The 57,671-nt window shown below is 40.0% G+C and carries 46 protein-coding genes (1 of these 46 running past the window's edge); 15 read left to right on the top strand and 31 right to left on the bottom strand.

Features of this window, described 5'->3' with window-relative positions:
* Nucleotides 1–453 carry the start of an outer membrane beta-barrel protein gene (locus FL972_RS07110; RefSeq protein ID WP_250161309.1) on the bottom strand. It extends 2,325 nt beyond the left edge of the window, so the window shows 453 of its 2,778 coding nt (coding positions 1–453); its start codon is at nt 451–453; its stop codon lies off the left edge, out of view.
* A gap of 304 nt (nt 454–757) precedes the next feature.
* Here FL972_RS07110 and FL972_RS07105 point away from each other — a divergent pair, with 304 nt between their 5' ends.
* Nucleotides 758–1,015: a hypothetical protein gene (locus tag FL972_RS07105; protein ID WP_144604354.1), complete on the top strand. Its 258-nt coding sequence runs from the start codon at nt 758–760 to the stop codon at nt 1,013–1,015.
* Nucleotides 1,012–1,785, top strand: a complete 774-nt coding sequence (locus FL972_RS07100) for an XRE family transcriptional regulator (protein ID WP_144604353.1) — start codon at nt 1,012–1,014, stop codon at nt 1,783–1,785. The genes FL972_RS07105 and FL972_RS07100 overlap by 4 nt, the downstream gene beginning before the upstream one ends.
* On the opposite strand, the gene FL972_RS07095 is transcribed toward FL972_RS07100, so the two are convergent.
* On the bottom strand, nt 1,786–2,547 hold the full coding sequence (locus FL972_RS07095; protein WP_144604352.1) for a hypothetical protein: 762 nt from the start codon (nt 2,545–2,547) through the stop codon (nt 1,786–1,788).
* Nucleotides 2,548–2,619: 72 nt separating this feature from the next.
* Here FL972_RS07095 and FL972_RS07090 point away from each other — a divergent pair, with 72 nt between their 5' ends.
* Nucleotides 2,620–3,231, top strand: a complete 612-nt coding sequence (locus FL972_RS07090) for a 2OG-Fe(II) oxygenase (protein WP_144604351.1) — start codon at nt 2,620–2,622, stop codon at nt 3,229–3,231.
* On the opposite strand, the gene FL972_RS07085 is transcribed toward FL972_RS07090, so the two are convergent.
* Nucleotides 3,228–3,659: a DUF2141 domain-containing protein gene (locus tag FL972_RS07085; RefSeq protein WP_144604350.1), complete on the bottom strand. Its 432-nt coding sequence runs from the start codon at nt 3,657–3,659 to the stop codon at nt 3,228–3,230. The two genes, FL972_RS07090 and FL972_RS07085, sit on opposite strands and share 4 nt — an antisense overlap.
* Nucleotides 3,656–4,726 carry an AMP-binding protein gene (locus FL972_RS07080; RefSeq protein ID WP_144604349.1) on the bottom strand — a complete coding sequence of 357 codons (1,071 nt, stop codon included), beginning with the start codon at nt 4,724–4,726 and terminating at the stop codon, nt 3,656–3,658. Before FL972_RS07080 ends, FL972_RS07085 begins: the two co-directional genes overlap by 4 nt.
* A gap of 105 nt (nt 4,727–4,831) precedes the next feature.
* On the opposite strand from FL972_RS07080, the gene FL972_RS07075 reads away from it, so the two are divergent.
* On the top strand, nt 4,832–5,665 hold the full coding sequence (locus FL972_RS07075) for a 1,4-dihydroxy-2-naphthoyl-CoA synthase (RefSeq protein WP_144604348.1): 834 nt from the start codon (nt 4,832–4,834) through the stop codon (nt 5,663–5,665).
* Between the two features lie 600 nt (nt 5,666–6,265).
* On the opposite strand, the gene FL972_RS07070 is transcribed toward FL972_RS07075, so the two are convergent.
* From FL972_RS07070 to FL972_RS07025, 10 genes are all read right to left on the bottom strand, one after another.
* Complete coding sequence (locus FL972_RS07070; RefSeq protein WP_144604347.1) at nt 6,266–7,693, bottom strand: sulfatase family protein; 1,428 nt, start codon at nt 7,691–7,693, stop codon at nt 6,266–6,268.
* Nucleotides 7,690–9,033 (bottom strand): vanadium-dependent haloperoxidase, encoded by a 1,344-nt coding sequence (locus FL972_RS07065; protein WP_144604346.1) that lies wholly within the window; start codon nt 9,031–9,033, stop codon nt 7,690–7,692. The genes FL972_RS07070 and FL972_RS07065 overlap by 4 nt, the downstream gene beginning before the upstream one ends.
* Complete coding sequence (locus FL972_RS07060; protein ID WP_250161308.1) at nt 9,023–12,325, bottom strand: VCBS repeat-containing protein; 3,303 nt, start codon at nt 12,323–12,325, stop codon at nt 9,023–9,025. Before FL972_RS07060 ends, FL972_RS07065 begins: the two co-directional genes overlap by 11 nt.
* An 11-nt stretch (nt 12,326–12,336) precedes the next feature.
* Complete coding sequence (locus tag FL972_RS07055) at nt 12,337–13,584, bottom strand: ROK family transcriptional regulator (RefSeq protein ID WP_144604345.1); 1,248 nt, start codon at nt 13,582–13,584, stop codon at nt 12,337–12,339.
* A 376-nt stretch (nt 13,585–13,960) separates the two neighbouring features.
* A complete protein-coding gene (locus FL972_RS07050; protein WP_139217514.1) occupies nt 13,961–14,131 on the bottom strand; it encodes a Lacal_2735 family protein in 171 nt (56 codons plus the stop codon).
* Between the two features lie 42 nt (nt 14,132–14,173).
* Complete coding sequence (locus FL972_RS07045) at nt 14,174–15,757, bottom strand: toxin-antitoxin system YwqK family antitoxin (protein ID WP_144604344.1); 1,584 nt, start codon at nt 15,755–15,757, stop codon at nt 14,174–14,176.
* Between the two features lie 102 nt (nt 15,758–15,859).
* On the bottom strand, nt 15,860–16,411 hold the full coding sequence (locus FL972_RS07040) for a hypothetical protein (protein ID WP_144604343.1): 552 nt from the start codon (nt 16,409–16,411) through the stop codon (nt 15,860–15,862).
* Entirely contained in the window at nt 16,411–17,409 is a 999-nt protein-coding gene (locus tag FL972_RS07035) for a 3-oxoacyl-ACP synthase III family protein (RefSeq protein ID WP_144604342.1), read from the bottom strand. The genes FL972_RS07040 and FL972_RS07035 overlap by 1 nt, the downstream gene beginning before the upstream one ends.
* 322 nt (nt 17,410–17,731) lie before the next feature.
* Nucleotides 17,732–18,430 (bottom strand): SOS response-associated peptidase, encoded by a 699-nt coding sequence (locus FL972_RS07030; protein WP_144604341.1) that lies wholly within the window; start codon nt 18,428–18,430, stop codon nt 17,732–17,734.
* A gap of 23 nt (nt 18,431–18,453) precedes the next feature.
* Nucleotides 18,454–19,413: a YheT family hydrolase gene (locus FL972_RS07025; protein WP_144604340.1), complete on the bottom strand. Its 960-nt coding sequence runs from the start codon at nt 19,411–19,413 to the stop codon at nt 18,454–18,456.
* Nucleotides 19,414–19,534: 121 nt separating this feature from the next.
* On the opposite strand from FL972_RS07025, the gene FL972_RS07020 reads away from it, so the two are divergent.
* The 4 genes from FL972_RS07020 (at nt 19,535) to FL972_RS07005 (ending at nt 23,977) form a co-directional block, all read left to right on the top strand.
* The gene (locus tag FL972_RS07020) at nt 19,535–21,193 is read left to right on the top strand and encodes a pyruvate dehydrogenase complex dihydrolipoamide acetyltransferase (RefSeq protein WP_144604339.1); all 1,659 of its coding nucleotides are present in this window, start codon (nt 19,535–19,537) and stop codon (nt 21,191–21,193) included.
* Nucleotides 21,194–21,335: 142 nt separating this feature from the next.
* The gene (gene hslV / locus FL972_RS07015; RefSeq protein ID WP_091655287.1) at nt 21,336–21,878 is read left to right on the top strand and encodes an ATP-dependent protease subunit HslV; all 543 of its coding nucleotides are present in this window, start codon (nt 21,336–21,338) and stop codon (nt 21,876–21,878) included.
* Nucleotides 21,879–21,988: 110 nt separating this feature from the next.
* The gene (locus FL972_RS07010) at nt 21,989–22,654 is read left to right on the top strand and encodes a TetR/AcrR family transcriptional regulator (protein ID WP_144604338.1); all 666 of its coding nucleotides are present in this window, start codon (nt 21,989–21,991) and stop codon (nt 22,652–22,654) included.
* Nucleotides 22,655–22,657: 3 nt separating this feature from the next.
* Complete coding sequence (locus tag FL972_RS07005) at nt 22,658–23,977, top strand: ABC1 kinase family protein (RefSeq protein WP_144604337.1); 1,320 nt, start codon at nt 22,658–22,660, stop codon at nt 23,975–23,977.
* A gap of 19 nt (nt 23,978–23,996) precedes the next feature.
* Here the strand turns inward: FL972_RS07005 and FL972_RS07000 are convergent, their stop codons facing one another.
* Both FL972_RS07000 and FL972_RS06995 read right to left on the bottom strand, forming a co-directional pair.
* The gene (locus FL972_RS07000) at nt 23,997–24,563 is read right to left on the bottom strand and encodes a GNAT family N-acetyltransferase (protein ID WP_144604336.1); all 567 of its coding nucleotides are present in this window, start codon (nt 24,561–24,563) and stop codon (nt 23,997–23,999) included.
* Complete coding sequence (locus FL972_RS06995; protein ID WP_144604335.1) at nt 24,563–25,684, bottom strand: pyridoxal phosphate-dependent aminotransferase; 1,122 nt, start codon at nt 25,682–25,684, stop codon at nt 24,563–24,565. The genes FL972_RS07000 and FL972_RS06995 overlap by 1 nt, the downstream gene beginning before the upstream one ends.
* Before the next feature lie 200 nt (nt 25,685–25,884).
* Here FL972_RS06995 and FL972_RS06990 point away from each other — a divergent pair, with 200 nt between their 5' ends.
* Nucleotides 25,885–26,676: a hypothetical protein gene (locus tag FL972_RS06990; protein WP_144604334.1), complete on the top strand. Its 792-nt coding sequence runs from the start codon at nt 25,885–25,887 to the stop codon at nt 26,674–26,676.
* A gap of 19 nt (nt 26,677–26,695) precedes the next feature.
* On the opposite strand, the gene FL972_RS06985 is transcribed toward FL972_RS06990, so the two are convergent.
* The 8 genes from FL972_RS06985 to topA all read right to left on the bottom strand — a co-directional run bounded on the left by FL972_RS06985 (nt 26,696) and on the right by topA (nt 37,093).
* On the bottom strand, nt 26,696–27,895 hold the full coding sequence (locus FL972_RS06985; protein WP_144604333.1) for an MFS transporter: 1,200 nt from the start codon (nt 27,893–27,895) through the stop codon (nt 26,696–26,698).
* Nucleotides 27,892–28,914: an L-glyceraldehyde 3-phosphate reductase gene (gene mgrA, locus FL972_RS06980; RefSeq protein WP_144604332.1), complete on the bottom strand. Its 1,023-nt coding sequence runs from the start codon at nt 28,912–28,914 to the stop codon at nt 27,892–27,894. The genes FL972_RS06985 and mgrA overlap by 4 nt, the downstream gene beginning before the upstream one ends.
* A 17-nt stretch (nt 28,915–28,931) precedes the next feature.
* On the bottom strand, nt 28,932–30,266 hold the full coding sequence (locus FL972_RS06975) for a YfcC family protein (RefSeq protein WP_144604331.1): 1,335 nt from the start codon (nt 30,264–30,266) through the stop codon (nt 28,932–28,934).
* Nucleotides 30,263–31,375 (bottom strand): serine hydrolase domain-containing protein, encoded by a 1,113-nt coding sequence (locus FL972_RS06970; RefSeq protein ID WP_144604330.1) that lies wholly within the window; start codon nt 31,373–31,375, stop codon nt 30,263–30,265. The genes FL972_RS06975 and FL972_RS06970 overlap by 4 nt, the downstream gene beginning before the upstream one ends.
* A gap of 9 nt (nt 31,376–31,384) precedes the next feature.
* The gene (locus FL972_RS06965) at nt 31,385–32,731 is read right to left on the bottom strand and encodes a flavin-containing monooxygenase (protein WP_144604329.1); all 1,347 of its coding nucleotides are present in this window, start codon (nt 32,729–32,731) and stop codon (nt 31,385–31,387) included.
* Nucleotides 32,728–33,681, bottom strand: coding sequence for a DUF5996 family protein (locus tag FL972_RS06960; RefSeq protein ID WP_144604328.1), 954 nt, complete (start codon nt 33,679–33,681; stop codon nt 32,728–32,730). The genes FL972_RS06965 and FL972_RS06960 overlap by 4 nt, the downstream gene beginning before the upstream one ends.
* A gap of 324 nt (nt 33,682–34,005) precedes the next feature.
* Nucleotides 34,006–34,686: an SIR2 family NAD-dependent protein deacylase gene (locus FL972_RS06955; RefSeq protein ID WP_144604327.1), complete on the bottom strand. Its 681-nt coding sequence runs from the start codon at nt 34,684–34,686 to the stop codon at nt 34,006–34,008.
* An 85-nt stretch (nt 34,687–34,771) separates the two neighbouring features.
* Nucleotides 34,772–37,093, bottom strand: coding sequence for a type I DNA topoisomerase (gene topA / locus FL972_RS06950; RefSeq protein ID WP_144604326.1), 2,322 nt, complete (start codon nt 37,091–37,093; stop codon nt 34,772–34,774).
* A gap of 155 nt (nt 37,094–37,248) precedes the next feature.
* On the opposite strand from topA, the gene FL972_RS06945 reads away from it, so the two are divergent.
* Nucleotides 37,249–37,716, top strand: a complete 468-nt coding sequence (locus FL972_RS06945; protein ID WP_144604325.1) for a SixA phosphatase family protein — start codon at nt 37,249–37,251, stop codon at nt 37,714–37,716.
* Between the two features lie 133 nt (nt 37,717–37,849).
* On the opposite strand, the gene FL972_RS06940 is transcribed toward FL972_RS06945, so the two are convergent.
* The gene (locus FL972_RS06940; protein WP_144604324.1) at nt 37,850–40,390 is read right to left on the bottom strand and encodes a M14 metallopeptidase family protein; all 2,541 of its coding nucleotides are present in this window, start codon (nt 40,388–40,390) and stop codon (nt 37,850–37,852) included.
* A gap of 163 nt (nt 40,391–40,553) precedes the next feature.
* Here FL972_RS06940 and FL972_RS06935 point away from each other — a divergent pair, with 163 nt between their 5' ends.
* Both FL972_RS06935 and FL972_RS06930 read left to right on the top strand, forming a co-directional pair.
* The gene (locus FL972_RS06935; protein ID WP_144604355.1) at nt 40,554–41,288 is read left to right on the top strand and encodes a 3-keto-disaccharide hydrolase; all 735 of its coding nucleotides are present in this window, start codon (nt 40,554–40,556) and stop codon (nt 41,286–41,288) included.
* Between the two features lie 334 nt (nt 41,289–41,622).
* On the top strand, nt 41,623–42,966 hold the full coding sequence (locus FL972_RS06930; RefSeq protein ID WP_144604323.1) for a Gfo/Idh/MocA family protein: 1,344 nt from the start codon (nt 41,623–41,625) through the stop codon (nt 42,964–42,966).
* Between the two features lie 94 nt (nt 42,967–43,060).
* Here the strand turns inward: FL972_RS06930 and FL972_RS06925 are convergent, their stop codons facing one another.
* The 5 genes from FL972_RS06925 to FL972_RS06905 all read right to left on the bottom strand — a co-directional run bounded on the left by FL972_RS06925 (nt 43,061) and on the right by FL972_RS06905 (nt 50,206).
* Nucleotides 43,061–43,777 (bottom strand): hypothetical protein, encoded by a 717-nt coding sequence (locus FL972_RS06925; RefSeq protein ID WP_144604322.1) that lies wholly within the window; start codon nt 43,775–43,777, stop codon nt 43,061–43,063.
* Between the two features lie 596 nt (nt 43,778–44,373).
* On the bottom strand, nt 44,374–45,762 hold the full coding sequence (locus FL972_RS06920; protein ID WP_144604321.1) for a glycoside hydrolase family 30 protein: 1,389 nt from the start codon (nt 45,760–45,762) through the stop codon (nt 44,374–44,376).
* A gap of 48 nt (nt 45,763–45,810) precedes the next feature.
* A complete protein-coding gene (locus FL972_RS06915; RefSeq protein ID WP_144604320.1) occupies nt 45,811–46,197 on the bottom strand; it encodes a hypothetical protein in 387 nt (128 codons plus the stop codon).
* Between the two features lie 189 nt (nt 46,198–46,386).
* A complete protein-coding gene (locus FL972_RS06910) occupies nt 46,387–46,884 on the bottom strand; it encodes a hypothetical protein (RefSeq protein WP_144604319.1) in 498 nt (165 codons plus the stop codon).
* Nucleotides 46,885–46,975: 91 nt separating this feature from the next.
* Nucleotides 46,976–50,206 carry a S41 family peptidase gene (locus tag FL972_RS06905; RefSeq protein ID WP_144604318.1) on the bottom strand — a complete coding sequence of 1,077 codons (3,231 nt, stop codon included), beginning with the start codon at nt 50,204–50,206 and terminating at the stop codon, nt 46,976–46,978.
* 281 nt (nt 50,207–50,487) lie between these two features.
* On the opposite strand from FL972_RS06905, the gene FL972_RS06900 reads away from it, so the two are divergent.
* The 3 genes from FL972_RS06900 (at nt 50,488) to FL972_RS06890 (ending at nt 55,966) form a co-directional block, all read left to right on the top strand.
* The gene (locus FL972_RS06900) at nt 50,488–51,438 is read left to right on the top strand and encodes a nitrilase family protein (RefSeq protein WP_144604317.1); all 951 of its coding nucleotides are present in this window, start codon (nt 50,488–50,490) and stop codon (nt 51,436–51,438) included.
* A 518-nt stretch (nt 51,439–51,956) separates the two neighbouring features.
* Nucleotides 51,957–54,989, top strand: a complete 3,033-nt coding sequence (locus FL972_RS06895; protein ID WP_144604316.1) for an Eco57I restriction-modification methylase domain-containing protein — start codon at nt 51,957–51,959, stop codon at nt 54,987–54,989.
* Nucleotides 54,986–55,966, top strand: a complete 981-nt coding sequence (locus FL972_RS06890; protein ID WP_144604315.1) for a DUF4238 domain-containing protein — start codon at nt 54,986–54,988, stop codon at nt 55,964–55,966. Before FL972_RS06895 ends, FL972_RS06890 begins: the two co-directional genes overlap by 4 nt.
* A 306-nt stretch (nt 55,967–56,272) precedes the next feature.
* Here FL972_RS06890 and FL972_RS06885 read toward each other — a convergent pair whose 3' ends face one another.
* Complete coding sequence (locus tag FL972_RS06885) at nt 56,273–57,595, bottom strand: IS1380 family transposase (RefSeq protein ID WP_144603723.1); 1,323 nt, start codon at nt 57,593–57,595, stop codon at nt 56,273–56,275.
* Nucleotides 57,596–57,671 lie beyond the last annotated feature (76 nt).

Here is a 57,671-nt window from a genome sequence, read left to right as displayed (position 1 = left end):
TAATTTTTCAATCAGTGTCTGAGCGCTGGCATCCCGCATAGTCTTAAAGGCATCAGCATTATATAGGGTCGTATCTGACTTTTGCTGACTGGTAGATCTTCTTGCAGAGATGGTAACCTCCTCCAAAGCAGTTGCCTCTTCTTGGATTGAAATGACACCGAGGTCAATATTTCGTGCAACTTGAAGACTTCTAAACAGGTTTTGATAGCCTAAATATTGAACTTTCAATAGGTATTCCCCCTCGCGGACATCGTCGATTTCAAAATTTCCATCTAAATCTGAAATCATTCCATCCACCTGGGTGGAATCGTTTACACGGAGAAGTAAGATGGTTGCATTGGGGATTGCTGTTTTGGAGCCTGATTCCTGAACTCGCCCTTTGATAGAGTAGGTTTGGGCAATTAATGTGGTAGTTGCAAAAAAGAATAGCAGGATACTAAATTTCACTCTCATGGGTAGGTTTACTGTAATTCGCTGGTTTGAAGCGAAGATTGGTTTTAGTTTTCAATACAAAGGAAAGTCCTGTCAGAACTAATTGTTTGAACTTTTCGCTGAGCGGTCATATGGGAAAATGAAAGCATACCGATCGTGTAAAAAATTAGTCTTTATCATGTTATAAGTGCCTGATAATTTTATGATTTAGCTTCCTTTTTTGTAAAAAATGACAATGCCTGTCAGAAATTTATGTAAATTTTATAAACCTGTTGATGTTTATAAAAGTAACATTTTATATTAGTACTCGTAAAACAGGTCAATCATGGAAAAGCTAGAAAAAATCAACATCACCACTAAAAATTTGGCATCAGGGAATTGTCAGGTAAAGTTTGTTGTCGAAGATGATCAGGATTCAAGGTACGGGTATCTTTTGATGACAGAGCCGAAGCCGGTAGGTGAGATCATTTTGGAAATTCAGCGAAAGTTGGAAAATAGAAGAATGGCTGAGCGGAATATCAATCCCTTATTCCCAGTTGCTCCAGCGCAGGAAGATCCTAACTTTTATTTATTTTCAGCATGAGTTTTTTAGCATCCAACCTCCGGTTTTTGAGAAAGCAAAAAGGCATTACCCAAAGTGATCTAGCCGATCAGTTGGACGTGCAAAGGACTATGATTTCTGCATACGAGGATGGGCGTTCAGAGCCCAAACTTGCTGCCCTTCAAAAGATCTGTGAATTATTGGAAGTTGGGATGGATGAGTTGATCAATCATGATATTGAAAAGCTTGGAAGAAAAGCTATTCAAAAGCGAGATCTGAACATTTTGACTATCGCGGTAGACGATCAAGATAGAGAGAATATCATGCTAGTGGGTCAAAAGGCATCTGCCGGCTACTTGAATGGTTTTGCAGATCAGGAATACATGGAGAAGTTGCCGCAATTTCATCTTCCAAATTTATCAAGCAATGCAACTTACAGAGCCTTTGAGTTGGCGGGAGATTCCATGCTTCCACTGATACCTGGCACAATCGTAATTGGTGCCTATGTGGATCATCTCAGTTCTATCAAAAGTGGTAGAACTTATGTGCTCGTTACCCAAACAGAGGGGGTGGTTTACAAGAGAGTTTTTAACTATTTATCCGAAAATGGAAAGCTCTTTTTGGTATCGGATAATGAACATTATAAGCCCTTCGAGGTAAAAGGTGAAGATGTACTGGAGGCATGGGAAGCCAAGGCCTTTATCAGTACTGATTTCCCAAATCCGGGAGATAAGAAAAAGCCTTTAAGTTTGGATGATTTGGGCGAGATGATTAAAGATATTCAATTGGATTTGAAAAAGCTGAAAGGTTAATTATTCATCTATCAAGCTCTGAAATCCTTCCTGGATTTTCCCCACTGCATCAAAAGCTGGATCTATGTTGACTACTCCTTTGCCCAATTCATGCCAATAGCCATCACCGCAATCAATGTAATGACCTCTCTTGGTACCTGGCGATTCCTTAGCCATATCATAATGATAATCCGGAGTAAAAACCAATTTCATCAATTGAATGGCGTATTCCCAATTGATGGTTCTGCTTTTACCATTTTGCTCAAAAATCACCTTTCTATTGGAAAAATGAACCGATACGGAGCAATCAACAGTTTTTTCAGTGTTGACTATTCTATAATGAACCTGAAGAGGAGCTTCTTTTTTGGTGGTTTCATAAATGGCTTGAATCAGATCCTGAGCCATTAATTGCCATTCTTCCTGATTGGCAGGAGTTTTATAATCCTTTACTTTACCTGATTCTGTTAAACCAATTCTAATTCCTCCTTCATCCAGAGATTTGCCTGTCCATCTAGAAGTGGAGATCAGTTCCTGAAGAGATTTGACCCAAACCTGATCAATAGGGCCATCATATTGATAATCATCGTTGAGGGTAAAGCCTTCATCTAAGATTTCTTCTTCCGAAAGCTCCTCTCTATCAGTGTAATGTAATTGAAGTTGAGCTTGAAGTTCCTTGCCCGACCAGTCCAAAGTCATGTGAAATACATGGGCATAGGGAGGTGGGGTGATTCCTGAATCATATTCGAAAACTAATCCTGTAACGTTTGATTTTGGGGAACTCATAGCTTGAAGTTTGTGCAAAAGTATATTTTTTCCACTGATAAAGCAGTTATTTTGCAAGCAAATAGCTGATTGATGGAAGATGTATTGGAAAAGATAGCAGAGGAGATTTATACCAAGTCCTATGTCGTCATAGATAATTTCGTGGATGAGATCTTTAGAAAAGCCCTTTTTGATGAACAAACTGATTTACTCGAAAAAGGAAAGTTTCGAAAAGCTGCAGTGGGATCAGGTGATAAAAAGCAAGTGATACCTGAAATCAGAAGTGACGAGGTGCTTTGGATGGATGAAGAAAACCTCAGCCCACTTCAACAAGAATATTGGAATCGTGTGGAAGAAATCAAGACTATTTTGAACAGGAGATGTTTTCTAGGATTGAAGTCATTTGAGGGCCATTTTGCGAGGTATCCTATAGGTTCTTTTTACAAGCGTCATCTGGATCAATTCCAACAAGTTCCTTATCGGGAGGTCACAGTTATCCTTTATGTAAATGACCAATGGACTGAGGCGGATGAAGGGGCTTTGCGCATGTATCTTCCCAATCCCGATGGTACAGAGCGAATAGAAGATTATTTGCCAATGCCAGGTAGGTTGGTGGTTTTTTTAAGTGCTGAAATCCCACATGAAGTCTTGCCTACAAAAAAGGAAAGAAATAGTATTACAGGCTGGCTAAAGACTATAACCTAACGGAGATTTATGTTGATTTCTCTGACTTGATTAGCTTTCAGTTCAAAACTGCATTTTTCAAATGATGGTGGAGTAAAAATTACTCGCGGGTTATTAGAAAATCCATATTTCTCGGAAGGATAGCCAAATGGATTTTTGTTTAACTCACCATTTTCGTCCTCATCATGGAAAGTTGAAATGGAGTATTTCCCTGGTTTTAGGTCTAAAATGGCAATTTTTGATTCCTGATTTTTTATAGGTAGTGAGATGGACTTTAACGCTTTTTTTCTATTGTCAGGAAATCCACTTTCCTGATCAAAAATCAATATTCTTACCATGCCTTGGTTTGATCTGCAATTCGAGACCGTCAAGGATATACTTGCTAAATCTTGGTTGAAATTTGGTCCTTGAAATAAGAAATGAAAAACTATCAATAGGATTTGTATCATTCAAGCAGGCTTTTTCTGGCTAATTTGCCATTTGCAGTCTCAGGAAATTTGAGTAGGCAAATAATCTCCTTTGGCCTTTCAAAACGGGATAAAACAAGTTCAAGTTGCTTTTTTAAATTTTCTGCCTGATCCGCTTCAATTTCTTTCCTTTCCAGAAACAGAATTACTTTTTGTCCCAAGGATTCATCCTTCTTTGAACTGATAAGGAAACGCGTATCCGGAAAAATCGCTTGAATTGAATCCTCGATTTTATTTTCAATTTGTTCAGGGTGAATCTTTACACCTCCAGAATTGATCACAAAGTCCAACCTGCCTTTCCAAATAAATTGATTAGGAGAAAGCAACTCAATTTGGTCGTTTGTTTGGATATTTTGAGGCCCGCTCATTGGGGATTTTATCCAAAGTGCATCATTTGAATCTGTTCCGATTTCTACACCCGGCAAGGTGCTGTAAATTAATTCTGGCTGGTCAGTTATTCGAGCTAATGCAACATGTGAAACAGTTTCTGTCATACCGATGGTTTGCCAAGCAGCAATTCCATGTTTGACTATTTTAGATTTTAATTTTTGGGAAAGAGGAGCTCCACCTATAATTACTTGTTTGATTTTCTGCAATTTTTCTAAGCTCTCAGGCTTCTCTATACTATTTTCCACCTGTAGTGGCACCATTGCTACAAATTCAGGTAATTCATCCAAATTGATTTCACCCAGTGGATCTGAACTTGCAGCTACAATTTGGATGGGAGCATCCCAAACCATTGCTCTAACAAGCATCATTTTTCCCGCGATGTAGGCAGGATTTAGGCAGCAAAGTAGTTTGGTGTCTTTACCTACCTTGAAAAATCCCTGAGTTGCCTTAGCACTGGCTTCCATTTGAAACTTTTCTAGTAAAATGGTCTTAGGCACACCTGTCGAACCCGAGGTTTGTTGAATAAATTTTGCATCTCCAATTTTCCAAGCCTGGCAAAAAGCCAATGCCTCTTTTAAAAAATCAGGAAAGTCTGATTGGATCTGAGTAAAATCTTCAGGTTTTTGAAAAGTGAGGTGATGATATTTTAATTGAAACATAATGTTTTAACTCTTGTAAGCAGACTTCGGGTTCGAAAGATCAACAAATTCCGTGGAAGGCTGTTATCTTGCAAAAAAATCTGATTTTTAACCAAAACGGAAATCATGGAGTGGATTACTGCCAAAGAATACGAAGATATCACCTACAAGAAGTGTAATGGGGTTGCTAGAATAGCATTTAATAGACCTGAAGTTAGAAATGCCTTCAGGCCCAAAACGACAGCCGAACTTTATGATGCTTTTTATGATGCTCAGGAAGATACCTCTATCGGTGTGGTTTTGTTGAGCGGAGAAGGACCTTCCTCCAAAGATGGAAAATGGGCCTTTTGTTCAGGAGGGGACCAAAAAGCTCGAGGTCATCAAGGGTATGTGGGGGATGATGGATATCACCGTTTGAATATTCTGGAAGTGCAACGCTTGATTCGTTTTATGCCAAAGGTAGTGATTGCAGTCGTTCCGGGCTGGGCTGTAGGAGGAGGACATAGTTTACACGTGGTTTGTGATTTGACCTTGGCTAGTAAGGAAAATGCAATTTTTAAGCAAACTGATGCAGATGTAACCAGCTTCGATGGAGGTTATGGTTCAGCTTATTTGGCTAAAATGGTGGGTCAAAAAAAGGCGAGAGAAATATTTTTTCTAGGTAGAAATTATTCTGCCCAAGAAGCTTATGAAATGGGGATGGTAAATGCAGTTATACCTCACGAAGAGCTAGAGGAAACAGCTTACCAATGGGCACAGGAAATTTTAGAAAAGTCTCCAACTTCCATTAAGATGCTCAAGTTTGCCATGAATCTGACTGATGACGGGATGGTGGGTCAACAGGTATTTGCCGGTGAAGCTACCCGTTTGGCATATATGACAGAAGAAGCGAAAGAGGGTAGGAATGCCTTTTTGGAGAAAAGAAAGCCGAATTTCAAGGATATTAAGTGGATTCCGTAAGGTGAGTATCTGGTTAATCGAGTAACTGATCAATTAAAGAAATTGGTATTGAAAGAATATGCTAAAGTTATTAGTTAATGAGTTATTAGGGCCTCATGTAAATCGTAATTCGTAAAACGAAATTTTCAAGACTCAATCAAATCGCACCGCTGGTGCTCTGGGATTTTTTATCAATCTGAACTTCTACAATCATAGCGCGCCTGTGGCGCTGTCAAGAGCAATTATTGGAGCCTCAGAGAGGCAATATGATTGTAGATTAAAACGAACATTTTGAGATAAAGAGCTTCGGAGAAGCGATTTGAAATCAAGTAGTTCTCTGTGTTTCTCTGTGGTATAAAAAATTCTCCCGCAAAGAGGGGAAGAGGCAAGGTTCAGTAGGCAGTTTTGGAAAAGCTGAAATTAGAAGTCAGAAGGCTGAAAACAGAGAAGAATGAAAGAAATCTGTGTTGATCTGTGTATTTATCGTGCTAATCAGCGGGAAAAAGAAGCCGGCGGCAGTAAGCATAAGCATTTCTGCTCTTTTATTGTAGATTGATTGTTGAAGGTTATTAGTTATTGAGTTATTAAGGCCCCTCGTAAATCGTAATTCATAAACCAAAATTATTCAGGGATTTCAAGCTTCCCATGTTTTCTCATACCGCTACCTTCAGAACCGGTTAGTGCATCGCCCATATCTTTTCTGGCTTCTTCAGCATAGACTTGTAGCTTAGCCAGAACTTCCGGGTTAGCTTCAGAGATATCCTTACTTTCAGCAGGATCTGTTTCCAGATTATAAAGTTCGGCTTTTTCCAAATTAACATGCGTGTATTGAACTGGGATTCCATCATTTCTCAAGATGGTTCCTTCTGGCAGAGTTCTATAGCGGTGCGGAAAAACAAGCTTCCATTTTCCATAAATCACTGCCTGCAACTCATTTCGGTTATAGTAGGCAAAATAAGGCTTGTCCTCTTGCTGTTCTCCCTGAATCATGGACCATATATTCCTTCCATCAACAGGAAGCTCAGGTAATTCGGTACCGGTTATTGCTGCAATAGTTGGTAAAATATCCACAGTCATGGCAGCCTGACTTTGTACTGTTCCCGGTTTAATTTTTCCAGGCCAGGTGAAAATAGCCGGAACTCTGATTCCGCCTTCCCAGGAAGTGCCTTTACCCTCTCTTAATCCACCCGTCAATCCTGCATGTGCTCCATAAGAAAGCCATGGACCATTGTCTGAAGTAAATATGATTAAGGTATTTTCTTCTAGGTCCAACTCTTTTAACTTTTTACGGATTTCGCCGACTGACCAATCAATTTCCATAATCACATCACCATACATTCCCTGAGAAGACTTCCCTTTGAATTTTTCAGATACAAAAAGGGGAACATGCGGCATAGAATGAGCTAAGTAAAGGAAGAATGGCTGATCTTGATTTTTCTCGATAAATTCTAACGCTTTATCGGTATACCGGGTAGTTAGCAAACTTTGATCATCCAAAACTTCAAGGGTTGAGTCACCTTGAATCAATGGTAAAGGTGGATAATAGTCTTTAGCCTCAGGATGATGAGGCCACATATCATTAGAATAAGGCAATCCAAAATAGCTATCAAAGCCTTGTTTGCCCGGTAAAAAGGGTGCTAGATGGCCTAAGTGCCATTTGCCCACCATGCCTGTTGTATAGCCTTGCTCTTTGAGTAACTCAGCTATCGTAGTTTCGTCCGGATTCAATCCATGGCTAGCTGTATGATCCAAAGCGCCGAAGATTTCAAGGCGATTGGCGTATGTTCCTGTCAATAAAGCAGCTCTTGAAGCAGAGCAAACTGCATGAGGTACATAAAACTGGGTGAACTTGCTGCCATCTTCAGCCAATTGGTCCAGATGAGGAGTTTGCCATTCACTTGCTCCATAGCTTCCCAAATCGCCGTAGCCCAGATCATCTGCAAAAATTAAGACGATATTTGGTTTTTGTATTGGCTCTTTAACCTCTTCTTTTTGATAGGAAGAACAGAGTAAACATGAGAATAATAGAAGTGCTAGGGTCGATTTCAAGGCTGTTCTTTTTTACTTATAAAAACTTCAGTGTTACTTATTTTTTTCCAGATGCTTTGTCCAATTTTTTCTCCCTGAGCCACTCCTTCTTCAATCGCATCTCTAAAATGAATTCCTCCGTAAAGGCGGGAAATCGCCGCTTCTTCGGATGCTTGTAAAAAGGACTGAAACTGTCTTTCAGGTAAGCCGAAGTAAGTCTCAGATGTATCTAGAAAGTCAAAATCATGCCCAAAATACCCTGTAAGAATTACAGCTGAGGCTCGAGAGATTACTGAGTGACCAGAGGTGTATTCAGGAAAAGGAGGGGTTTGAAGCAATGGCTTCCACCTTTGATCCAATTCTCTGTTTATGACTGTTTCAGGACGGATTCTGTCTGTTTCATATTTTGCTTTCCAACATGAAATAAAGGCATCATGCAAAGTCATTCCAACCAAAGCATGAATGTAAGCAGTTTCTGCAAAGCTTAATTGTTGTTTTTCTGCCGCAATTCCTGTGATTCCCATCCAGTGCCCACCTGGAGAGATTTTTTTTACTCCCATCGCCATATGTCCGGAAAATTCTACCATAAATGGGTTGCAATCCCAAAAATTGGCTATGAGTTTTTGTTCCTCATTCAAGCTTTTGACGGTTTGATAAACCTCCATCAGTTGGTTACGAAAGGAACTGCCTTCCTTCAAATCATAAGTTGCCATAGGCCTTGGAGAAAACTGGTTCAAATCCTGAATGTAAAAAGTTTTAATAGTTCTCCATTCAGGTTCAACAGCACCCATATAAGCCGGTGGAGTAGGGTACCAGTTGCCAGCGCCTTCTTTGGGACTGTATCGAGTTAGTGTGGGGAGTTCAAGGTAACCATCTGCTTTGGCCTGGGTTAGAACCGAATTCGCAACAGTTTTAGCAAAATTGATGTGCGCCTCCAGTTCTTTCTTTTTGAAAAGCTTGTTCTTTAGAGCAAAAGCCACCCATTTCTCTTGCTTTTCTTTCATAAGATAACCTGAAGGCATAATACTTTCACCTACCAAAAGCATGGCATAAATTGCTGAAAACTCGGGTGAACTGACTGGATTTCTTTCTACTTCGAGACTATTTAGCCGAGATGGTCCAAGCAAGTCCGGGTTTTTGAATTCCTTTCCCTGCTCTCTAATAGCCAAATAGGTGGCTAGGGTGGAATAGGCGTAGATCCTAGCGGCTACCGGAGGACTTGCTACGTCCGTGACCATCACTTCAGTTAGATGAAATAGCTTCTCTTTATAGGTCTTTGGCCAATTCAAGGATTGCGCATTTACTTGATTCAAGCGAATTGTTAATAGAAGAATAACCAGGTAAAGGGCTTTATTTCTCATGGTATTGATAAAGTTCTAAAGCTTGTCCATGAATCCCAAAAAGCAAGAAGTTTTTTCCTGCTACTTCAATCGGTAAAACTGATTTGATATCACCTTTGATAGCTAAACCTGATTCAAATGGGTAAGCAGTTTGGAAATTTCCCTTCCCATCACCTTTAAGCACTAATCCAAGCCCTGCATCTATGTTCCCTATCCGGATCCTGGTTTGTCTTTGATTTCCTCCTAATAACAAATCAATATGTCCGTCTTGATCAAAATCCCCGGTTTGAATTTGAAAAATGGGGAAAGCCTGAGCCAAACTTGGGAGCTTTTTGGCAATGAAACCAGTTCCTGTGTTTTCAAATACAAATGAACTTAGACTGTTGGCTTCTAAAATTTGGGAGGCATCCAAGTCTTTCTGCGAAAATAAATCTTGCAACTTAGCATCAGCATAACTTTCATAATTAGTGAATTTGCTCCTCATGGAGACCATTTGATCCAGTAATTCATCCCGGCTTGCAAACGGATAAGCCTCTTCACCAATGTAGCATTCCAAAATAGGATCTATGGATCCATTTTGATCAAAGTCGGAAGCGTAGAGCCGAAGTTTTTTTTCTTCGCTGACCTTAAATTGGGAGTTGTTTCCAAAATTCCCGGCGATGATATCCAAATCCCCATCACCATCTACATCTGAAGCATGAAGGGCGGTCCACCATCCTGATCTATTATCCTTAAAGTATTGATCTGTTTGATTGCTAAAGGTTTTTCCTTGCTGATTAATCAAAACGGTGATAGGCATAAATTCCCCAGCAATCACTAAGTCAGGAAACCCATCTTCATTAAGATCTAGGTTAAGGCTGGTATGAATCAAACCCAATTTTCCGTTTTGAGGTAAAAATTGATCAGTTTGATCTGAAAATACCCCCGATCCATCATTTATTAGGATTTTGCTCAATGGAGTCTCCGGGTATCTTCCCGGAATCACTTTTCCTCCTATAAATAGATCTAAGGCTCCATCTTGATTAATATCTAATGCTTGGGCTGTACCAGTTGATAGGGTATAGGCTGGAAAGTTTTTCTGAAGGCTTAATTTACCTGTTCCATCATTAAGATAAAGTCTGTCTTGGAGAGCCTCGTCACTACTCAGGTAATCATGATACCCTCCACTTCCAATAAATAAATCCAACCAACCATCAGCATTGAAATCCTCAAAAATGGCAACTGCATCGGTGTATTCATCGGAGGATCTAAATCCTGAATAAACGGACCAGTTGCTTCCATCAAAGCTGAAAATCATTCCAGACTGACCTTTGGTGCCTCCAATAAAAATTTCAGGAATTCCATCCTGGTTTACATCTCCTTTTGCTAAGACTGGGCTGATGGCTCCTGGCATTACAGTCATCAAAGGCTGTCTTTTAAAATCATTAAATCCTATAGATTTAGGCTTAAAATCCGGTAGCTTCTCTACTTGGGTGAAAATAGTTTGTGTAGCGAGAGCTTTTGGAGTGGAGATAATAGCATTGCTGTGGCTCAAGGTATTCAGGCTATTGATTTTAAGGTCGTAGACGGTTTCAGCTTTTCCATCGGGCCATGAGATCAAGGCTGAATCAATACTTGTGTATTCTCCTAATCCAAAATGAATTCTATATGTACTGCTAGACTGAAATCCACGGACTACCTGAAGTTCTTGTATTTGCTGACCACCTTTATTGTACACTTTAATTTCGGAGCCTAGCCCGAAAGGATTTAATTCTGGTCCTTGAAGCTGGAATTGAATCCAGTTTCCTTTCTTTCCTGTATTTTCAAAAATGTCTGCCGTTGTATTCAGATTACTGACGATTAGATCTAAATCTCCATCATTGTCCAAATCCGAATAAGCTGCTCCGCTGGAAAATCCTTTTTCATCAAATCCCCACTCTTTTGATCTGTTTTTGAAATTCAGGTCACCTAAATTTTGAAAGAAGTAATTGGAGATAGGAGTGGAGCTCATAGAAGTCACCAAGTGCAGAGTGTCTGCCTTTTGGTTTGCTACAGCTTGTTTGAAATAATAGTCTCCTTTGTATTTTAAAAAGTCCCGATTGGTGTAATCTCTGAAATATCCATTGGTAACCATCAAGTCTTTGAAGCCATTGTTGGTTGCATCAAAAAACAAGGCTGACCAAGACCAGTCGGTATTAGAAATTTCTGCTAATTGACCTACTTCTGAAAAATTCCCATTGCCCAAATTAAGTTGGAGCATATTTCTCATATTTTGATGATAAAAGCCTTTTTTGATCATCAATGCATATTGCTCGTAATTCTCCGGACCGTAAAGAAGCTTTTGCCTTCGGTTATCTTCCGGTAGCATATCTAAGGTGTAAATATCTTTCAGCCCATCATTATTGATATCCGCTATATCAGCTCCCATGGAAAAGTGCGAAATATGCTGAAAGAAGGAAGCCAGTTCGTCCTTGAAGGTGCCATCCTTTTGATTGATATAAAGGTAGTCTGGCTCTATATAATCATTAGTGACTAGAATGTCTGTCCATCCATCCCCATTTATATCAGAGGCAATGACTGCTAATCCAAAGCCTAAGGCCGAGCCTTTGATGCCAGCTGACTGACTGATGTCTATGAACTTACCATTATCATTTCTATACAGCTTGTCGCCCGCAGTAGGATGTCTAATTTGCTTGACCTCATCAAACTCCAATTCATTGATGACTTGGATATGATGATTAAGTAGATAAAGGTCCAAATCACCGTCTCTATCGAAATCGAAAAACAATGCCTGAGTGGAATTGGAGGGGTCCGCTATACCAAATTGCTCTGCTTTTTCTTCGAATTTAAATCCACCCTGATTGATCCAAAGTTCATTTTTGCGGCTTTGTTCATCTCCTTTCCCTGAATAAGAGATATAAATATCCAGCAAACCATCAGCATTGACATCTGCCATACTCACTCCCGTAGCCCAGGCTTTTTTCCCACCTATTCCAGCCGATTTGGTTAAATCTTCAAATTTAAGACCTCCCAGATTTTTGTATAGCCTATTGGAAACCATATTTCCGGTGAAGAAAATATCGTCTAACCCATCATTGTCCAAGTCGCCTATAGCTACTCCGCCGCCATTGTAGAAATACTCATATCGGAGTATATTATTGTATTGATCCTCGGTCAGTTGGTTTTTAAAATTGACCTTGGATTTGCTGGCCTTGAGAAGTTGAAATTTTGCCTCGAAATTTTCCTGAGCAATTACTGAAAAAGAGAAGAAGCAAATCCCCATAAGCATCCAAAATAGGATTTTAGTAAATGCCTTTGTATTACTGGTGCTCATGGGTACACTAATTATCCTAACCTGCTAATAACATCTTCAAAAAGCTGTTCATTGACCACGGCTACTCCTCCCATTAATCCCACATCCTGTCCCAATTGATAGAGAGCCAATTGTGATTTTTCTCTGGATTTGGCCATGCTGTAGATATTAAGCGCTTGTTGAATTGGCGTGATCAAATATTGATTGGCCTCTGCCACTGATCCTCCAATGATGATCAATTCTGGGTTGAGCAACTGGATTAGCATGGATATTCCTCTTCCCAAATCCAATCCTGCCTCGGATAGAATAGTGATGGCCCGTTGATCTCCAGCCAATGCAGCTTCTACCACGATTCCCGGCTCCAACTCTCCTTCATGGTCTCTAACCATCCTTGCTAGAATACTATCTTTATCCAATTTGATTGCTTCTTCTGCCATTTTCACAATGGCTGTTCCTGAAGCAACCGCTTCCAAGCAACCTTTCTTTCCGCAAATACAGGTGATATCCCTTGATTCAAATATTGGTGAGTGGGAAAATTCCCCTGCAAAACCAGAAGCACCTCTATAGATTTTACCATCTATAATGATTCCTAAACCGATTCCCCAACCCACGAAGAGTCCTAGTACATTTTTGTGAGAGTGATCGGAACCGAATTTAAATTCAGCAAGCGTCATCGCTCTGGCATCATTCTCCATAAAAATCTTTTTCCGGAATCTGGATTCAAAGTTTTCTAACAATGATTTTTTGCCAAAGCGGAAATAAGTGTAATTGATGCCACCAATAGAATCCACTAGGCCTGGCATAGAAATTCCGATAGCAATGATTTTATCTGATTCTATCCCCGTTTTGGCTAGATAATGGTCTATGATATCACAGATTTTATCGAAAGTTTCCTTTTCATTATCCAACACGATCTTGTGGCTTTCTTTGGCTACTGCTAAGGTATGATTGCAGGAATACAGCCCAAGGTTCATATTAAACTTTGAAAGATCTACAGAAAGGACATAGAAAGCGTCTTCCGCTAATCTGTACAGATCAGGCTTTCTTCCTCCTTGAGATTCCGCTCGACCATGCTTGATGACTTCTCCAGAACTCATCAAGTCTGTGAGTAGAGAATTGACCGTAGGAAGTGAGATCCCTACCTCATTGCAAATTTCACTGGCTGTATTCGCTCCTTTGAGGTATAGGTTCTTAATGATCTTTATCTTATTGAGATAACTCTTGATTTCGACTACTCCCTCCATCTTTTCGATGAGGGAATTTGGATTTATAAGGTTCATAGATTCAAGTTGTACCTGAAATAAGGGAATTTTTAGGTTTCAAAAAATACTTTTTTAAAAAAATTAGAAAATGATTCAAATTTTAACGCTTCAAAATCAATTTATTTTTAATTGATTAATATTTGACAAAAAGATTTAGAAAGATTCCCTGCTTTGGGTTAGCTCCCTTGAACTGGAATAAAAAAAGATGAGGCTGCCTTTGAACAAAGACAGCCTCAAAAAGAATTATTAAGTATGCGTCCGTAGCTCAATCACCCTTAAAATAAACTAATCTAGTTGAAAAAATGCTCTATCGGACTAGCCTAAATAATCAATCCAATCTACACATAAATACTTGAAATACAAATAAATGCATTATAAATATTTGAATATGCGTTTAATTTTTTGTGAGGTTTTCGATTTTTTTCGCTATTTCCTCTGCCTCAGCCATTAATTTGTCTGCAGCGGTCCTATTCGAGTGTGAGATCTTGTGAGCTTCTTCCAGTTTCTTTTTGTACAAATCCTGAAGTTTTTCAGCTTCTGATTTTTTCTTGAATAATCCAAACATATCTAGTCTTTAGGGGTAGAACACGTGAGGATTTAAAAGGTTTTAAAACCGAATGAATGAAGCTGATGGATCTTGAGTTCGATTGTCTCCTTCTACGATTTCATCATTTTTGTAATTAATCAAATCTTCCAGCCTTCCTGCGGAATTATAATATCTCCAAGGACCTTCTCTTTTACCATCTTTCATTGCGCCTTCTGAAGCCTTTCTGCCATTCTCATGAAAGAAAATCCATCTACCGTCAGCCTTACCCTCTTTATAAGCTCCCTCAGATTCTTTTTTGCCATTTACATAGTAGGTAATTCTAGTCCCGTCTCCATCCTTTAATGTTCCTTTATCATAGGATTTAGAACCATCATAGGATTTGTATTCCGAAACATTCCACAAACGGCCCTCTTTCCAAAATTCCTCTTGGGTCAATTGCTTATTGTCATAAAATAATCCCCATATACCATCCTCAAAACCCAGCTTGTAAGAACCAACTGTCTTCAATTGTCCGCCATCATAATAATAAACCCATTGCCCGTTTTCCATTCCCAAATCGTACTCACCCTCGGCTATCAATACGCTGATTTTGTTGAAGTATTTCCAAAGACCTGTTTTGACATCATTTCTATATTCTCCAATAGAAAACAAAACTCCATCAGGAAAATAACTTTTCCATACACCGGTTTTCATTCCGTTGGCATATTGGCCTTGAACAGATACTTTTCCATCCTCGTAGAATTCTTCGTATTTACCTACTGGAACTCCCAGCTCATAGGTTTTTCGCTTAGCAACATTTTTATTTGGGTAATATTCTTCCCATGTTCCTATGGCAATACCGTTTTCATAAGTCTCAATTCTTGCAAGCCGCTTATTGAGATAATAGTATTTCCAGGTTCCAACTCTATTACCATTTTCATCGTAGAATTCTTCCGCTTCAATAGTTTTAGTATCAGGAAAATATCTCACCCATGGGCCTATTTTTTTACCCTTTTTATAATCTCCTGTTTCCAGTACATAATTATAAGAGGAGAAAGCAGTGTATTTGCCATTGAACTTGCCATCCGAATAGGTGGCTTCTACCAATAGTTTTCCATCTACGTCATACTCAAAAAATGGCCCGTCTAAAACTCCATTTTTATAAAACTCTCTTCTTAAAACCTCACTTGAAGGATAATAATAAATCCATTGTCCTGATTTTTGCCCTTTTTCATATTGACCCTCTGTGAAAATTGCTTTCGGATCCACAAAATCCGGTTGACCTGTACTACCATAGTACTCTACATATTTTCCAACCAGCAAGCTATCTTGAAAAATCAACTTTCGTTTGAGAAACCCATCATTATCATAAACTTCTGCAGGACCAAACAGAACTCCGTTTTTATACTCTGCTTCCAACATTTTTTTTCCATTGGGAAAAAACGAAATCCAAACGCCTTCACGTTGATCATTTTCAAATTTCCCCCTAGTTAGAAGGGTATTATTTTTTGGATTATAATAATTCCATAAACCCTGTTTTTTACCCTGCTTTATCACTCCTGTGGCCATGATGCTGGAATCCGGACTGAAAATTTTTACTAATTCGGTTTCTTGGGCAAAAAGTGAAGAATTTATAAAAAGAAAGAGGATGATTAGATATCTCATAAATTATTTGTCATAATCTGGCTTGAGCCAAATATCGGGGAGAACTAATTTGAATGATTCTTAGTATTCTACGAACAAATAGAATTCCTGTTTAAAAATAACCTATTTCTGCTTCTTTGCCAGAAATGCTTCAAGGGAGTTTAGAACTTTTCTTATTGCCTCTGACCATTCTTTTTGATTTTGACTGAGCATAGGAGAGACAGGTAGCCTTTTAAACCATTGAATATAGTTAAGGTTTTCGTTTTTCGAAAACTCCTCTAGTAACAGTTCAGAATAATCCCAAGGGCTGCTTGTCCAAGATCTCTGAAAATCAAGCTCTTTTAGATTCCAGTCTTTATGGGAAAATTTTCCACACAGAACAAAAAGATATACGCCCTTTCCAAACCAGTTGAGCAATCGGATATTTAGACCTTCGTCCAAATTGAAATCCCGAAATATATCCAAAACCTGATAAGGCAGACCCATTAGGTCTTGACCTTGGGCTAATTTTTTTCCTTTGACTTTGCTGTGGTATAGACTGAGATGACTTTTAGGGAATTCATCTCCTACAGCTCCAAATACTTCCCAAAACTGATATTTCAACTGATTCTGTCTTCGGATCAACTGTTCATCTGCCCAAAGATTCAAATCCAGTTTATCTGATTTTTTATCCATTACCAATGTAGCAGAGCGGAAGCCCAAGTAAAGCCTGAACCAAATGCTGCCAAACAAATCAAGTCGCCCTCTTTGATTCTTCCTTGTTCCCATGCTTCGCTTAAAGCAATTGGTATAGTTGCAGCTGTAGTATTGCCCATGTGCATGATATTGTTGAAAACTTTCTCATCCGGCATTTCCAATTTTTGCTGAATGTATTGGCTGATTCTCAAGTTGGCCTGATGAGGCACTAAGAGGTCAATGGCTGATTTGTCCAATTGATTGTGACTCAAGGCCTCTTGAATTACTTCCATAAAACGCACAACAGCATGTTTGAATACAGCATTTCCGTTCATTCTAAGATAAGTGCTGCCAGACTCCAACATTTCAGGGGAGAGTCTAACTTCTCTACTGCTTCCAGGATCTTTACAATAGAGCTCCTCTGCATACTTACCTTCTGAATGCAAATGGGTTGAGAGAATTCCAGGTTGATCAGATTCAACGGCTCCTAAAACTACTGCACCGGCACCATCTGCAAAAATGACTGAACTTGACCTTCCTTCATCACTTTTATCCAAAGCAGAAGATTGGATTTCTGCGCCTACTACCAGAACCTTTTTGTACATGCCGGTTTTTATAAACTGATCGGCGATGGAAAGTGCATAAATAAATCCTGAACAGGCATTTCTAATATCTAGCGCTCCGATTTCTCTAAAGTTGAGTTCTCGTTGAAGCAACACGCCATTTCCTGGAATAAAATAGTCGGGAGTTATTGTAGCAAAAACGATAAAATCTATTTCCTCGGCAGTTACATTTGCTCTTTCAAGCGCCTTAATCGTTGCAGCTTTGGACATGGAGGTGATGGTGTCCACCCCTGGGGTAAACCAGTGTCTGCTGTGAATTCCCGTTCTTTCAACAATCCACTGATTGTTGGTGTCCATCATACCTGCAAGATCTTCGTTGGTTACAACACGCTCAGGTACAAAATGGCCTACACCTAATATTCTGGATTTTTTCATCTGTTTATAATTTGTTTTTCAGTGGTCAGATGGAATGCCCTACCCCGATTTATCGGGGCATCTCCCTCCCGATCCGCCGCGGCGGACGGGACAAGTTGTGTGAGATTTATTCTCATGGGCATTTCATATGATTATTCTTTTTTTTCAATCGCCATGCCGACCTGCCAAATGGCAGAATGGATCTCGTATGAAGAATAATCACGCCTGTAGAGGTTATTTTGGGTCATACTCGATTATGGCAAATTTGGGTCAATACTTGAAAAGGAGGCCTAAATATCGTGACTTAGGCACTTACAACAAAAACCATCAAAGCCTCATTTGTTTACCCGAAAAGAGTATAATTCCCAAATTGATCCATAGGAGAAGTTCTTTTGATGATAGCCGGACTATCATTCTTCACTGAATTAACCATTGGGGAAACAGTAAAGCTGAGCATTTTTTCAGCCTGATATGGCTTCAGCATAGAAAGAAGCTCTTTTTCTTCGGTATAAGAGTCCAGCCATTTCTTTTCATCTTCCCGATTTAAAATGACAGGCATTCTGTCATGCACTTCAGAAACCAATTCATTGGGAGAGGTTGTCAAAATCAAAAAAGTATGGTGATTTTCTCCATTGATATTTTCATACTCTTCCCAAATTCCAGCAAACGCAAATAACTCATCATCCCTCATTGTAAACCGATAGGGAATTTTGGTTTTCTTTCCCAATTGTTTCCATTCATAGAAGCCGTCAGCAGGAACCAGACATCTCCTTTGTTTAAACGAGGTTTTAAAAGAAACTTTCTCATGCACTGATTCTGCTTTTGCATTGATCAGTTTTTGAGCGACTGGTTTATTTCTTCCAAATTCAGGTGTGATTCCCCAATAGAAAAATGAAAATCCCTTTGGACTTTGGGAAGTAATTACTGGCAAAAGCTGAGTTGGGGCAATATTATACCTAGGGTTGAAATCAGGAAGCATTTCTGCCTGAAACCTTTCTTCCAATTCAATTTTGCTTTTGCTTAGAGAATATCTACCACACATGATTTGTCATAATTTGCTGGAAGTTAGATATCCATCCCTATAAATTCAAATGCTCTTTGCTCAGAATAGTAAGGAATTGAATTATTTCCTGAAGAAAACCCCACATGACCCCCATGTTTTGGGAATTCGAAATAAACTTTTGGAAGACTTTTTCCCAATTTTTCAGGAAAACAACGCTCGCTTAGGAAGGGATCATTTTTAGCATTCAAAACCAAAGTAGGAACATCAATCTGGTCCAAAAAATGGATCGATGAATTGACCTCATAATATTCCTCTGCATCGCTGAAGCCATGTAAAGGTCCCGTGAAATAATCATCAAAATCGCTGAGAGTTTTGATGTTTTTTAAAAAATGAATCGGAATTTCCTCAGGATGTGTTTCTGCCTTTTTCATAACCTTTTCTCTCAGCGTTTTGAGAAATCTTTTGGAGTAAAGGATGTTTTCGCCTTCAGATATCTTTTTGCTGCTTGATGAAAGGTGAAGCGGAACTGAAACAGCCACTCCATTCTTGATTTTTGGATTATTGCTTTTCTGTTCTCCTAGATACTTTAAAGTAAGGTTTCCTCCCAAGCTGAAACCAATTAGACTGATTTGATCATATTGCGGCATGGAGTGCTTCACTACCTCATCCAAATCATAAGTTGCTCCGGAATGATAAAATATTGCCTGTTTATTCAGCTCTTCTCCGCAACCCCTATAATTCCAAGTGAGCACATCAAAGCCATTTTTGAAAAATATTTTGGCCATACCCAACATATAGGGACGGGAACTGTTTCCTTCCAAACCATGACTGATGATGACTAAATGGGAGGAATTTTGTTTGTACCAATCCAAATCCAGAAAATCTCCATCGGCTGTTTTAATTCTTTCCCTTAGTCCGTTTAAGAGCTCTATTTTGCGAAAAAGGGCGGGGTAAATAGTTTCTAAGTGGCCATTAAACAGCCACTTAGGTCTTTTGTAGTTGCTATGGGTAATCAGAGGCATACAATTTAATGTATTATCTATGGCTTCAATCAGAGGGGAAAATACTAGTTTTAAATTTGAATAAAGACATTATAAAAACTATTTTTGGACACTTTAAAAACGAACTAGCGCGCAATAACCTATGGCCGAAGTAATAAGAATGCCAAAAATGAGCGACACCATGGAAGAAGGTGTGATCGCTGCATGGTTGAAAAAAGTCGGAGATTCTGTAAAACCAGGAGATATTCTGGCGGAAGTAGAAACTGACAAAGCAACTATGGAGCTTGAATCCTATGAAGAAGGTGTGCTCTTACATATCGGAGTAAAAGAGAAAGATTCAGTTCCTGTAAACGGCATCATCGCTGTGATCGGGGAGAAGGGGGAAGACTTCGAACACTTGTTGAAGGATAACGGAGGCTCTGATGAAAAGAAAGAAGAAGCTCCTAAAGCTGAAGAGAAAAAGACTGAAGAGAAAAAATCTGAAGACAAGCCTAAAAAGTCTTCGGAGAAAATAGATACATCCAACATAGATGCTACGGTGATTACCATGCCGAAAATGTCTGATACTATGCAGGAAGGTACTATCGCTGCATGGCTGAAGAAAGTTGGAGACAGTGTGAAATCTGGCGAAATCATCGCTGAGGTGGAGACGGACAAGGCTACCATGGAATTGGAGTCTTACGAAGACGGCACACTTTTATATGTAGGAGTAGAAGAAGGTGACAGTGTACCAGTTGACGGCGTAATTGCTGTAATTGGTGCAAAAGATGCTGATTATGAAACTCTGCTGAAAGCTCAGGAGCAATCAGATGAGCCTGAGGAGGAAAAGCAGGAGGATAAAGAAGAAAAGAAAGCTGCTGAACCTAAAAAATCAGAAGAATCCAAGTCATCTAGCAGTAGCTCTGTGGCAAGTCCATCTCCAGTAACTTCTGATGGAGATCGTGTTAAAGCATCTCCATTGGCAAAGAAAATCGCCGAAGAAAAGGGAATTGACATCCGTCAGGTAGCTGGTTCCGGTGATGGAGGAAGAATCATCAAAAGAGATGTAGAAAATTTTGTTCCTACTGCAGCTCCGGCAGCTTCTGCTTCTGCATCTGCTGTAATGCCTTCGGTTGGTCAGGAGAGCTTCACAGAGGAGAAAGTTTCTCAAATGAGAAAAGTGATTGCAAAGAGACTTGCAGAAAGCAAATACTCTGCACCACATTTCTATTTGACTATGGAAATCAATATGGACAAAGCCATCGAAGCTCGTAAGAGTATGAATGAGGTTTCTCCAGTGAAAATTTCCTTCAATGACATGGTGATCAAAGCAAGTGCAGCAGCCTTGCGTCAACATCCTAAAGTGAACTCAAGCTGGTTGGGTGATAAAATCCGATACAATGACCACATCCATATTGGAATGGCGGTAGCAGTTGAGGAAGGACTTTTGGTTCCTGTTATTCGTTTTGCAGACAGCAAGTCATTATCTCAGATTTCCAACGAGGCAAAAACTTTGGGTGGAAAAGCCAAAAACAAAGAATTACAGCCTAAAGATTGGGAGGGTAACACATTCACAATTTCCAACTTAGGGATGTTTGGCATTGATGAGTTCACTGCTATCATTAACCCGCCTGATGCATGTATCCTAGCTGTAGGAGGTATCAAAGAGACGGTAATTGTGAAAGACGGTCAAATGAAAATCGGAAATATCATGAAAGTGACTCTTTCTTGTGACCACAGAGTAGTTGACGGTGCAGTTGGGTCAGCCTTCTTATTGACTCTAAAAGGCCTTTTGGAAGATCCGGTCAGAATATTGATATAAATTATCTGTCAAAAAGTCCTGTTTTCAGGACTTTTTGCTTTTAGTATGGTTATTGGAGAAAGGCATTCGAGATGACGCTGAGAGATTTAAGAAAACTCGAAGTCAGCAGAGTCATCTTTATAAGCAAGAAAACTTTTAATTCATGGAAAGAATCAAATCAACCACCGTTGTAGCTATCAGGCACAATGGGGAAACAGTAATAGGTGCAGATGGACAGGCCACTTTGGGAAATACGGTAGCCAAAAGTAGTGTAAAGAAAATCAGAGTACTGCAAGGAGGGAAAATTGTAACAGGTTTTGCTGGATCCACAGCTGATGCCTTTACCTTATTGGAGAAGTTTGAAGAGAAGCTTGGTGCTTTTGGCAATAATATGAAAAGAGCCGCCGTTGAGTTAGCCAAAGAATGGAGAACAGACAGAATGCTTAGCAAATTGGAAGCGATGATGATTGTTGCTGATAAGGAGGATATCTTGATTATCTCTGGAACAGGAGATGTGATTGAGCCCGATATGGAAATAGCTACTATTGGTTCGGGATCCATGTTTGCGCAGTCAGCTGCAAGAGCAATGAAGAAATTTGCTACCCATCTGTCAGCTGAGGAAATGGTGAGAGAAAGTCTCCATATAGCTGCAGATGTATGTATTTATACGAATCATAATCTGGTGGTAGAAAAAGTGGGGGACTGATAATTTTCTCCTAAGAATTTTGACCGGGACTTGTTCCCGGTTTTTTTATGCCAATATCTTAAACCCAAAGTCACTTTTGCGTGTTTACCCTTTGTACTTACACCTGAAAAATGGAAACAGCAACAGTGAAAAAGACCAACAAGAAGGATTATAGAAAGCTAATTCTAGAAGGTTTTGTAAATCATGTATTAGAAAATGGAACTGCTCCTAATTCGATCTTTAAGTTTGCAAAAGAACTGAAGATGAAAGAGGCAGATTTCTACACTTATTTCACCTCCTTTGATGCAATCAAATCAGCAATCTGGGTTCAGATATTTGAGGATACCATCAGCCAGTTAGAGGCTCAAGAGGTGTATAGAGAATATTCAGCCAGAGAAAAATTTCTCGGTTTTCTCTTCACCTGGATTGAGGAGCTTAAGAAAAATAGATCCTATTTATTGAGTCTGTATGAGCACAGAAGCAAAGCTATGAATCCAATTCCTTCAGAATTGAAGGAGTTTAAAGAAAAATTTAAGGATTTTGCCAGCGATATAATCATGGAGGGAAAGGAAACACAGGAGATCGCCAACCGCCCTGTGATTTCAGATCGCTATGATGAGGCCTTGTGGATTCAGGTATTGTTCGTTTTGAAATATTGGTTGGATGATAATTCTCCAAGATTCGAAAAAACAGATGCCGCTATTGAGAAGTCTGTCAATTTGGCTTTTGACCTGATGGGAAAAAGTGCCCTAGATAGCTTCTTAGACTTTGCCAAATTTTTATACCAAAACAAATAAACCATGGCTGAAAATGTGAAAGAGCAGGAAGCGATACCAGTTTCCAAAGTGCAGAGAGCGGCTAAATTCATTTCTACCGGTGCGAAGGTAGGAGGGAATTATGTGAAGCATTATGCCAAAAAAATGGTTAATCCGGCTTTGGACAAGGAATCCTTACACCAGAGCAATGCGAAAGATATATATAATTCATTAAGTCAATTGAAAGGTTCTGCCTTGAAAGTGGCTCAAATGATGAGTATGGATAAAAACCTTTTGCCAAGGGCGTATCAGGATAAGTTTACCATGGCTCAATATTCTGCGCCACCATTATCCTATCCTTTAGTCGTTAAGACATTTCAACAGCATCTGGGAAAAACCCCTGATCAATTGTTTGACACCTTTACCAGATCCGCAGTGAATGCTGCTTCCATCGGTCAGGTGCATCAAGCTACCAAAGGAGATAAATTACTCGCTGTGAAAATCCAGTATCCAGGGGTAGCTGATTCAGTCGGGTCTGATTTGAAGCTCGTTCGTCCCTTTGCTTTGAGGTTACTTAACATGAATGAGAAGGAACTGGATCATTACATGGCTGAAGTAGAAGAGAGGCTGTTGGAAGAGACGGATTACGTTTTGGAAGTAGAGCGATCCAGAGAAATTTCAAAAGCCTGTGAGCATATTCCAAACTTGAATTTCCCCACCTATTATGATGAATTGAGTGCTGATCGCATCATCACCATGGATTGGATTCAGGGAAAGCATATCAAAGAATGGCTAGAGGCCAATCCTAGTCAGGAGGCTAAAAATCAAATCGGTCAGGCATTGTGGGATTTTTACCATCATCAAGTTCACAACTTGATGCAGGTACACGCAGATCCACATCCGGGTAATTTCATCGTACAGGAAAATGATGTATTGGGGATTATAGATTTCGGATGTGTAAAAGTGATCCCGGAAGAGTTTTACCATGGATACTTCTCTTTGATCAAAAAGGATTTATTGATCAAAGAAGAAGAGCTGAATCAAATTTTCTATGACTTGGAATTTATTTCCGACAAAGATACTGAGCAAGAAAAAGTCTACTTCAAAGGAGTATTCAAAGAAATGATTTCCTTACTGGGGAAGCCATTTCATGTTGAAAAGTTTGACTTTGCTGACGATGGCTTCTTTGAGCAAATTTTTATGTTGGGAGATAAAATCTCGAATGATAAGATGTTTAAAAAGTCTAGGCAGGCGAGGGGTTCCAGACATGGTTTGTACATCAATCGAACCTACTTCGGATTGTATAATTTGCTAAATCAGTTGCAGGCGGAGGTTGTTACGACCAAACCTGATTGGTTGAAATAATAAATGAAAGGCGCTAATTTCAGCGCCTTTTTTCATACCAAGCCTTTTTCGTGGATTCCCATTCATCTGCGAGTAAACTATAATAAATCGTATCCCTTTTTCTTCCGGAGCAAAGGAGCGTATGACTTCTCAATATACCTTCCTCATGGATCCCCATAGCAAGCATGGCCTTTCTTGCGGGAGTATTCAACACATCGGTTTTCAATTCTACTCTTAGCATTTTTTGGACTTCAAAAGCATACTCGAACATCAGGAATTTGATCTGCCTATTATAACCTTTTCCATGATAGTCCTTTCCCAGCCAGGTCCACCCAATTTCAATTCTTTTATCCCTAGGGGAGAAATTTCCAAAGGCGCTGGATCCAATAGGTAGTGTACTTTCTTTATCGATTATTGTGAACTGCAGTCTTTCGCCAGAAAATGTGGGAGCAGCCCAATCCTCAAAATCTTCCTGGCTACTTAAATCATGAGTAAAATAATCCCAAAGTGATTTTTCTCTGCTTAAATCCAATAGTAAAGGAAAATCCTGCCGAGTCATGGGTCTCAGCAGGATTTGTTCATTTTCTAGAATTACATTTTCAAGCATTAGCCTAATACTTCTTTCAGGGTTTGATTAAAGATGGCTACTTCCTCCGGAGTTCCCGTGGAAATTCTGCACCAATCGTTCAAAGGCGGGAAGGGTCTTCCAATGATGATTCCTCTGTCCGCAAAGGTTTTATTTAATTCCCCAATATCTCTTCCAGATTGGAAGAATACAAAATTGGCATGTGAATCCAGGTAAGGTAGTTTCAACTCATCCAAAGTCTTGGTAATGGAGGCTTTTACTTCTTTATTACTACGAATTGAAAAGTCATAAAATTCTTTATCCAAAAGTGCCGCTTTTCCAGCCTCAATAGCCATAATATTGGTATTGGCCACCACCCGATCTCTCAATTTTTCGGCAATTGCAGGCCTTGCTACCATGTATCCTAGACGGATACCTGCCAGTCCATAGGCTTTGGAGAAAGTTCTGGATACAATGACATCTTTTCCTTCTTTGACTAATTCCACCATAGATGGATAATTAGGTTCTGTGATGTAATCATAATAGGCCTCATCACTAAAGACCACTGTTTTCTTGCTGACTGTATTACAAAAATCCTTTACACGATCTGCAGGTAATAGTTTTCCAGTTGGGTTATTAGGGTTACAAAGGAAAACCAGTCTGGTTTGATAAGAAACCCGCTTCTCAATTTCATCCAGATCAAAGTCCAAATCCTTGGTCAAAGGAACCCAGTTGATATCCGTTCCCCACAATTCGGCATAGCTCATCATGGATAAAAATGTAGGGGCGCATGAAATGATCTCACCACCTTGCCCGAATGTGATTCCTGCCACTTTGAGGCCTTCTGTGGATCCTGCTACCATGACAATATGATCCTCAGTAACGCCTTCTTTATCAGCGATCATCTTCACCAAATCCCCATTATAGGCCCAAGGATACCTACAGCCAAGGTCAAAATTATCCATCATGGCCTTTCTCATTTTCTCAGAGGGTCCGTATGGATTTTCGTTTGAACCTAATCGAATTGGACCTTCTAATGGTCTGGGATTAAACTTTTTTACTTCCTCAGCACTAAGCTGTGTGCTTATACCCGTTCCAAATAAGGCCAAGCTTCCGCCCATTCCGGCTTTTTTTAACCAAGATCTTCTTGAAATTCCTGTCATCTTCGCATCATTTTTTTAGTAAAATACCAACTTTTGTTGATCTCTTTTATGAAAATTACATTTTCGGTGTCTCTTTGTTAAAAATAAGTTTTATCCTGAAAATATTCAATAAATAAAATTTCATTTTAATAAGTTGCATATAAACAGAATTATTTTTTAAATTATAAGACAAGCACATCAATCCCTAAACTATGTATAATATGAAAAAGCTGTTATTTTTCTTGGTTTGTGGGTTGCTTTGGTTCTCAAGTCTTAGGGCCCAGCAAACTCAGTATATGGTATTCGAATTTATCAAGGTTGAAAATGATCAAATCTTTGATTACATCGAGTTTAAAGATTTCATGGAAAAAGTTTACCGGCAGGCTCTCAATGATGATCAAATAAATGGATGGGACTTCTGGGCATTGCAGTCAGGAGCGGACCATAGTGATTTCCAATACATCATGATTACGTACTTTGATGATCCGGTGAAAATGATGAATGGTCTGGAGGATAAAAAAATGATAGAGTATACAAAAATCGCCTATCCTCATCTCAGTGAACCTCAAGTGCTAAAGTTATTTGAAAATGCACTTTCGATGAGAGATATGCCCATGAGGCTTTATATGAGAGAAATTGTTAGTACGGAAGACAACTTCCAAATGAAACCTGGTGTACTTGCCTCTTTTGACTTGATGAAGGCTGTGGAGGGTAAGTTCAATCAGTACGAGCAAGCTGAAATGGAAGTGTTTAAACCCATACACCAGAATAAAATTGAAAAGGGTTTGATGGGACACTGGAGCTTCCTCCGAACAGCATTGCCACAAGGGTCTCAAGCAAAGTCAACGCATTTGACCATGAATATGTATAAGGATTATATGCAGTTTTTCAATGCGCAAGCTTATGAGGATTTAGAGCAAACCGCTGAGCAAAGAAAAGCTGTCAATGAAGGTTTGAACTCAAGAGATCAAAAGTGGGTTTACCTAGCAACATTAGAAAATGTAGTTCGCTAATCAATAGTCCGGTTTGTAACTATGCAGGGAGGCTTCGAGACAAAGCCTCCTTTTTCTTTTTAAACAATTTGAACAATAGAAGACCGAAAAGTGGTCCTATGCTCAGTAAACTGATCATTTGTTCAATCGAAAGCCATTTCAGCAGTAGTTGCCCCACTTGAATAGAAACAATTGTCAATGCAAAGCCCAGACAATTCACCAAAGTAAGGGCAGTTCCTTTGTACTGAGCGGGAGTAGCCTGAGCCACCAATGTGGAAAATTGAGGGGAATCAGCTGTAACTAGCATCCCCCAAATCAACAGAAAAATGATCCAAAAATAATGGGGTTCAGTCGGGATAATCAAAACCAATATACAGCAAATGCCAGAACCTAGTAATGCGGTTAATGCTACTTTTTCGCTTCCTATTCTGGATGAAATCAGTCCTCCCACAGCACAAGAAATGGCCCCTACCGCGATGACTGCAAATGAAAGATAAGCGTTTTGAGAAGATTGAATATCCTGAATACTGAACCAAGCAATCAATCCTGGGATAAATGCCCAGAAAGTGTATAGCTCCCACATGTGGCCGAAATATCCTGATGCAGCACTTTTTAAAGCAGGGATCTTAGAGAGGTTAGGGATTAGGCTCCATTCAAATTTCAGATTTTGTTTTCTGAATGGACCATCTGGAACAAAAATCCCAACTATCAATCCTCCTATTATGGCCAAAGCAGAAGTAGTCCAGAAGAGGATTTCCCAAGAAAGCTGAAGTTCTAACCCTCGAATCAAATGCGGGAAAGCTGTACCCAATACCAATGCTCCTACCAAAAATCCCAAGGCAGTACCCAAACCTTTTTCAAAGTAATCTGCCGCTATCTTCATCCCAACTGGGTAAATTCCTGCCAGAAAAAAGCCTACGAAAAATCTACAAATGAGAAGGACTCCCAACTGTAGAGGAATCAATACGATGAAAAGATTGAAAAAGGAGGCTAAAATAGCACTCACCATGAAAACCCATCGAGGAGAAAATCTGTCTGGGATAGAAAAAATAGCGAATAGGAGGGTACCTGATATGAATCCGAATTGAACCGCAATAGTAATGGGTGCAGTCAATTCTGGTTGACCGAGAATTTGACTGATTTCCGGTATTGCAGCATTGGCTGCAAACCAAAGAGAAGTGCCCAGAAATTGAGCAATAACGATCAATATCAGGGCACTTCTTGCTTTACCAGAACTCATTTTGAACCTAAGATTCCTTTGATTTTAGAAACTTCTGCTTCCGAAAATTGAGTGTTTTTCACTGCATTTACATTGTCATCTAATTGCTCAGGTTTTGAAACGCCCACCAAAACAGAGGTAATTCGGCTGTCCTTCAAAAGCCAAGCAATCGCCATTTGAGCCAAGGTTTGTCCTCTAGAGATCGCAACTTCATTAAGTTGACGGATTTGCTCCAACTTTTCTCCTCCAATTTGCTCTGGCTTAAGATATCTTCCGTCTTTTGCTGCCCTTGAATCTTCAGGGATTCCTTTCAAATATTTATCCGTCAACATTCCTTGTTCCAAAGGTGAAAACGCGATACTTCCTATACCATTTTCTCCCAAAACGTCTAATAAACCATCTTCAACCCATCTATCCATCATGCTATACCTAGGCTGATGGATAAGTAAAGGAGTACCGAGTTCCTTCAGAATTTTATAAGCTCTGGCTGTGTCCTCAGCACTATATTGGGAAATTCCTACATAGAGTGCTTTACCTTGTCTAACCAATAGATCCAAGGCACCCATAGTTTCTTCCAAAGGTGTTTCCGGATCTGGTCTATGGTGATAAAAAATATCTACATAATCTAGTCCCATACGTTTGAGACTTTGATCACAGCTAGCTACCAAATACTTTTTGGAGCCCATATTTCCATAAGGTCCGGGCCACATATCCCATCCTGCTTTGGAAGAAATGATGAGTTCGTCCCGATAGGGTAAAAAATCTTTTTTTAGGATTCTACCAAAATTTTCCTCAGCGGATCCATAAGGAGGACCGTAGTTGTTCGCTAAGTCGAAGTGTGAGATACCCAAGTCAAATGCTCTTCTCAATATTTTTCTTCCCAAAGTAAAATCAGCATTATGGCCGAAATTATGCCAGAGACCAAGGCTTATTTCTGGGAGAAGCAATCCGCTTTTTCCTGTTCTTCGGTATTTCATCTGAGCATAACGGTCAGTTGAAGGAAGATAGGGAGGTAAAGGATTGTGGTCGTTGATGTTCATAAATAGGTTTTTTTAGGTTATGCGAACCAAATTAAGGCGATAAAAATAGATATCAAACAAATTCCTATAACTGCTAGCCAAGACTTAATGATAAACTTGATCCAGTCATTGAATTTGATGCCTGCTGCTGCAATTACCGCCATCATTCCACCATTTGTAGGGGTAAGCAAATCCATCATGCTAACTGCGTATTGGCTGGTAAATACTGCAAGCTGCCTGGAAATTCCCAATAAATCCATTAGGGGGCTTGCCAAGGGAATGGTAAGGACAGTTTGGCCAGAAGTACTTGGAACTGGGATATGGATAAGAAGCTGACTGATAAATAAACCCATCACTGCCAATTGATCTGGAAGCCCTTCCAAAGGAGTAAACATGGAGTGTATTACCGTATCGATGATCATTCCTTTCTCTAGAATCAAATAGACACTTCTTGCCAAGCCCACAATCACACCTGCAAATATCATTTCTCCGAAACCAGCTGTATATACTCTTGCCGTTCCGTTTATGCCTAATTTTCCGATCAGTCCACAGGCAAATCCAATCACAAAAAAGAATGCAGACATTTCATTGTATCCCCAGTCCTTTTGGGTAATTCCCCAGCCCATAAATATGATTCCTCCTAATGAAAGAAAAAGAATCAATCCATTTCTCCATCCTATGGAAGAGGGCTTTAATTCTATTTTTTCAGTAATTGAATTTTTATTTTTTCCATTTCTGATCATTAAAAAAGTCCAAACTCCTATCCCAATCGCGAAAAACACCAATCGATAAACCAAGCCCTCAGAAACTTCGACTTCTGCTAATTTTTGAGCTAACAAAGAATTGAATGGATTAATAGGGGATAAGGCCGCTCCAACCAATGAAGAACCCAAAGTCAAACCTACTATGGATTTTACATCATAATTGAGCTTTTTGGACAATACTATCAGGAGAGGAACCATAGCAATTATTTCCTCCTGCATGGCAATGGTTGCCCCGGCTATTGAAAAACAGATGGAAAGTATGACCAATAATAAGTAAGTGTTTCCGCGGAAACTGTAGATCAATGCTTCAACCCCTTCTTGCAATGCTCCAGTCTTTTCAACAACATAAAAGGCCCCGCCTATAAGCAGGATAAGGACTAGAATATCGGCGCCCAAAATAATCCCCTCCGGGATAGCTTTGACCATTTCATCGTAGGAGACATTTTGCTTTTCTATAGCTTCGTAACTTCCCTGAATCACCACTTCCCGTCCAGTATATTCATCGATTTGCCTATCATAAGTTCCTGACGAAACCAAAAAGGTCGCTAGCCAAGACAATAGGACGAAAGCCAAAAGAATGATTAATGGATGTGGAAAAGAGATTTTCATGGGTTTTGTTGGATGAGGGAGTGGATTTCACTTGCCAGGTTAACTCTAAAATTGTCTCGGTCCCGAGTATTCGAAAGAATTATTAATCCAAATTTTTCTTCGGGATCAAAAAGTAAAAGAGCACTAAATCCAGCTTGGCCTCCAAAATGACCAATAAACTGCTGCTTATTAATTTCAATCTTTTGAAATCCCGCAGGAGCTTTTTCAGGGTCTGTTTGGAGCCAAAGAAGCTCTTCCTGCATATTTCCTAAATGAAGACGTATTAGCTGCAGTAAGGCATTGTTAAGATCTTCTACAGAGCTCTGGAGGCCGGAAGAAGGGGAGGGGTGTGATTGATATTCAATAGGAGATTCTTTTAGCCTTTTCCAAACAGATGTTTTTCTGTAGCCCCCATCAATTATCAAACTTTCATTAAAATAACTGGATTTCATTCCCAATTGCCAGAAAACAGATTCTTGAACCAATTGATCGAAACTCGCTCCTGAAGAGAAGGAAAGCAGGAATCCCAATAAATCAAAATTGATATCTGCATAATTATATTCTCTTTTTCGACCAAGTTTTGGTGAACCTTCTAAAAAATCCAAGACATAGTTATCAAGACTTTGATCTTTCTTTTGCTTGAAAAACTCGTTAAAAACTGTTTTGTCTTTTAATCCTGATTCATGCCGGAGTAATTCTTCAAAGGATATTTTTCCCAAATCTGATTCAGGACTAATTAAAGGGTGTTGCAGGATTGAAATAGGGTCAGCTACATTCAGGCCCAGGCTCTGGAAGTGCCTGGCGACAGCCAAACTGGTAAAGATCTTTGAGATAGATGCAACTGGAAGGATGGTGTTTGTCTTCAATGAATCTTTGGATTCCAGTTCATTAAAGCCAATGGCTTTTTGGTAAGTCACCTTCGAATTTCGAACAACCGAAACTGCGAGACCTGAGAGTTGATTTTGATTGAGTGTGGCTATTAAGATAGAGTCCAGCTTTTCCTTTTTTGAATGACTGGCTAAATGCGGGGCGAAGCTAACTTTTGGAAAACTATTCCACCATTCATATCCGTAGAAAAGGACTGCTCCTACGATTAAAACCCAAAGAATTAACTGGATAGTTTTTTTCATTCTATTGAATTATTCAACTTCATTATTCACAGTTTCCTTTTTATTCAAAATAGGCTTTTTCGATAGGTATTCTTTTGGCAACTGCTTTTTTAGATCTTTCACAAATTGGTGGTAGTCCACCGTAATGGTATGCCTTGGGGTTTCTATTTGATTGTAATGTGGGTTCTTTACCTCTTTTTGACAAAGCTCCCCTAAGTTGGAAGGCCTTTTCCACTTGCCAATTAATTCTTGAGCCATCAGCTTACTTTGTAATTCTGCTCCCGGCCAAATACAGCCCAAAGGCTGAAACATGCCAATGAAATAAAGATTTTGGAATTCGGGATGAAACATTTTTAAATAGAGGGGAACAGGTCCTTTACTATAGTCTACAAAGTCTTTTTCAAAAAAGGGATGACTCAACCAATACCCAGTGCAAGCAATGATCGTATCAAATTCTTCTTCTCTGCCATCTTCAAAAATGACTTTTTTTCCTTCGAATCGCTTGATATCCAGTCTAGGTTTGACCTTGCCATGTCGTATTTTATGCAGAAGCTCATCATTGATGGTAGGATGAGTAGCGCCGAAGGCTTCAGTGGGAGGTCTGAGTCCATAAGCTTCATTTTTCCCGATAATGATTCTCAGTAAAATAGAATTGAGGAACATCCTGATCTTAGGAGGGATCCATTTACTTTGCTCAGCTACTTTATCGGATGGCTTCCCGAAAATGAATTTGGGTACAATTCTGTATCCTCTTCTCCAGCTAATAGCTGTTTTCGAGGAAACTCTGCTGGTTTCTACCGCTACATCGCATGCTGAATTGCCTCCCCCAATGACCAAAACCCTTTGGTCTTTAAATGGAGTTGCCTTTTTGAATTGATGGGAATGGAGGAAGTCTCCCGAAAATTCTCCGGGATATTGAGGATATCTGGGCTTCCAATGGTGTCCATTGGCCACAACTAGATGGGTGAAAATCTCCACAGTCTCCTTGCCATCTTTTTCAGTAGTTATTTCCCATGTTTTTTGGTCTATCCATTGACATTTTTTGACTAAAGTACCAAAGCGGATGAATGGATATAAATTGAATTTGGTAGCATAAGCCTGAAAATATCTTCTCAATTCATCATGAGAAGGGTAATCGGCAGTTTCAGGATCAAATTCATCGAAAGTAAAGTCCTCGTATTGGGAAAGAGTTTTGGAGGAAATGATATGAGTTGTTTCAAAAACACTGGAATGAGATTCGTCCTCTGAGTAGATCCAGTTTCCGCCCACATCTTGGTTTCTATCAAAAGCAACCGCATCAATTCCTTGGTCCAGTAAGTTTTTTAAAGCGGTTATTCCAGAAGGACCTACACCGATTACAGCTACTTTTTGGTTCATAGGTTGATTGCTGAATTTTTCTTTTCCAGATGACTGAAATCACAATCTAACTCATTTCTGTTCCAGTTTCCAACTTCAGTTGCCCCTTGATAAGTGCTTTGTAGAAAACTCATTAAGGTTTCTCTGGGATTGGAAGAGCTTTGCACTGCCTTATAGGGTAGCATAAACTCACCCATGTCAGCGTGCCAAAATGCAGTGTCTGGCTGGACTGAGATTGCCCTAAAATGCTCATGATTAGGATAGCAATAAGCGTAAAAACAAGCTTCAGGAAAGTCAGCGTTTCCTGGCCAGAATCCAACACTGAAAACTTCGTGGGAATAGGCTTCCTGCATTACATCTAATGGCATATTGGGCATTTCTCCTTGAAATTCAGGAGCTGCAGATCCTGAAAATCTAGTATAGGCTAAATCAAAGGATCCCCAGAAAAAATGAATCGGACTGCTTTTTCCTCTGAATTTGGCTCTGAAAACGCTAAAAACATTTTGAACCTGAATTAAACTTTTCCAAAGCTTTTGTGCTTCATTCGGGAGATAGGACAGCCGCTTGTTGTTTTTTGCAAATGGAATGGCTTCAGGGATTTCATTGGGCTTTGAATGGATTTTAACCGAAATGCCCAGGAACTTCAATTTTTCTTGGAGTTGCTCATAAAAGCTGGCGACGGTTTGACCACCTAGCGAAAACCTATCTCGATTGCCATTGCTTGTTTTTATTTTTAACTCATGCCTGGTGAAGTCCAATCGTATTTCAAAAATTCCATTTTCGTAGGGGATTGGACCAGTAGTGAACCCCTGAGCATCGATATATAAGGCTACATGCCAAGAATGATTTTGCCATGGTGATTTTTTCAACCTTACTTTTCCCACCATCTGTGTCCAATGGTGAAGTAGGTATAATGTGTCTTTGTATAACTCAAAATCGAGCTGTGGCCAGGAGTTTTTGCGAGTTGACATAGGAAAAATTTAAATATATATATCCGCTTTCTTACCAGTAACAACCAGATACGGCTTTTTGTCAAGTAAATGGATCAGAATCCGGAAGCTTCGCCTGCCTGCCGTGGCTGGGTCTTCGGTCATCGGTCGCCTGTACTGAGCGAAGTCGAAGTATCCAATCGGTCAAACAAAGAAAATATGGCAACTGGCATGATTGCGGATAATCAGTAATTTAAATTTCAATTTATGGTTTTTAGATCAATTGTTGAAATTTTATTTTCTCTAACGAAAATCAAATAAAATTAACAGCTTAAGTTTCCCAAAGAGTATAGGTGAATATTAGGATCAAAGCAAAACCTCTTTGAGGATCTTCATTCCTTCTGTAGCTGATTTTTGAAAATGGGTAAGATTTTTCGGTAAGCTATAAAAGCTAGAATTAGGGTCAATTAGGTAAATCGGGATATTTGAAGGCGCATAATCCACAATACTCGCCGCAGGGTAAACCTGCAAAGATGTACCAATAATTAGAAAAATATCGGCCTTTTGGGCTATATCAATCGCCTCCAGCATTTTAGGTACAGGTTCACCAAACCATACTACATTTGGTCGCAGTTGACTTCCCCGTTCGCATTTATCTCCTTTTTTGATTTCCCAGTGATCCAGGTCATAGACCAAGTTGGGGTCTAAGGAGCTTTGTGCCAATCTCAACTCACCATGTAGATGGAGTACATTTTTGGAACCGGCCCTTTCATGTAGATCATCTACATTCTGAGTGATAATCTGCACATCAAAATTATCCTCCAACTCAACCAATATTTGATGCGCTAGATTTGGCTGGCATTCAAGCATCTGTTTTCTTCTCTGATTATAGAAGTCTTGAACCAAGTCCTGGTTTTTTCTCCAGCCCTCCGGACTTGCCACTTCCATTACATCATGTCCTTCCCAAAGCCCTCCACTGTCCCGAAAAGTTTTAATTCCGCTTTCTGCGGAAACTCCGGCACCTGAAAGAACTACCAATTTTTCCATAAAGGATTAAGATTTTGATTACTCAATGATTTGTAATGTATCATTTAAGTTAAAAAATTAAAGCCGGTTTAAGCCGGCTTTTAATTTACTTCTTTTTCGAAAAACGCCCTTTTTTCTTTGTATCAGGCTGATTTTCTATGATTTCTATGGTTTCAGCATAAGTGAGCTCTTCCGCCTCTTTGTCTTTAGGGATTTTGAAGTTGTTTTTGCCAAACTTGATGTAAGGACCCCATCTTCCGTTTAGGATCTGAATTTCAGGATTTTCATCGAAGGACTTGATGTGCTTTTTGGCATCTGCCTCACGCTTATCCTTGATTAATTGAATTGCTTCCTCCTCTGTGATACTAAGTGGGTCCTGCTCCTTTTGCAAAGAAACAAAAGAGCCATCATGTCTTACATAGGGACCAAATCTCCCGATGGCAGCCACAATTTTTTTATCTTCAAACATGCCCACATCTCTTGGTAACTTGAAGAGTTCCAAAGCATCGTCCAAACTGATGTTTTCAATGAATTGCCCTTTTTTCAAACTGGCATATTGCTTCTCCTCATCTTCATTGTCTCCAATCTGAACCAAAGGTCCAAATCTTCCCAAACGAGCAGTCATGGGTTTTCCTGATTGGGGATGATTTCCTATGAACCTACTGGTATTGACATCCTGTCTTGAAACTTGTTCTGTCTCCTCAACTCGATGATGGAATTTGCCATAGAAGGAATCAATCATATCCTGCCAATCTTGGCCTCCGGCAGCAATGTCGTCAAATTCTTTTTCCACCTTGGCGGTGAAATTGAAGTCAATCACATTAGGGAAATGCTCCACCAAAAAGTCGTTTACTACCATTGCAATATTGGTAGGGAAAAGCTTTTGCTTTTCAGCTCCTGTGATTTCGGTCTTAGTTTCCTCCTTGAATTTCCCTTTGGAAATTTTCATTTCCTGATATTCCCTTGGGGTTCCATCTCTAGATTCTTTGAGGACATAATCCCTTTTTTGGATAGTTGAAATTGTAGGAGCATAGGTGGATGGTCTTCCTATTCCCAATTCCTCCAGTTTTTTCACTAAGGATGCTTCAGTATATCTAGGGGCAGAGCGAGTAAAGCTTTCTCTTCCTTTCATTTCCAGAAGATCCAGTTTCTGTCCTACTTTCAGTGGAGGCAAAAGTGATTTGTTGGTGCTTTCCTCTTCTTCTGGCTCGTCATCGGTGCTTTCCAGATAAACTTTAAGGAACCCGTCAAATTTGATGATCTCTCCATTGGCTGTCAAAGTCAATTCAGAGTTGGAAATGCCAATATTGACTACCGTTTTTTCCAATTCAGCATCAGACATCTGAGATGCAATTGCTCTTTTCCAGATCAGTTCGTACAACCTCTGCTCATTTCTGTCTCCGGAAACGCTTGATTTGGAGAAATCCGTTGGTCGGATAGCTTCGTGAGCTTCCTGTGCGCCTTCAGATTTTGAAGTATACTTTCTGGAATGATGATAAGGCTTTCCGTAAGAATCTTCAATGGCACTTTTTGCTGACTGCATAGCATCTTCAGAAAGGTTGACGCTGTCAGTACGCATATAGGTAATCTTACCAGCTTCATATAGCTTTTGAGCCACAGACATAGTTTGGGCTACAGAGAAGTACAGTTTTCTACTGGCTTCCTGCTGAAGGGTAGAAGTAGTAAATGGTGGAGCCGGCGATTTTTTGGCTGGTTTTTTTTCCAGATTAACAATGCTGAACTCAGCATCAAGGCAAGCTTTCAAAAACTCTTCTGCCTCTTCTTTAGTCGGGAACTTCCTTGGAAGCTCGGCTTGAAAAGATTTTCCTTCTACTTCAAATTGAGCTGTAATACGGAAGGAAGACTTTGCTTTGTGAGCTTCGATTTCCCGCTCTCTCTCCACTATCAATCTTACAGCCACCGATTGAACTCTTCCCGCCGAAAGTCCGGTTTTGATTTTTTTCCAAAGGATAGGGGAAAGTTCAAATCCGACTAATCTGTCCAAAATTCTTCTTGCCTGTTGCGCATTGACTAAATCATAGTCAATACCTCTTGGGTTTTGAATGGCTTTGGTGATTGCATTTTTGGTGATTTCACGAAATACGATTCTCTTGGTATTTTCATCCTTTAGATTCAGGACTTCCTTCAAATGCCAAGAAATAGCTTCTCCTTCCCGGTCATCATCACTTGCTAGGTAAACAGTCTCAGAATCCTTTACCAGGTTTTTGAGGTTTTTGATTACCTCTTTTTTATCAGGAGTGACCTCATAGGTCGGTTTAAATCGGTTTTTGATATCAATCGCTTTATCACCTTTCGGTAAATCTCTAACGTGGCCATAGCTAGAGGCCACTTTGAAATCCTTGCCCAAGTAACCTTCAATGGTTTTTGCTTTGGCAGGTGATTCGACGATTACAAGGTTTTTAGACATAAAAAGCAGTTTTCATTTACCCGAAGGCTTGTTTTGAAAAGCTAAAAATAGACGGCATTGTTTTCACGTGCAAATATTACTCCTTTATAAAGCGTTACTTTGTATGAATAGGTTGTCAATTATTCGCTAAATTATAGAGTAAGCAAAAATCAACTATGAAGAAGTTATTTCTTCTCCGACATGGAGAGGCAGGTTTTGTAGAAGGAAGTGATTTCCAAAGGCCACTTACACCCAGAGGAATAACTACCATAAAAAAAGTTGGAGCCATACTCCAAGAAAGCATCGATGAGATCGATTTGATGTATTGTAGTCCGGCACAACGTACAAGAGAGACCGCCGAATGGTTAGGGAAATACGTATTAATCAAAAATTCAGAGCTTCAACTTAATATTTATAGCGGTGATCTCTCTACCATGATCCAAATGATAGATTCCACTCCCGATGAGGTATCAAGCTGTTTGATTGTAGGCCATAATCCAGTGATAAGCCTTTTGCTATCCTCCTTGTCAGACTCAGAATATATTAATCTATCACCCGGCAACTTGGCTATTTTGGAGTTTGATGTTGAGTCTTGGAAATTAATTATTTCGGGAAGTGGCGACTTGAGGGAAATAATAAATTAAAAAAAGTCGCAGATGATATATTCTGCGACTTTTAAGAAGGGATTATTTTCCACCAATAAGGGAATTTAACGGCTTATATGGAGTTCAAAGTTTGCGAAAAAGCAACTTCGGTTATCGGTCTTCCGGCTTTTGTTTAATCCATTTGGTTTCCGAAGAAAATGGCATTCAGAAATAATTTATTGGTGCCATACCAAGCTCCTCTGAAATTTGGGCTGTCAAAGAAATGAATTACTCTACCTCCGCCAGTAGGCGAGATCAGTACACTCGCGCTTTGCTTAAGCTTTTCTAAATTATCCTTGGAAATATATCCTCCCAAATAAGGATTTGCTGTATACTTGATTGGAGTCAGATATTTATCCTTACTAGGTTGGATAAAGAGGTTGGTGTTTCTATAAACCGGAATGGTTTCATTTCTATATCCGTAGGCAATAGGATGAGTAAGGTCCAGTCTTGCCATATAAATACTTCCTCCTACTGCCTTAGCGCCTTCAAAATCTCTCCTTGTCTCAAAAGGAAGCTCCTTTGGTTCGGCTTTTTTCTCTAAATCTACCAGAGACTCTTTGGTAATTTCTTTTTGGTTTAACCAAAGACTCGCGCTTTTCATGGAAATGATAGTTCCACCTCTATTTACCCAGTCTTTGATATGACTTACTGAGGATTCAGACAAGGAGCTATAGGATCCAGATGGCATGATCAGCGTATTGTAGTCGAAAAGATTAACTCGATTAAACATATCCGAATTTATCTTGGTAATAGGCATCCCTACTTTAGTGTCCATCAAATGCCAAATCTCTCCTGCCTCGTAGGATGAAATGCCAGGGCCAACAATCATGATCACTTTTGGCTCTTGAACTGCACCTACCAGATTGGAACCTAAATCAATACCTGACACATTCAGCCCGGTGGTTACTTTGTAGACCTTCTGAGAGTTCTTTGCCGCAAGTTCTTTCAGGTGCTTTTGAATATCTTCCTTTTTAAGTTTCTGGAAACCCATAGGGATCATCAAAGTACCTCTGACAAAATCTACTTTCCCGTCCTGTGTCTGGGAGCTAAAATCCCGATTAATAACCTCGACATGGATTCCTGCCTGCTGTAAGTCGTGGAGCATTTTTGGAGCAAAATAATCAGACCAGTCTATGAGGTAAGCGTAGGCATTTCCTTCAGGAAACTCATAAGAAGGCATAGAAGATTTCAGCACTTCTGTTCCAACCTTTGCACCAGGGGCGGAGGCAAAAGGAACACCATATGAAGCTGCCATAGTCCAAGCAGAAGCATCATAAAAGACTGAATCCGCAAATTCCTTTACATATTCAAACATGGTTCTCACCATTCTATACTGAGGTTGAGCGGTAGGAACCACCCAGGATTTGCCTTTTTTGAAGCTTTGTCCTCCAACCGTTAAATCACTGCTGTTTTCATAGACCTTGATTTGGTGATCTCTGAGGAATTGAATGAACAACTGATTTCTGCTTACATCATAAGGGTCTCCGAATACATAGTTTTTTGCCGGATCTTTGGACCCTTCAGATACTGCTGACTCGAAAAATTCACGCAGGTAATTATGCATGTATTCCCTGTTGTCCAAAGCCGCTTCCATGGTAGCTAGCGAGTTCACCACATGGTTTCTAATCGTAAAAGCAAAACTGATATCACCTCGCTGGCTAGCTTGCAAATGTCCCCTGCTACTGGCAGTTTCAAAGACCAAACCTAATCCTCCGTGAATATCAGGGTAGGTGGATCCATAACCTGGGTAACTATTGTCAAAAACCTCTTTAGTCCAATAAAGACTTCCGATTTCATCCATGTATTTGGCAAAGTATTTGGCAAATCTCGGATTGATATCATCGTAGTTTTTTCTTGGAACTACCGGATTTTCTGATCCATAAGGTTTGGTAGGCTCAAAAAAGTAGGTGCTATTGGTGCCCATTTCATGAAAATCTGTGGTGACATTAGGATACCACTGATGGTACCAAGCGATTTTCACTTGGGATTCAGGATGAGCTAAAGGCAACCAGTCTCTATTTAGGTCAAACCAGTAATGATTGGTTCTTCCTCCCGGCCAAGCTTCATTATGCTCTCTATCCAAAGGATCTGCAACAGGAGGGAAGCCTTTATTGGAATTAGCCCATAAGCTATGCCTGTCTCTACCATCTGGGTTCACAGTTGGATCGAAATGAACCACCGCATTTGCTCTCAGATTTTTTGCCAAGTCTGATTGAGAAGCTAAAAGCCAATAAGCAGTAAGCATCGCGGCCTCTGCAGACGAAGGCTCATTACCGTGTACGCCATATCCTTGGTGAATGATGGATGGCATCGAACTCACGTCAGGTTTCGGTTTGGATGGATCAGCCAATTGCAGTTGCTTTTGACGAATCGCTTCCAAATTGGCCATATTGCTAGCCGAAGCGATGGTTAAAATGATTTTCGGTCTATGTTCGTGGGTATAGCCTATGGTTTGGAGTTGAGCCAAATCACTTACTGCATCCAACTTTTCATAGTATTTGACAATCAAATCGTATCGGGTGTGCCAATCACCGATAGGATAGCCGAGAAATTCTTCCGGGGAAGGGATAGCAGGATCAAAACTTTCGCCTGGAAAGAAGTAATCTACTTGTGCATTGGCTTGCAAAAAGGTGAATAAACTTAAAATTAGTGCGGTTAGTAGTCTTTTCATATTTGGTAATTTTCTGAAAATTAGGAAAGGAATTTGGCCTGACAATGAAAAATCCATCAATGGTTTTTTGATTGCGTTCATTTGGGCTTAATTTAATGGAATAAAAATTTTACCCTAAATAATCTATTGTATGAAGACTTCTTTGAAACTTCTTTTTGTCTGCATGTTTTTGTGTGGATTTAGTGTCACCACTTTTGCTCAAAATCCAACTCCTCCCCAATTACCGCCACAGGCTACTGAGTTTTATACCCCTGTTCCACCTAAAATTATTCCCGGAAGCCAGAATAATCTTCCGCCATCTGATGCCATAGTTCTATTCGACGGAACAAGCCTCAATAATTTTGTCTCAACGAAAGACGGTTCAAGTCCAGCTGATTGGAAAATAGAGAATGGCGAATTGGTTGTGGTGAAAGGAAAAGGTGATATTCAATCCAAGCTTCCATTTGGAGATGCTCAATACCATGTAGAATGGTCAGCTCCTACAGAGATTGTAGGAGAAGGGCAGGGTAGAGGTAATTCTGGATTCTTCCTGATGGGTATGTATGAAGTACAGATTTTGGATAGCTATGAAAGTAAAACCTATACTAATGGACAAGCTGGAAGTATTTACAAGCAGTATCCTCCCTTGGTGAATCCATTAAGAGCTCCCGGTGAATGGAATTACTATGATATCATATTCAAAGCGCCAAGATTTGATCAAAATGGAATGTTGACTTCACCTGCGACCGTGACGGTTTTGATCAATGGTGTGGTCGTGCAAAACAATGTGATTTTAAGAGGTCCAACTGAGTACATAGGAATACCCAATTATAAGGCACATGCGGAGAAATTACCAATAAAGTTGCAGGATCATGGGAATCCAGTGAGATTTAGAAATATCTGGGTAAGACCTTTGTGAAGGTAGAAGTGAGAAATCTAAAATTTGAAATTTCAAAAATGGAGTCTCCGATTAATGGTTCATGTTTATTTAATATGGATATCCGCTTTCTTACCAGTAACAACAAAATACGGCTAATTGTCTGCTAAAAGGATCAGAATCCGGAAGCTTCGGTCTTCGGTCATCGGTCTTCCAATCGGTCAAGCAAAGAAAATAAGGCAACTGGCATGATTGCAGATAATCAGATATTTAATAAAAATCTGGAGACAGCTAATTATGAAATCTTATACTCTTCAAATTTCCCAGGCAATCACCCAATAACTATTAACTCTAAGCCTTAATAACCTAAAACATCATGTCATCAAGAAGAAAATTTTTGCAAAACACCATGCTCCTGGGAGCTGGTTTAAGTATGCCCAGTATTTTAACTGCGGAGGATTTTGGAACTTTTACCCGAAAAATTAAACCCTCAGACCAGCTCAATTATGGGGTGATTGGATGCAAAGGGATGGGGTGGTCCAATATGAATGCCCATCTCAAAATCCCAAATGTCAACTGTGTGGCTTTGGCAGATGTAGACCAAGCAGTATTGGATCAGAGAAAGGAAGATGTTTTCAAACTACGTGGTACAAGACCTAAGCAATACAAGGATTACCGGAAAATGCTGGAAGATCCAGATATAGATGTGGTGATTATTGGTACTCCAGATCATTGGCATTGCCTGAATATGGTTGATGCCGTTTCTGCCGGAAAGCATGTTTATGTAGAAAAGCCCATTGCGAATACCATTGAGGAGTGTCGGTTGATGGTGAAAGCCCAGGAAAGGTATGGGAAGGTGGTGCAAGTAGGGCAATGGCAGCGTTCCGGCTCTCAATACGACCAGGCTATTCAGTATGTCAAATCAGGTAAACTTGGCCAAATCCGATTGGTAAAATGCTGGGCTTATCAAGGATGGATGAAACCTGTGCCCGTACTTCCCAATGGCCCTGCGCCTACCGGAGTTGATTATGATATGTGGTTAGGTCCTGCTCCAAAGCGGCCTTTTAACCCAAATCGATTTCATTTTAATTTTCGTTGGTTCTGGGATTACGCAGGAGGATTGATGACAGATTGGGGTGTACATGAAATAGATATTGCCCTTTACGCCATGGGAGTCAGCGCTCCAAAATCTGTGATGGCTTCAGGTGGAAAATTTGCCTATCCTGATGATGCTTCGGAAACCCCCGATACCTTACAGACAGTGTATGAATATGATGGATTTAATATGCTTTGGGAGCATGCTACAGGAATTGATGGAGGAAATTATGGAACTACAGAAGGAATCGCCTTTATAGGAAATAATGCGACTTTGGTGGTGAATAGAGGAGGTTGGAAAGTAATCCCTGAAACAGAGAATGTCGACGGACAAAGAGTACCTAAAGTGGAGGAAGTTCCTCATACCAGACCCTCAGGCCCAAGTGCATTGGATCTACATGCGGTCAACTTTGTGGAGTCCGTCATGGCCAATGACCCCAGCAATTTGAAATGCGCTATACAAACAGGTTCGGTAGCTGCTATCAATGCGCAGATGGGAAATATTGCTTACAAAACTGGTAAAAAGGTTTATTGGGATGCTACCAAAAATCTATTTACCGATATAGAAGCAAATCAATTGATCAAAGCCAATTATCATAATGGCTGGAAGTTACCGGTAGTTTAATGTTTGGATATAAGAAAAGGCATGGACCCCTAATCCATGCCTTTAAGATTTAAAAAAAATATCAACTCATTAAAACCTTAGAATAAAAGTCAAATTATTTGTCATTCATATTAGAAGTAATTTCATCCGCAATTGCTTTTAATTCTTCTTTGGAAAATTTTTTCCCCATCCATTTTACAGGACTGTCTTTAGAGACTATTTCACTTATATATGTCTTTTTAGTAGGGATTGAAAAAGAATAATCAGAATTTGATGATTCCTTTACTTCAAAGTATATGGTTGTTTCGCAACTTGATTCATCAGAAACTTTCACGAAATAAGAACCAGCTTTTAGATTTTCGGCAAGCTCTTTATCCTTTAATCCATGACTCCACTCAATTTTCAATGTTGAATTATCGAAATTTTTAATGCCTAATTTGGCAGTACCCAATTCGTTGGATTCAATATTGGCATTTTTGATTTCTAATATTTCTGCGAAAATTGGCATAGGTGGTTGCACCACAAATCTTTCTTCTACCTTGTTTCCATCCTTGTCCTCGATGAAAACAGTGTAAGTGCCAGGATTCAAGTCACTCAGAATATGATCTGAGACTTTATTTCTTGAGGAGATCTTGTATGGTGGATTCCCACCTTTAATGTCTATGAAAGCAAAACCCTTGTCGTCAAAACTGCAAAGTTTGAGTTTGCCGGAAATGTTCACTCTCAATACAGCATTTTTCTCGTTTTCCTCACCATTTTTTTCAGTTGCATAACTGAAGGTAGTAAGGCCTAGAAACAAGAACAGGATACTCAATGTCAATTTTGCTTTCATGATCCTATTTTTTATGTTGTTTGTAATTCAATTTTTTGCTTTTCGTATAACCTTTAATGAGTTATATGTTTTAGAATAATATTTTATGTAGTTTATGTACACCAAAATGATATTCTACATATCCTTATTATTTCTATTATTATATGCTATAAATTCTTTATGTCCAAATAAAATTCTTGAATTATTTTTAAAATACTGAATGTCATTTTTTTCAGCTAATCATAAATAGCTAGGAACTTCAACCTCTTATTTGATAAATACAGAAATCTTAATGTGAAAAAATGGCCCCTATAAATGCGTCTATAAAAATCTAACTAGATAGGATTGGTTCCTTTGTTAGATTGCTGGTGTATTAAATTGGGGATTTTAATAAAGCGAAAAATTAATATTAACTTTTATGGATATCCGCTTTCTTACCAGTATTGACAAAAATATGGCTTATTGTCTGCTGAATGGATCAAGATCCGGAAGCTTCGCCGTGGCTGGGTTTTCGGTCATCGGTCGCCTGTACTGAGCGAAGTCGAAATATCCAACCAGTTAATCAAGGAAAATAAAGCAACTGATATGATTCCGGATAATCAGAAAACCATTTAAACCTAATCCCAAATCCAAGTGCCCACCGAGCCTGCTGGTAAGGAAACATCAAATACTTTGCTTCCTTCCTTGATTTGAAAAGCTTGAAGTTCAGAACTTTCATTGAGGGCAATCAATACACGTTTTCTATCCGGCCTTAAAAAAGCCACGTTTGGTAGGTTTGAGATCTCTGGGCTGTCAATTCTTACAGAACCCGGATCAACAAATTTGCTTGCATGCGCTATTATATAATATGCAGGATTTCTAGTCACTTCCTCACCATCAATAGTCACTGCGCCCAAGCACCTGTCGCAACCTCCTCTGTCGGTATGTGGAGTTAAAGTCGGGTTGGAGGTAAGGTTCCATTCCAACACAGTTTTAGCCCAATTCCTTGTCGCTCCTATAATCAGGTTTTTGGTGTGCCAAGCCAGATCACCTGGGAGATTTCCCGGTGCACCTATCCATTGCTCCGTGAAGTAGATGTTTTTGTCGGGAAAAGCCTGATGAACTTCCGATAAAGCTTCGATTTTGCCTCCATATAGATGAAAGGCAGAACCGTCTATGTAAGGATACGCAAGTGAATCCTCTAAAACCGTGATTGGATAGTCTGGCCTATCGGCATTATGATCGTAAATGACGATTTTGGTTTGGATTCCAGCCTCTTCAAAGGCAGGCCCCAAATGTTGGCCAATAAACCTAGCCTGCTGTTCAGGCAACATCAATAAGGATGGATTATTCCCAGGATGTAGCGGTTCATTTTGAATGGTTAAGGCATGAATAGTGATGCCTTGCGCTTTCATTGCCTTTATATATTTAACCAAGTATTGGGCATAGCTAGCTTCGTATTCTTCCAGTAATGATCCACCTCTGGTATCTCTGTTATCTTTCATCCAGGAAGGAGGGGACCAGGGAGAAGCCATCAATTGTATTTTTGGGTTGATGGAAATAATTTCTTTTAAGATTGGAATTACATCCAAAGTGTCTGGACCTAAGGTAAAAAACTCCAATTCAGGATCTACACCCAAAGAATCTGATAAGTCATTGTAGGAAAAAGGATATTCATTCAAATCAGAGGCTGCAACAGATAGTCTTAAATAGGAAATTCTGATAGATTTTTCATCGTCCCCAAAAAGCTCTTTTAGCAAATCAAGTCTAGCAGAGTCACTCATGCCCAAAAGGTGTTGAGCGCTACCTTGAGATAAAGTGAATCCAAACCCATCCATCTCCTGATAAATGATTTCAGGATCTATTGCTAGGCTTTGCTCTGACTCCGAAATGAAATACACATCCTGCTTTTCAAACAAAATGGGTTGATTGGGATCAGTCAACCAAAATTCAATTTCCTGCTTAGGTTTGGCGCAAGCAATGCATGTTATTAAAAGCAATAGATAGGATAGTCTTTTCATAGGCATAAAAAAAGCTCCAAGATTAATTGGAGCTTGAATTTGTGTTAAATCATATCAGAAAGCAAGAGCTGCTAGTCCCAATTTCGATTTTAAGGGATTAATGCCCTTGGTTACTTGGTTGGTGTATTTTTGGAATAAAGCCTGAGTTAGCAATTGGGTTAGGAAACTGTTTCTTTTTTCCTTCAGGTTCAAAAAGCCAGCTTTTTTATCCTCATCTGAAGCATCCCCTTTATTGATACTCATCAGTTGATCCACAAAGCTCTTGTTATTATCCATCAGTTTGCTTTCCTGATCTTGATTTAAGCCTAATCCTTTGGTGTTATTCAACACCTTTAAAACCTGGGCTGCCATGTCCATTTTGGGGGCTTTCAGTGTTTGTGAGTGCGCTGTGAAAGCAAATAAAGAAAAGCAGATAACTGTTAATACTAATTTGATTTTCATTTTTAAACTTTTTGGTGATTAATATTGTCTAATTTGAGTTTATGCCACAAAACAACTTAGACGTTATAAAAGCAGCTTAAAAGTCAAATTCTACCAAACATCGGTCATCGGTCATCGGACACTTTTATCTCCCGTTTTCGGTTCTCCAACTTCACTTTCGATGCTCGCGGAATTCTGGGGAGTTAAAAACTACTTAAACAACCCTTTACCCATTCCCATCAGGCCCCCTAGATCCATTCCGCCTTTTCCTCCTCCTCCTAGCAAAGTTCCTAAGATATCTGCTCCTCCGGCTCCAGGGCCTCCCTGAAGAGCCTTAGCTACAGAATTCATGATATCATTATTCGCCATTGGAGCGTCATTGACTCTTTTATTAAAGAAGTTCATGATAAAAGGTAAAGCGGTCATTGCAATGCTCATAGCTTGCTTGCTGTCTATTCCTAATTTATTCATCAAACCGCTGGACAAATCCCCGGCAAGGTTTTGTACAACCGGACTTTCTGGATCTGTATCATTTCCTGAAAACATTTCCTTAACCGCATTCAAATCTCCAGCTTTAGCCTTACTCTGAAGAATATTCGAAAGGGTAGATTCAATTGCACTTGCTGCACCCGGTCCGGCATTAACTCCTGAGTTGGACAGTAATTCTTGTAAAGGGCCATCGGCCATTTTTAATAGTTGGTCAATCATAGTCGTTTTTTTATTCTTTAAAATGGCGATTTTGAGCCTTTTTTCCTAATTGAAATGAAAAAGCTCTTGGTTTCCCAAGAGCTTTGATGACTTAGTTGTCTTTTTTAGGTCTAAAATAACGGATCGGAGGAGCTGGCTCAGGCTTCAGTTCTATACCCTCTGTAGCTAATCTGCTTAATGCTTCCTGCACCGCTCTTTCTAATTGTGGGTCCTTTCCGGATGCAACTTCTTTCGGTGTTTGCTCCACAGGAATATCAGGTGAAATTCCCACGCCTTCCACTGCCCATTCTCCATCTACGTCATAAAATCCCCCTCGAGGAGCCACCATTCTACCTCCATCAATAAACGGAGGAGTATCCCAAGTTCCTACCAGGCCTCCCCAGGTCTTGGTTCCAATCAGTGGCCCAATTTCCATTTTATTAAACAGGTAAGGCAAGAGATCTCCTCCTGACCCTGCGCGACCGTTTATGAGCATTACTTTAGGTCCCCAGATTCCAGAGATAGGTTGAGTAAATGGGGTATTCCCTTTCACTCGGGAATTAAAGTAGCCCATGAGCTCCCGACTCATGATATCCACCATATAGTCTGCGGCAGATCCTCCTCCATTGTTCCGCTCATCGATAACAGCGCCCTTTTTATCCTGCTGCGCAAAATAATAGCGATTAAAATAGGTATAGCCTGGCTGACCGGTGTTAGGTAAATACACGTAAGCCAGCTTTCCTCCGGATAATTCATCCACCTTTCTTCTGTTGCTTTCTACCCAGTCCATCATTCGAAGAGAGCCTTCATTGCCAACAGGTTCTGTTGCGATCATTCTTGCTCCATCCATTCCGGGTTTGCTGTTGAGATGGATAGTGGTATATTTTCCGGCAGTCCCTTCGAAATAGGAATAAAGATTCGTATTTGGCTTAATCTCTTTTCCATTGACAGCTACTATGTAATCTCCGACTTTTGCTTCATTGCCAGGGTGAGCCAAGGGTGCTGTGAGACTAGGATTCCAGCTCTCGCCATTGTATATCTTTGATATTTTGTAATGTCCATTGATCAGCTCGTAATCAGCTCCCAATAAGCCTATAGGAACTCTGTCTATTTCAGGAAAGTCTCCACCTCTGGTGTAGGAGTGCCCTACTGCTACTTCACCGCCGATGATATCAATGATATAATTCATGTCTGTTCGATGCCTAACATGATTAACCCAGGGCTTGTACCAGTCATAAATCTCATCCCAAGGCGCTCCATGTACATTGTCCACGTAGAGGAAATCCCGCTGATATCTCCAGCCCTCCCGATAGATTTGTTGCCATTCGGCCATAGGGTCGACTTTTACTTTCATAGAGGAAATGGCCTTCAAAGCTCCGTCTCCTGGTTTTTTACCAGTAGCATTGGTTTCTAGAATTCCCCAAGTCGAACCAGATCTGTAGAGCAGAGACTTTCGGTCTTTTGAGACGACCACTTCATTCACCCGGCTTAAGAACTCCTCAGCTTTTCTCTTTTTCAAATCATATTTTTTCAAGACAGTCCCTTCATTGGGGATACTTTCCATGTAAAAAACCGATCCAGAGGGAGCTGGAGCCAATCCTGTATAATTTCTAGCAGGAATATCCACGGCAACAATCCTACGATCCAGATTGGCCGGATCAATTTTGACTGTCACAGCAGCTTTATCCTCTTTCTTTTCCTCCTCCTTGGCTTTCTCTTCATCGCTTTCAGGCAATAGAGGGGATTTATCACTTGCATCTAAAATGGCCAAGTAAAGACTTCTAGTCAGAGGTCTGTCATAGCTACTCATATCCAGCCAACCAGAATTCAGTCCATAATCTGTGGAGGCAAGGAAATAAAGGTATTTTCCGCTTTCATCCCATACAGGTGTAATGGCATCAGCCAATTGATCGCTGATTTGGATTTTTTCATTCGTGTCTACGTTATAAACAAAGATGGATTTAAATTGATTTTCCATCAGTTTGGAGTATGCAATCCATTTTCCGTCAGGAGACCAAACTGGATTCATGGATCGGTTGGGATGTGCAAAACGATCAGTTTCCACGACCCTTGCACTACCTGAATCTATGTTTACTATCCAAATTTGATAGTCCGTATCCGTAAAAGCCAAATGCCGGCCATCAGGAGCCCACTCGGGTTTGAAGAAGAAACTGGGATCCGGGATTGTGATTTTTTTGGAAATTTTACTGCCTGTTTGATCTGCAATCACCAATTCGTACTCTCCGGAGGCATCCGAAAAATAGGCAATCTGAAGTCCGTTAGGGGACCATGCTGGGGATCGTTCTGCAGAAGAGGAAGAGTTGGTAATATTTCTTCCTGAACCATTTTCTTTGGGGATGGTGATGATTTCACCTCTAAACTCAAATGCTGCCCGTTGTCCGGTGGGAGAGAGATATGGGTTTTGAAGGCTATTGGCGGAGACATCTACCCACCGTTCTCTAGCCCAATGGAAGTCCCCATTCACCTCTATTGGAATTTGTTTTAAACTTTTATCCTGAGGATTGAAGAGATGAATATATCCTCCCTGTTCAATAACAATGGCATCCGGTCCCGCATCTATGGTTTTGATATCAAAGTCTTTCAAGAAAGTTTCTTGTTGCTCCGTCCCAGTCGCTGGGTCAAAAGACCATAAATTTGCTAAGTAATCCCTCTCTGAAATATAATACACCTTATTTCCAAGCCAGACAGGGTCTGTATGTCTCTCTCCATCCAACTGAGGAGTCATGGTCAATTCCAAAGAATTTCTGTCTACAATCCAAATTGGTTTGGCTTGTCCTCCTCTGTGATTTCTCCATTCCGGATCCCAAAAGGCAATTTGCTGATAAGCAATATGCTTCCCGTCCGGTGAAATTTCACCATTAACTGCTCTTGGAATTTCCAGGGGCTGAGGCATTCCAGCTTGAACAGAAACCTCATAAAATCTAGATTCCTGGGTAGGGTGACCTTCGCGGGATGAAGTAAATATGACCTTGCTGCCATCGGGTGTCCAGCCCGTTACCAAATCATCTCCTGGATGCCAGGTTAATCTTTGAGGTTCACCGCCAGAAGAAGGTATCAAATACACATCTGTGTTCCCGTCATATTCGCCTGTGAAAGCAATGTATTTTCCATCAGGGGAAAAGTGGGGGAGTCGTTCTTCTCCCTCATTAGAGGTGAGGCGCATAGCTTGTCCCCCTTGCCTGCCTACTTTCCAGAGGTCATTGGCATAGACAAAGACGATTTCAGATTGGGAAAGAGTAGGTTCCCGTAAAAGCTGAGTTCCCTGGCCCCAAGCCCAACAACTTGAGCCTAAAATCAGGAAAAGAGAAAGGATTTTTTTCATATTTAAGATTGGATTTGGGTTTGGTTAAAATTAATCCAAAAAACAAAAGAAATCTAACCATTGATGGATTAGGGGTCCCATTCAAATTGAACTGAAAAGGGTGGGAGAATAAAATAGACACGAATGCCCGAAAAGCTTTTATTAAAATTCAAAGGATTTAAAATTTGTGAATCACCTTCCTTCCTTTATGGATTAGTGGCTCAATTAAGACCAATCATCATTTTCCCTTTTTTACCTTCATTTCTATTTTTTAGCTTGATGGTTCAGAAAAAAATCAACCCATGCAACCTATTAAAATAGCTACGGCCCAATTCGAAAATCGAAGCGGAGACAAAGCCTATAACCTAAGTGTAATCGATCAACTTTCTTCTCAGGCTGCGCAAAATGGAGCTCAGGTGATCACATTTCATGAATGTTGCATTAGCGGGTATTCCTATGCGAGAAAGCTCAGTAAAACTCAACTCCTGGAAGAAGCGGAATTTGTTCCAGATGGAGAATCGATTCAGGGCTTGATAGAGATTTCAAAAAAAAATGGGATTGTGATCCTTGCAGGCTTGTTTGAAAAAGATAAAAATGGGCAGGTTTATAATACCTATGTCTGTGTCAATCAAAAGAGCTTGCTCGCCAAATATCGTAAGCTCCATCCGTTTATTCATCCCGATTTAAGTCCGGGAAATAGCTATGTAACCTTTGATTTGTTGGGTTGGAAATGTGGTATTTTGATCTGCTATGACAATAATATCATAGAGAATGTCCGTGCCACCAAACTTCTGGGAGCAGATATCATTTTTATGCCCCATGTAACCATGTGTACCCCTTCGACTCGGCCGGGAGCAGGTTTTGTTAATCCTAAACTTTGGGAAAATCGTGAGGCCGACCCAACCTCATTGCGAATGGAATTTGATGGGCTGAAGGGGAGGGCTTGGTTGATGAAATGGCTTCCAGCCAGGGCTTATGATAATGCGGTTTATGTGATTTTTTCCAATCCTATTGGGATGGACGATGATCAGTTGAAAAATGGTTGCTCCATGATTTTGGATCCTTTTGGGGATGTTTTGTCGGAATGCAGAAGTTTTGAAGACAGTTTCGAAATAGCGACCCTTGTCCCTGAAAAACTTACGCAGGCCGGCGGGCATCGCTATCTTCAGGCTCGAAGACCAGATCTGTATAGAGATATTTTAAATCAGACTCATCAGTCGGAACAGAAAGTGGTTTGGCTGGGAAAGCAGTGAATAAATAGGTCTATGGCAATTCTTAATGATTCGTCTTCTTTAAGTATTGCTTAGCCAAGAATGCATTATTAAAATTTTTTGAACATCCTCTTTCTTACCAGTAATAAGATTTATATGGCCTAATATTAGCCCAAAGGATCAGAATCCGGAAGCTTCGCCTGCCGTGGCTGGGTCATCGGTCATCGGTCGCCTGTACTGAGCGAAGTCGAAGTATCCAATCGGTCAAGCAAAGAAAAAATGTTAATTGGCAACATTGCGGATAATCAGATAAAATTTTTTAAAAAGGAATGACGCTTCGGCCCATTTGAATAAGCATTCAACTGATAAATAAAAGCTATAGCCCAGACGCTTTTCCATCAGATTAAATTTTCGTAAGGATAGGATCTGGCGCACTTTTTTTCTTCAAGTCCGCAACCTAACAAAAAAAATCTCCGACAATTATTGGCAATCCCATGGATTCACTTTTTCTTTTCTCCAATTCCCATATCTTTAGGGGAAGTTTTTGATTTCTTTTTTCAATGGCGCTATTCCAAAGTTCGGTTCTCAAAAAATACCTTGCCGCACAGGCATCCCAACCCATTCAAGAAGCCTTGGCTGATTTCTTGACCTATTTCAACAATCCCAGAATCCGTGAAAATATCCGTGCTGCTAAAGAGGAGCAGTTTCAGGAGGGATTCCTCCGTGAATTGTTTGTTAAGATTCTCGGATATACCATCAATCCTGAGCCGGACTTCAACCTGACAACCGAGCTCAAGAATATCAAGGACTCCAAAAAGACCGATGGTGCCATTCTCAAAGATGGAAATGCCCTTGCCGTGATCGAACTCAAAGGGACAGACACTAAGGATTTGGACAAAATCCGTGATCAGGCCTTTAATTACAAAAACAACCAACCTGACTGCGTCTATGTAATTACAAGCAACTTTGAAAAGCTGCGCTTCTACATAGACAATGCCGTGGATTATGTGGAGTTTAATATCCTGAGCATGGACAATGAGCAGTTTAAGCTGCTCTGGCTGCTGCTGCAAAAAGACAATCTCCTGCAGGGACTTCCCAAAAAGATCAAGGAGGAATCCCTTCTTGCCGAGGAGCAAATCACCAAGCAGCTCTATAAGGACTATTCCGCATTTAAGCAGGAACTCTGGCAGGATCTCGTGGCTCAAAACCCAGAGCAAGATGAACTACTCCTCTACAAGAAAAGCCAAAAACTCCTCGATCGCTTTCTATTTATCTTCTTTGCTGAGGACAAAGGGCTGCTTCCACCCAACTCCATCATGGAGATTGTCAATCAATGGCAAAAGCTCAAGGAACTGGACGAGTACCGACCCATCTACGAGCGATTCAAAAAATACTTCGGCTACCTGAATACCGGAAGAGTCCAACCCGGAAAAGCTGAAATCCACGCTTACAATGGGGGACTCTTCGCCATCGATCCCGTCCTGGAGGAACTGAAAATCTCGGATAGTGTGCTTGAAAAGCACGTCCGCAAGCTCACCGAGTACGACTTCGACACGGAAGTGGACACGAATATCCTCGGGCATATCTTCGAACATTCCCTGAATGATATAGAAAATGTCCGTGCCCAACTCGCCGGGGAAACGGTAGAAAAGTCCAAGACCAAGCGCAAGCGGGACGGAGTTTTCTACACGCCCAAATACATCACCAAGTACATCGTGGACAATACCGTGGGCAAACTATGCACGGAGAATAAAACCGAACTTGAAATCATTGACGAGGACTTTGCCGAGGGTAAAAGAGGGAGACAAAAGAAAACCATTCAAAAGTTAAAGGAAAAGCTCGATGCCTATAGGTCTTGGCTTCTCCAACTCACCATCTGTGACCCGGCTTGCGGTTCCGGTGCCTTTCTTAACCAAGTTCTGGAATTCTTGATCGCCGAGCATCGCTACGTGGACGAACTCGAGGCCCAACTATTCGACTCGCCCCTCATCCTGCCCAATGTGGAAAACCATATCCTCGAAAACAACATCTTCGGAGTAGATATCAACGAAGAGTCTGTCGAGATCGCCCGCCTCTCCTTATGGCTACGTACAGCCAAGAAAGGCCGCAAACTCAGCAGCCTCAATTCCAATATCAAAGTCGGCAACTCCCTGATCGATGATCCCGAAGTGGCAGGAGACTTGGCTTTTAATTGGGAACAGGAATTTCCACAGGTATTTACCAAGGGAGGATTTGATGTGGTGGTCGGTAATCCGCCTTATGGGGCAACTATTAATTCATTGGAAGATTCATTTTATAGAAATACTTATGAAGTTTCCGAATATCAACTTGATACCTATATCTTATTCGGTGAAAAGGGTGTTAACCTGTTAAGGGATAATGGGAATTTAGGATTTATTATTCCAGCAATTTGGGTCAATTCAGTATATGCTTCACAATTCAGAAAATTCCTTACTGAAAAAATAGCTATTGAAGAAATTGTTATTTGCGAAAAGAATGCATTTCAAGACGCATCAGTAGAGACTCTAATTTTATTATTGAACAATGCTAAAAGAAAGGATAAGTTTTCAGTGAAAAGATGGGATGATTCAGAATCAGATGCCTATGATATGGCTATAGATGATATCATCGAAAGTGGTTACAGATTTTCAGTTTATACAAATCCTCTTAAGAGTAATGTGATAAAGAAAATGAGATCAACCGAGCACAAGCTTGATGATTTTTTTGAAGTTATTTGGGGAGTAAAGGTTTATGAAAATGGGAAAGGAACCCCACCTCAAGACCCAAGTTTTTCAATTGAACGGATTTTTCATAGTGAAATAAGAAAAGATGATACTTATCAAAAATTGGTAGGTGGAAAAAATATTTTTAGATATAGATTAGATTGGGATGGTTCTTATTTAAAATATGGTGCTTGGTTAGCGGCTCCTAGATCACCTGATTGGTTTATAACTAATGAAATTAGAATATTGGTAAGAGAGGTTACTGCAGAAGGAAAAATCCAAGCTACTTTGGTTAATGAACCCATTGTGTTTTCTAATTCTATTGATGGTATCAGAATTAGGCCAAGTGTAGATATGAATTCTGCCAGTTTATTGGCGATTTTAAATAGTTCTCTTTGTTCGTTTTACCATTTAAACACGTCTCCAAATTCTATTAAAGGAGCATTCCCAAAGTTGTTAATAAAGGATTTAAGAGAGATTCCTTTGCCAAAAATTTCAAATAAATATCAAGAAAAATTTTCTGAGTCTGTATTTTCTATTACCGAGAAAAAGTCAATTCTATTTACCATTTTACAGAATTTGATAAAACTTACTCAAACAAAATTCTCAATCGAAAAACCATCCACCAAACTCCAAAACTGGCCATCCTTAGATTTCAAGGGATTTTTGGGAGAGTTAAAGAAAGCCAAGGTGAAATTGAGTTTATCCGAAGAAGCCGAGTGGATGACCTACTTCAATGAACAAAAAGCCAAGGCCCTCGCCCTCCAAGCCGACATTGACCGCCTCGACCGCGAAATCGACGCTTTGGTGTATGAGTTGTATGGCTTGACCGAGGAGGAGATTAGGATTGTGGAAGGGGGTGAAGGGTGAGTGACCCAAAAAAGCATCACTTTGTTCCTGAATGTTATTTGAAGGAGTATTCTGGTGGCAAGGATCTATATTGTTTAGATTTACCTTTGTTGTTGGATAGAAACAAAGTTTCAGTAAAATGTAAAAATCCTTCCCAGGTTTGTTACATAATTGATTTTTATAGTATTAATAATGTAAATTTTTTTGATTTAAGTAATTATAATGTATATCATATTGAAACATTATCATTTAAAAAACTTGAAAATAATTACAGAAAAAATGTTACTAGTTTGGTTCAAAATTTAAAATTGAATTCTGATCAATGTATCCAATTTTCTGATTTCATTTTGCAAATTAAGATCAGAAATCCATTCTTTTTGAAAGTATCTGAATATAATAAAGAAAAAAACCTAGATAATGTTAAAAATGATTTGCTGATTAAGGTCTTAAATGAAGATCGTTTTAAAAAAATCCCTAAAGAGATTGTCAGCGAAACAATAGAATTATTTGGTAAAAGGTTGTCAGAAAGCAAAACTTTTATCAGAGATATGCAGCTAAAGCAATTAATTGAAAAAAGTAATCCGAGATCTCCAAGCATTGTGAAGTTTAGAGAGTCTATGTTAGATTGTAAATGGTATCTCTTAGATTGTAAAAATTGCAATAGTTCATTTTTTACTTCTGATAATCCAGGTATTTCTATTTCAGACAAGGGAATTTTTGAAAACACTAAGTTTGCTAAAGGGTTTAAATTTTTCTTTCCGATTTCCAACAGATTTTGTTTGACTTTTTCTGATCATTCTAAAGATAATTTTTTCAAGAAAGGAATGGTTGGTGAAAAATCAATTGAAATTTTAGAAATTAATGAAGCACACTTAAAATATTTAAATACTTTATTTACTCCATACCATAATAAGTATCTCTTTTCAAGTTCTAAAGAGGATTTGGTTGATTTTGGAAATTACGTTTTAAATATTTCTTCTAAAACTCCCTCTGAATAGCCTGTTGTTTTCCAAGTTTTAGGTTCCGTGAGCGCTAAGCGTAGTCCATGATAACTATCGGGAGCATCGACGCTTTTCTATTCTTTGGAACTTGAAATTCCCTTTTCCACAAGTTCAACCCCTCCAGGGTTGCCAAAACCAATAACGACCATCCATTGCCACCCCCGGTTGCACCGGGGGTTATTGAAAGGTTCGATCCTTACAGGATCGTTTATTTTCCTATGATGTGTTTCCAATCACGACCCCTGATAAAGCCTGTCCCGATGAACGCAGGGATATCGGGAGGGTCAAACATTTCAACCCGAATTATGCATTAGAGTAATTAAAGGGGTTGTTCAGAGTTGAGATTTGGGAGAAAATTCCGTCCATCCACCGCCTTCGTTTAGTGGGCAAAGAGATCTTGAGGACCTTTTTGTTAGCGTGAGAAGCTGTCCATGCTCCTAATGCAAAGCAATAGGATCTGAGGGTTCCCAAGGTTGCCCGATTATGATGATTGAGAGCAAAATGACGGAATAGACTCATTAGGTTGTAGGCAACCATGATGAATCTGAAGGAGGCTTCGGTTGCCCAGAAGTCCTGTAGGCAGAAGTTTTCCAGACCAAAGTCATACTTGAGTTCCTTGATTCTGTTTTCACAGTCTGCTCTGTTGTTGTACATGTTCCATATTTGATCCAGAGGAAGATCCATGTTGGTCACATAGCAGCTGTAGCGATAGCCTGGCTCATCCTCAAAGAGCATCTTGCCTGAGGCATTTGGCCTGATGTCGATTTGCTTTTTGACCAGGATATACCTTCTGGGTTTTCCGTTTTCGTGGCTAAACTTCATTTCGCTTAGTTCAATCCCTTTAGCCAATCTGATCCAGTCTTTGATGGCCCAGACTTCGCTTTTCACGTTGGGATACATTCTCACGGCCATGATGTAGTTCAGCTGTTGCTCTTCCAGATACGACATCAGTTCTTCGGTGTAAAATCCGCTGTCTGCCCGCACCAGACCTATTTTCTGGTCTTTGAGTACCTGATTGAAAGTCTCCTCCATGAACTCCTTGCAGCTGCTGCTGGCAGCGGTATCTCCCGGACGCAGCCAAGCATTGGCTACCATACGCGTCTGTTCCACAAAAGCCATCAGCGGATGATGAGAATTCCGGCCCCGTTTGTTGGGATTGTATCCTTTGGCACTGCCCTGCTGATCCCCATAGCGAGTGATGACAGTACTGTCAAAATCTACGGTGAGGCTTCCGATATTTAGCTGGTCAAAAAACCAATGCTGCAGTTCAGGAAAAATCTCTGTGTTCAGTGACTGGGAAAACTTGCCAAAAAAACGACTGTAGGTACTCTGAGAAGGCATGGTGTCCCAGCCGAATATAGAGTGGAGAACCTGATCATATCGTAGCCAATCACAATGAATGTAGCGGCTTGCCCCCGTCCAGATGCCCAGCCAGAAGCTCTCCACGATCTGCTTGGGATCATATCCCCGGTTAGATCCCGGTTGGGGAAGGTTAAGCGTTTCCAACTTTTCCCGGATCCTTACCTGATCAATAAATCGTTTCATTAAACTCATCCCTCCAAATGGGGTAACTGGCTTGGAGGAATATTCAATTGGAAGGTTAACCATTTTGGTGCTACTATTCATACTTCAAAAACAGCTTGTCCAACAAAATTTAACCACTTTTGGACTCAAATCGAAATCCTATTGCATAATCAAGGTT

It is taken from the genome of Algoriphagus algorifonticola, from assembly GCF_007655305.1.
Lineage (GTDB): Bacteria > Bacteroidota > Bacteroidia > Cytophagales > Cyclobacteriaceae > Algoriphagus > Algoriphagus algorifonticola.
This window is presented reverse-complemented; position numbering and strand designations above follow the sequence as displayed.

Bases quoted from the DNA above. Each gene is read 5' to 3' on its own strand.
- FL972_RS06900 (WP_144604317.1), top strand. From the start codon at position 50,488: ATGCAACCTATTAAAATAGCTACGGCCCAATTCGAAAATCGAAGCGGA.
- FL972_RS06995 (WP_144604335.1), bottom strand. From the start codon at position 25,684: ATGACAGGAATTTCAAGAAGATCTTGGTTAAAAAAAGCCGGAATGGGC.
- FL972_RS06990 (WP_144604334.1), top strand. From the start codon at position 25,885: ATGAAAAAGCTGTTATTTTTCTTGGTTTGTGGGTTGCTTTGGTTCTCA.
- FL972_RS07055 (WP_144604345.1), bottom strand. From the start codon at position 13,584: ATGAACCTTATAAATCCAAATTCCCTCATCGAAAAGATGGAGGGAGTA.
- FL972_RS06955 (WP_144604327.1), bottom strand. From the start codon at position 34,686: ATGGAAAAATTGGTAGTTCTTTCAGGTGCCGGAGTTTCCGCAGAAAGC.
- FL972_RS06935 (WP_144604355.1), top strand. From the start codon at position 40,554: ATGTTTTTGTGTGGATTTAGTGTCACCACTTTTGCTCAAAATCCAACT.
- FL972_RS07060 (WP_250161308.1), bottom strand. From the start codon at position 12,325: ATGAGCACCAGTAATACAAAGGCATTTACTAAAATCCTATTTTGGATG.
- FL972_RS07100 (WP_144604353.1), top strand. From the start codon at position 1,012: ATGAGTTTTTTAGCATCCAACCTCCGGTTTTTGAGAAAGCAAAAAGGC.
- FL972_RS06895 (WP_144604316.1), top strand. From the start codon at position 51,957: ATGGCGCTATTCCAAAGTTCGGTTCTCAAAAAATACCTTGCCGCACAG.
- FL972_RS07000 (WP_144604336.1), bottom strand. From the start codon at position 24,563: ATGCTTGAAAATGTAATTCTAGAAAATGAACAAATCCTGCTGAGACCC.
- FL972_RS06945 (WP_144604325.1), top strand. From the start codon at position 37,249: ATGAAGAAGTTATTTCTTCTCCGACATGGAGAGGCAGGTTTTGTAGAA.
- FL972_RS07095 (WP_144604352.1), bottom strand. From the start codon at position 2,547: ATGAGTTCCCCAAAATCAAACGTTACAGGATTAGTTTTCGAATATGAT.
- FL972_RS07010 (WP_144604338.1), top strand. From the start codon at position 21,989: ATGGAAACAGCAACAGTGAAAAAGACCAACAAGAAGGATTATAGAAAG.
- FL972_RS06970 (WP_144604330.1), bottom strand. From the start codon at position 31,375: ATGAAAAAAACTATCCAGTTAATTCTTTGGGTTTTAATCGTAGGAGCA.
- FL972_RS07020 (WP_144604339.1), top strand. From the start codon at position 19,535: ATGGCCGAAGTAATAAGAATGCCAAAAATGAGCGACACCATGGAAGAA.
- FL972_RS06905 (WP_144604318.1), bottom strand. From the start codon at position 50,206: ATGAAAAAAATCCTTTCTCTTTTCCTGATTTTAGGCTCAAGTTGTTGG.
- FL972_RS06960 (WP_144604328.1), bottom strand. From the start codon at position 33,681: ATGTCAACTCGCAAAAACTCCTGGCCACAGCTCGATTTTGAGTTATAC.
- FL972_RS07040 (WP_144604343.1), bottom strand. From the start codon at position 16,411: ATGGATAAAAAATCAGATAAACTGGATTTGAATCTTTGGGCAGATGAA.
- FL972_RS07025 (WP_144604340.1), bottom strand. From the start codon at position 19,413: ATGCCTCTGATTACCCATAGCAACTACAAAAGACCTAAGTGGCTGTTT.
- FL972_RS07065 (WP_144604346.1), bottom strand. From the start codon at position 9,033: ATGAGAAATAAAGCCCTTTACCTGGTTATTCTTCTATTAACAATTCGC.
- FL972_RS07105 (WP_144604354.1), top strand. From the start codon at position 758: ATGGAAAAGCTAGAAAAAATCAACATCACCACTAAAAATTTGGCATCA.
- FL972_RS07085 (WP_144604350.1), bottom strand. From the start codon at position 3,659: ATGATACAAATCCTATTGATAGTTTTTCATTTCTTATTTCAAGGACCA.
- mgrA (WP_144604332.1), bottom strand. From the start codon at position 28,914: ATGAACATCAACGACCACAATCCTTTACCTCCCTATCTTCCTTCAACT.
- FL972_RS06925 (WP_144604322.1), bottom strand. From the start codon at position 43,777: ATGAAAGCAAAATTGACATTGAGTATCCTGTTCTTGTTTCTAGGCCTT.
- FL972_RS07075 (WP_144604348.1), top strand. From the start codon at position 4,832: ATGGAGTGGATTACTGCCAAAGAATACGAAGATATCACCTACAAGAAG.
- FL972_RS07080 (WP_144604349.1), bottom strand. From the start codon at position 4,726: ATGTTTCAATTAAAATATCATCACCTCACTTTTCAAAAACCTGAAGAT.
- FL972_RS06940 (WP_144604324.1), bottom strand. From the start codon at position 40,390: ATGAAAAGACTACTAACCGCACTAATTTTAAGTTTATTCACCTTTTTG.
- FL972_RS06885 (WP_144603723.1), bottom strand. From the start codon at position 57,595: ATGAATAGTAGCACCAAAATGGTTAACCTTCCAATTGAATATTCCTCC.
- FL972_RS06975 (WP_144604331.1), bottom strand. From the start codon at position 30,266: ATGAAAATCTCTTTTCCACATCCATTAATCATTCTTTTGGCTTTCGTC.
- FL972_RS07050 (WP_139217514.1), bottom strand. From the start codon at position 14,131: ATGTTTGGATTATTCAAGAAAAAATCAGAAGCTGAAAAACTTCAGGAT.
- FL972_RS07030 (WP_144604341.1), bottom strand. From the start codon at position 18,430: ATGTGTGGTAGATATTCTCTAAGCAAAAGCAAAATTGAATTGGAAGAA.
- FL972_RS07090 (WP_144604351.1), top strand. From the start codon at position 2,620: ATGGAAGATGTATTGGAAAAGATAGCAGAGGAGATTTATACCAAGTCC.
- FL972_RS06910 (WP_144604319.1), bottom strand. From the start codon at position 46,884: ATGATTGACCAACTATTAAAAATGGCCGATGGCCCTTTACAAGAATTA.
- hslV (WP_091655287.1), top strand. From the start codon at position 21,336: ATGGAAAGAATCAAATCAACCACCGTTGTAGCTATCAGGCACAATGGG.
- FL972_RS07045 (WP_144604344.1), bottom strand. From the start codon at position 15,757: ATGAGATATCTAATCATCCTCTTTCTTTTTATAAATTCTTCACTTTTT.
- FL972_RS07035 (WP_144604342.1), bottom strand. From the start codon at position 17,409: ATGAAAAAATCCAGAATATTAGGTGTAGGCCATTTTGTACCTGAGCGT.
- FL972_RS06985 (WP_144604333.1), bottom strand. From the start codon at position 27,895: ATGAGTTCTGGTAAAGCAAGAAGTGCCCTGATATTGATCGTTATTGCT.
- topA (WP_144604326.1), bottom strand. From the start codon at position 37,093: ATGTCTAAAAACCTTGTAATCGTCGAATCACCTGCCAAAGCAAAAACC.
- FL972_RS07005 (WP_144604337.1), top strand. From the start codon at position 22,658: ATGGCTGAAAATGTGAAAGAGCAGGAAGCGATACCAGTTTCCAAAGTG.
- FL972_RS06965 (WP_144604329.1), bottom strand. From the start codon at position 32,731: ATGAACCAAAAAGTAGCTGTAATCGGTGTAGGTCCTTCTGGAATAACC.
- FL972_RS06915 (WP_144604320.1), bottom strand. From the start codon at position 46,197: ATGAAAATCAAATTAGTATTAACAGTTATCTGCTTTTCTTTATTTGCT.
- FL972_RS06920 (WP_144604321.1), bottom strand. From the start codon at position 45,762: ATGCCTATGAAAAGACTATCCTATCTATTGCTTTTAATAACATGCATT.
- FL972_RS06930 (WP_144604323.1), top strand. From the start codon at position 41,623: ATGTCATCAAGAAGAAAATTTTTGCAAAACACCATGCTCCTGGGAGCT.